This window comes from Psychrobacter sp. S1-30-MNA-CIBAN-0213, assembly GCF_040309845.1.
In the GTDB taxonomy this organism is placed as follows: Bacteria; Pseudomonadota; Gammaproteobacteria; order Pseudomonadales; family Moraxellaceae; genus Psychrobacter.
The window spans coordinates 1-56333 of record NZ_JBEOPE010000016.1 but is presented as its reverse complement, the minus strand read 5'-3'; the positions used below and the strand labels follow the sequence as shown (position 1 = coordinate 56333).

Here is a 56333-nt window from a genome sequence, read left to right as displayed (position 1 = left end):
TATATTAATAGCTTCGCTGAAAAATCGTCCAACTTGACGGCTATCGGGGCAATGATTTTATTTGTCACGACCATCGTAACCTTGACGACTATTGAACGTGCGTTTAATCAGATCTGGCGAGTGGAAGACCGTTCGGGCGGCATTAAGAGTATGCTGCGCTATTGGACTATCGTCACTTTGGGACCTTTAGTACTGGGTACTGCATTCATTGCCTCTAGTACAGTACAGAGCCTTAGCTTTTTGAATCAACAAATTGGCGGCTATGGTATTGACTGGTCATTTTGGGTACAAATGGTCTCTATCGGCGTCACGATTGCAGGATTTATTGGTATGTATTGGTTCATTCCTAAAGCACGCGTACCCGTAAAAAATGCGGCCATTGCTGGTATATTTGTTGCAGTAGTATTTGAGCTACTAAAGCATATCTTCGGCACAGTGATGAGCAACTTTACCAGCTATGAAGCTATATATGGTGCGTTTGCTGCTTTGCCAATTTTCTTGCTATGGATATATTTATCGTGGAATTTAATCCTATTAGGCGTTGAGATTAGCTATACCTTAACCATTTTTGAGACTGAGGAAGTTTATCCACGCCATCCACTATTAAGCTTGCTTGATATGCTGAATTTGGTGTACACCAGTCATCTAAAAGGCGATGCCGTTAGCGAGCAAGACCTACGTAACGTATTGGGTCGTAAAGAATTACCCAAATGGTATACCTATATCAATTACTTAAAGGACAGCAAACTCATTACGATGACTGAAGATGATGATTACGTACTTAAAAAAGACCTTAGCAGAATGACGCTATGGGACTTCTATCGTACCCTACCTTATCCATTACCAATCAAGGATGAGCTTGATGAGATGAAGAGTGAAAATCAACAACCATGGTTGAGCTTATTGGTACGTCGATTTGTGAATACCGAAGCCTGTGCTCAAGAACAACTTAACTTACCATTGTCCGCGATTTTCTCTCACAGTCAGCCACGCAAAAAAACACCAGTAGATTATAAAAAAGAATCATCTGAACAAACTTCCAATCATCATGTTGATGACAATAGAGATGCACTACGTTTTGAAGCAGCCGCTTATGATAAAGACAGTGATGTAATATGCGATAACAATAATAACGAGATTTTAATTCCGAATGACAGTATGGAAGACGATAAAGGTACAACTAATAATAGTGCCAACACTAGCGGCAATATCATTACTGAAGCGGATAATCCACAAGCAAATAGATAAGCGCTATAACCTTATTAGGTAACGCTGTTAAATAACTTTCATTAGAAAACATTAAAAAATCTATCACAAATCCTTTGGAGCCTATGGCAGTGACTGACGACACAAAAGATAATCTGCTCAAACGTGTACTAACGGCAAGTCTCTATTGGCTAAAGCAGTTTACGCAGTTATGGTCGCTACAGACACTAACGGACTTACCTGATCGCTTAAGAAATCTATGGCAGCAGCTGATTGGCTCTTATTGGTTCATTCCAACTGCTTGTGTGCTGACAGGATTACTGTTAGCACCTTTGTTCATCGCTATCGATCAACAATTTGATCGTGCAACCGTTAGGGATATTAGTTTTGCTTTTACAGGTGATGATTCCTCTGCAAGATCTATTATGACCACGATTGCAGGAGCGGTATTAGGCGTAGCTGGTACCACTTTTTCGATTACCATTGCCGTCCTTTCTATGGCCTCGTCACAGTTTGGGCCACGACTCTTACGTAACTTTCTGACTGATAAATCAAATCAGTTCGTGCTTGGTGCCTTCATCGGTACGTTTAGCTATAGCTTGTTGGTTTTAAAATCTATTCATAAGTATGATGTGGATTTTGGTGTGCCGCACCTATCAGTAACCTTTGCTATCTTTATGGCAATTGTTTGTGCATTGTTGTTGGTTTATTTTGTACAGCATATGGTGCATGCTATTCAAGCGTCACGTGTCATTCAAGGAGCCAGTAATGACACTATCAAAAACATTCATTACTGGTATAGCGATAACTGCGATATTCAGCATCAGCAAGATGTAGCGGATAGTGACATTGAACATTATCATTCTTGGCGCGCTACTCCTATCTATGCACCAAGCTCAGGCTATCTACAACAGATGTATTTTGAGTCACTCATTACCCTAGCAAAAGACTATGGCGGCGTGGTGCAATTACATACCAATCTCGGTGATTTTGTCACTGATAAAAACGTCATAGGGCATTTTTATCAGCGCCCAGCAGGTCATATAAGTAATCTAGAAAAGACTACAATCTCTCAGCTAGCAATCTCTCCACACACACCTGATGGAATATTTTGGCAACGCTTTGCTACTTGTCTTCACTTTGAACGCCAGTCGGCATACTCTAATGATATTGGCTCAAGCTTAGGACAGATAACTGAAATTGCTGTACGAGCCTTATCTCCTGGTATTAACGATCCTAAGACAGCGGTAAACTGTGTGCAATCCTTAACTATTTGCTTGAGCTTAATGATGCGTCGGCAGCCACCTAGCCCTTATCATTTTTATACGCCACCAAAAGACAAGGATGAATCTGATATTACGGTTAATCAGCCACGAATAGCAATACTGGCTCTCGTTACTCGAACGCCAAAAATATCTGATTTTATCGAAACCTCGCTGGGTGAAATACGTCGTTATGCTACTACTGATTTAATGGTGTTAAAGGCACTTTGTCAGGCAGTAACTGATCTAAATTATGCTCGAGTAAATAGCGCACAGCGGCAAACATTATTACGTGAGCTGACTTTGATTGAACACGCGGGTCAAGCCAACCTAAGTTATAGGGAGCTAGTAGAGGATTTGCTGGCTATGTGTCAACAAGCACGGCAGTTTATTCATAATGATAATGCTCAACATCAACATTTTGAATATATTAGCGAGTTCGATGCGCACATTTATAAAGCCTTACAGACACAATCAAGGTAGATAGTTATGGTGTAGTCGAATATATAAGCACAGGTTTAGTTATATATTAGTTACGAATATAAGTGAAGGTTAAAGCAACTAAACCAGCACGGTATCTGGGCTTAATAACCTTTAGCCTTACGACAATTTTTCATACTCACTTGAGACCTCTTTTATGGCATCTGCGACCAGCCTAACCATACTCGAAATCAGCGCCATCTTTTTATCGATTACCGCTTTATTGACCTATATCAATCACCGCTTTATTGGTTTACCAACCACTATTGGTGTGATGGTCATCTCTATCGTATTATCTATGGTAGCGATATTTTTAGGTTTTTTAGGCTTTGATCAGCTTATTGATTATGAGGTTAGTTTATTAGATCAGCTAGATTTCACTGAAGTATTGCTTGATGGCATGCTCTCCATGCTCTTATTTGCCGGTGCTCTACACGTAAATATTGGCGATTTGAAGCGTTATAGACTACCGATTGGCATCCTTGCCTGTATTGGTACCGTAGTGTCAGCAGTACTTATCGCCACTGCTCTTTACTTTATGCTGCCGTTACTTGGCTTCGGGCTACCTTTTATTTGGTGCTTATTGTTTGGCGCGTTGATATCGCCTACAGATCCTATTGCGGTTATGGGTATTTTAGCGTCTGCAGGTGCCCCAAAAAGCATTGAAACTGTCATCGCTGGCGAATCATTATTTAACGATGGCATTGGTGTCGTTATATTCGTCTTATTGCTCGGCATTTTATCCAGTGGTGATATTCCAACGGCTAATTATGTGGCACATACTCTAGCTGTTGAAGCGGGTGGCGGTATCATCTTTGGTTTGATACTCGGGGCCATTTTGTACTACATGATTAAAAGTATTGATAGCTATCAAGAAGAAGTGCTATTGACGCTTGCAGGCGTGATAGGTGGTTACGCGCTAGCCAGCCATTGGCATTTGTCAGGACCACTAGCGATGGTGATGATGGGCTTAATGGTCGGAAATCGTGGTCGTGAGCTGGCAATGAGCGACAAGACTCGCCATTATATTGATTTATTTTGGGAATTAATTGATGAGATTTTAAACGCGATTTTATTCGTCTTGATCGGTCTTGAGGTGGTCGTTATTGCCTACTCAGGTAATTTATTTATCGCTGGTGGCTTGACCATTATTATTGCCCTACTTGCTCGCCTTATTGTCGTAGGCATGACTACTAAAACCTTTAGCCGCCAATTGAAGCTACCAGAAGGTGCCTGGAAAGTATTGACATGGGGCGGGCTGCGTGGCGGTATTTCAGTTGCCTTAGTATTACAGTTACCATCAGGCACAGAGCGCGATATCTTGTTAGCGTTGACCTATGCTGTGGTAGTGTTCTCAATCTTAGTGCAAGGACTAAGCATCGGTAAAGTTGCCAAAATGATCCAGCCTGTGCAACAAAATCGATTATAAGCTTAATCAACTTATGGCTAAGCTATGTAAAAAAAGGGCCAGCACTAGATATTATCTTTAATGCTGGCTCTTTGGTTTTCACACTAGAATTTCTATGATAGCTATAATTTATGGTGATTACAAAAGGACGATTATAAAGTTCGTGTGTCATTTTATATCAACCCCTTTCGCTTCATATTGCGATAGACCACAACCACAATAATAATATTTAACACCAAAATACCCAATTTGAACCAATCAAACGGGCTAACGATCAAGTAGTACAACTCGATAGGGATAAATATTCCATAACCGATGACACTAAACCAATATGCCCAGGTCTTATCTTGCCATAATCCATAAGCTTCAATGAAACGCAGACTAACGTAAGCGAAAATCAATAGCATGAAAAGTGGCCAATTTTTGCTTGCTTGCTGAGCCAGTTGCACAACACTGTCAATCTGCGGGGTCAGCAGGTTTCCAAAATAATATTGCCATGAGTCCGTTGCCGTGGCTAACCAATGCTCTAGATCAGTATGCCAAAACCATAATGCAAAAGCACCTGACAGCGCACCAGTACCTTTGACAATCTCGTAGATTGCCACCGCCTTAATTGATTCACTAGACTCACTATCCATTTTACTCGGCAGATTGTCATCATCTCCTAGAGACTTATGGTTTTTGCTGGCTGAAGATGGTGGCAAGTTACCATTCTGCTGAGGCGAATTAGCCAAAGAAGGTCTCCACGACTCGACCTTGCAAGTACTGATTAAAGAATGGCGTATTTTTGCCATTCGATAACATAGTATCTGTCGTCACTTGCCATTCAAGGTTAGGGTCAACCAATATTGCACCGCCCATGCTTTCATATTTGTTACTTATACCAGCAATTTGTGCCGGGTTAATGCAAATCTTGTCTACCAGCTGCTCTAGCGTTAACACCTCATCTTTTACTAACTGACAGGCTAGCGCCATAAACGTATCAAAGTTTGAAATACCAGGCGTACTCTCAGCAAAGGGGGCTTTTTTTGCGGTAGAGTTTAAAGGCTCGTGATGACTACAAATTGCATCAATAGTCCCATCTTTAAGCCCGCGAAGCAGTGCTTGCTGATCCGTGTTACTACGCAACGGCGGTAGCACATAAGCTTGGGCGTTGAAGCCTTCTAGATTGTCATCCGTTAGATATAGCTGATGCATAGCCACATCACAAGTCACGGGCAGGCCTTTATCTTTCGCCCAGCGCATTAGCTCAACTGAAGACTTACATGATAATTGACTAAAATGCGCAGCAATGCCTGTCTCTTCTACCATCAGTAACTGGGTGGACAATGCTACCGTCTCAGCAATCCAAGGAATACCTTGTAGTCCGTGATAAGAGGCGATATAACCTTCATGCGCTACCCCATCACCAGACAGACTTGCCTCATCAGGATAGAAGAATACTTTCATGCCAAAGGTTGCTGCATACTCCAAGGTGCGTAGCAGTACCAAATCATTGCTAAAAGGCCTACGCGCGTTAGAGACTGCGATACAGCCACCTTTTTTTAGGCCTGCGATATTCGAGGGATTCTCTCCTCGCAAGCCTTCAGTCAAAGCGCCTAAAATATGTAAATGGATACCACCATCGAGCAATGCACGTTCGCGAAGACCTTTAAGTAGCGAGCCATTTTCTAGGATAGGACTTGTATCGGGTGGCGTAATAACATGCAAAAATCCATTAGCGCGGGCAGCACGGCCTTCTGAAATTAGGGTGCCATGCTGCTGCTGACCAGGCTCTCGCAGACGCGCACACAAATCCACCAGTGGTGGTAGCAGCCAAGTCTCTCGACCAGCCTCAAGATTTGCCAGTTTAGCAATCGCCTCACTCGGTAACGATTTTTTGAAAGCATTAGGAAGTAAATCTGTCATCTGCGCATCAGTAGTGATGGGGTTAGTCATGAGCTTTTTTTACCATATCAATAATAATTAAATGAATAAAATAGAAAGGCTTAACAGGCGAACGTAAACCATAAAGTGTTAATTTTACCTTTACTGATTATTCGTTTTTTTGTGAATTTCTGGCCGCTTGGTGGGCACGTTGGCCTTCCATGGCTAGTGAGAGCACCGCCATTCGAATCGCAACACCATTGCTTACTTGCTTTAAAATAACAGACTGCGCGCCATCGGCCACATTTGATGCAATCTCAATACCACGATTCATCGGTCCTGGATGCATAACTAGGGCGTCAGGCTTAGCCAATGCAACCCGTTCAGGTGTAATACCATAGTGTTTGTAATATTCACTTGATGATGCCAGTAGCGGTGAGCCAATACGTTCATTTTGAATTCTAAGTCCCATAATGACATCACAGTCAGTCACACAGCTATTCATATCTTCGTAGACTTGAACACCAAAACGCTCAATCCCTTTAGGCAATAAAGTACGTGGGGCAATCACACGAATATCTTTAACCCCAAGGGTTTTTAAGGCGCTAATATCTGAGCGCGCTACTCTAGAATGCTTAATATCACCGATAATAGCCACCGATAGCTCTTCAAATGGACGCGGCGCTTCACGATGGATAGTCAACATATCGAGCATACCTTGAGTCGGATGTGCGTGCCAGCCATCACCGCCATTAATAATAGCGATATCCGGTGTCACTTCAGTCGCCATAAAATGTGCAGCCCCTGATGCTGAATGACGTACAACAAAAATATCGGCTGTCATTGCCTCCAAATTCCATAGCGTATCGCGTAAACTCTCGCCTTTTTTTGTACTAGAGCGGGCAATATCGATGTTTAATACATTGGCCCCAAGACGCTTTTCTGCTACTTCAAAGGTAGTACGAGTACGAGTTGACGGCTCAAAGAACAGGTTCATTACTGTACAACCATCAAGCTCAGGCCGATTAACCAACAGACCATTTTCATCAAAAAAAGTCTCTGCTTTAGCAATAATTGCTTGTAGCTGTGCTTTATTTAATCCTTCAACCCCTAGGAAATGACGCAGACTACCGTCTTCATTTAGCTGTGGGCAGCTAAGCGAAGTGTTGAGTCTTTGGTGAATAGTATCGTGATCGAATTTGGCATATTTGGATGGTGATATAGTATTGATAGGCATATTTTTCTTGGAAGTTGGCATAATGGTAAGTCTTTATTATGGGTTTATATCGAGTCAATCATATCGGTTTATTCATTTATAATCATCACCATGTGTACAGACACAAGGACATATTGGCACTTATTTGCTACACTTTACCGCATTGGCATACATGGCCTTATTCGCTTTTATAAAAAGACTAATGTTTCTTATAATAAACGGCAAGTAGTAAGCGGCAAGTCTAACTAAATTATCAATAATAATAGATATAGTGTAGCTGATTTTGCAGTCAGGACAAAGATAACGTGTCTGCTATTTGCATATTTACTCATTTAAATGAATACTTAGCTTATTTAGAATGACCCAAGTGACAAGCTTAATCTACTGTATTTTAAAACTTATTATTTCTCTACCTTTTACCACTCATCTCATTTATTAGGAAGTATTATGACGACCTTAGCACATTATCTAAAAGAACGAAAAACCGACTCCGCTGTTGGCGATGTAATTACGACTATTACTGAAGTCGGCAAAACCATCTCACAGCTGCTCAGAAAAGGAGCACTGGCAGATATTTTAGGGGAAGCAGGTAATCAAAACGTCCAAGGTGAAGAACAAAAGAAGCTTGATGTATTGGCTAATGACTTACTTCTAGATGCTTTAGCACAAAACAAGCATTGTGCTGGTGTCGCCTCAGAAGAGCTAGATGATGCCACTCCTGCCAATGCCGATGGTAGCTTGCTCGTATTATTTGACCCCCTTGATGGCTCATCGAACATCGATATCAATATGGCAGTAGGGACGATTTTTTCTATTCTACCCTACCAGCGCCAAGGGCAAACTAGTGAGAACAGTGATTTCCTACAGGCTGGTAATGCACAGCTTTCAGCAGGTTATTTATTATATGGTACGTCTACCATGCTGGCATTGACGGTAGCTGATAACGTGGTTATGTTCAGCTTAGATCCAGATAGCGACGATTATGTGCTAGTAGAAGACAATGTACAAATCGATGCCGATACCAGCGAATATGCTATCAATAGCTCAAACTATCGTTATTGGCGTGCGCCTATGCAGCAGTACATTGACGAGCTAATCGCTGGCGATACCGGAGTACGTGGTCGTGATTTCAACATGCGCTGGGTGGCAGCCATGGTCGGTGATGTACACCGTATCTTATGCCGCGGTGGTCTGTTCACTTATCCTTTTGACACCAAATATGCACATAAAGCTGGCAAACTACGTTTAATGTACGAAGCCAATCCAATGAGCCTACTCATTGAACGTGCTGGCGGCAGTGCAACTGATGCGACCAATCGTATTTTAGACATTGCTCCAACTAATATTCACCAGCGTGTCCCTGTAGTACTTGGTAGTAAAAACGAAGTCGACTACATTAAAGACTTACATCTAAAGCATGGTGATAAATAAGTAATACTTTTTTATTACTTTTCATGACTTCGCCCTATACATCAAAAGTAGCCAGACCAATGTTAAAAAAACAACTTGGACTGGCTAACTTTTGATGTTGTTAATTTTACCTTTATTCTTAAGCAGTCAACTATGACATTAGAACCTACCGAGCTAATCACTTCAGACAAAAACACTTCCGTTAAGCTCGTAAAAGCACTTTTGTCTCAGGCACGTCAGCGTAAAAAACAAGGTCAGACGGTACTTGAAGGTGTGCATCTTATTGACGCGGCTCTACGTAGCGACTATCCGTTCGTCCAAATACTACTAGCCGAATCAGCGCACAAGCATCCTGAAGTTCAGCAAATTTTAACGCGTCTACCAACCTACACTAGTATCTTAACTTTGTCAGACGCGCTTTATGAGAGCATTCGAAGCCTAGGTACAGGTATTGATATCATGACGATTATCAATATACCAGCACCAAGCTTAACGATGATAGATTATGACTGCCTGATCCTGAACGATGTACAAGATAGTGGTAATGTTGGTACGCTATTACGCACTGCAGCGGCGGTTGGTATTGATACAGTGTTATGCACTAGCGCAACTGCACAAGCATGGTCACCCAAGACGCTACGAGCAGGAATGGGTGCGCAGTTTGCGCTAACTATTTATGAGGGTTTGAGTAGTCAAGATATTTTAGACTATGTGCAAACTCCATTGCTTGCGACCAGCTCACATACTGACACTTTGATTTATGAGCATGATCTGACAGCTCCTACTGCTTGGATTATGGGACATGAAGGTCAAGGCGTTTGCGAGGAGCTTATGCAATGTGCCACCCCTATTGCATTACCACAGCCCAATGGACAAGAAAGCCTCAATGTTGCGATTGCAGGGGCGCTATGTCTTTATGAGACGCTACGTCAGCGCCGTTACAACTAAGTTCACATATAGTTAAAGTGAAATAGCTATATTAGCTTAGCGTTTAAACATAAAAAATCCCGCTATCGATGATAGCGGGATTTTTTATAGATTATCTGTCTAACTTAGATTTTGCTAGTTAGCTCAGGTAATGCTTCAAATAAATCAGCTTCTAAGAAATAATCAGCAACACTGGCGATTGGAGATTCTGGGTCATTATTGATTGCAACAATAACCTTAGAGTCTTTCATACCTGCCAAATGCTGAATAGCACCAGAGATACCAGCAGCGATATATAGATCTGGTGCGACGATTTTACCCGTTTGACCGACCTGCATATCGTTAGGTACGTAGCCAGCATCAACAGCGGCTCGTGATGCACCAACAGCAGCGCCTAATTTATCTGCTAATGGCTCAATATACTTAGTGAAGTTTTCACCATTTGCTAAGGCGCGACCACCAGATACGACGATTGAAGCTGACGTCAATTCAGGACGGTCAGATTTAGCCATCTCTTCGTTGACGAAGCTTGATTTGCCAGATTCCTGTATATTGTCGATTGTCTCAACAGTTGCAGAACCGCCTTCAGCAGCGACTGGATCAAAAGCAGTTGTACGTACCGTCAATACCACTTTATCTTCTGTTGTCTTAACAGTAGCAGTCGCGTTGCCAGCATAAATAGGACGCTCAAAAGTTTGTGCATCTATGACAGCAGAGATTTCCGACAGCATGCTTACATCTAGTAAAGCCGCTGTACGTGGCATGAAGTTCTTGCCTGTTGTCGTAGCAGGAGCGATGATATGGCTGTAATCTCCAGCGATATCTGCAACCAATAGCGAGATGTTTTCTGCCATTTGATGCTCATAAGCTGCATTGTCTGCTAGTAGTACTTTGCTTACGCCTTCAACTTTTGCCGCTTCGTCAGCGACTGCTTGATTACCGCTACCAGCGACCAACACATGAATGTCGTCACCCATTTGCTTAGCAGCTGCAATTGTATTCAAAGTTGCCTTTTTTAGACTGGCATTGTCATGTTCTGCATATACCAAAATTGCCATTTTTTTGTCCTTTATTTATTGGTTCATGTCGTCAGATAGCTGTTTAAATACGGCGTTTAGGACATCGAAACCCTATAAACACCATCGCAAATATTAAATTACTTTTGCTTCATTTTTTAGCTTATCGACCAATTCATCAACTGAGGCCACTGTAATACCAGCTTTACGCTCAGCAGGTGGCATAACTTTAGTGATTTCTTGCTTAGAGGTCATGTCTACGCCAAAATCTGCTGGAGTTTTTTCATCAAGCGGCTTTTTCTTCGCTTTCATAATGTTAGGCAGTTTTGCATAGCGTGGTTCGTTCAGACGTAAGTCAGTAGTGATAACTGCAGGTAGTGAAAGCGCAACTGTTTGCAAGCCGCCATCGACTTCACGAGTAACGTTTACTTTGTCGCCTTCAACTTTCACTTCTGAAGCAAACGTACCTTGACCGATACCCATTAGTGCAGCAAGCATCTGACCTGTTTGGTTATTGTCGTCATCAATAGCCTGTTTACCCAACAAGATAATATCAGTACTCTCTTGCTCAGCAATACTCTTCAAAATCTTAGCGACTTGTAGTGGATATGGCTTGGCATCAGTTTGTACCAAAACACCACGGTCAGCACCCAATGCTAGAGCCGCACGAATCTGCTCTTGTGATTCTTTTGGACCAATTGAAGCTACAATAATCTCATCGATCACGCCAGCTTCTTTTAGACGAACTGCTTCTTCTACTGCAATCTCATCAAATGGGTTGATAGACATTTTGGTGTTCGATAGATCTACACCAGAGTTATCAGCTTTTACACGAACTTTTACGTTGTAATCAATGACACGCTTGACCGCGACTAATGCTTTCATACGTTCCTCGTTTATTAATGTTATGAATTAAAAAATATAAATCAACAACCATTGATTTATTTTGGTTCAAAATCTTACTTAAAAGTCATGACTGAGTTTGCTAGCCACTACTCATCAGGCTTAGATTATTAGACCTAACTATCTTGCGTGAGCATCTCGATAAGGTCAAGACAACGCCGTGAATAATGCGTCATAAATTTGTCACTATTCATTTAAAACATAGCGTTTTTAGTGAAATATCATGATTTTATTGTTCAAAATTCAATAGTTCTTACCTTTGTAGCATTCCTAGGCTTTTATTCTATTGAAATTTTATTATTACATAGTTTAGCTAAGCATTGTTCAAAGCATCTTTTATTGGTGCAGTTTTAGCAGGATTAATTAGCATCTCACTATCACGCACGTCGTCAAATAATGACCAATCAGGTCTTACATCATCGTTTTTAATCACGCTCATATCGCCAGTCGTTTCCATAATCACCACAAAGACCTGTGATTTTGACTTGATACTATTTTTGCGCAATACCTGTTGTACATCGCTAGTACTCAAATTGGCTTCTTTCAGATTATCCCAAAAGTACTCACCATGCGCCATTAGGATAATCGGTTGATTATCAATCAATGCTTTTAATGGTTTAATTTTGCGCCTTATAATTGAGACAAGCCCTTGAATGATAAACAGTACGCCAACTGCAAACAACCCTTGTAGTAATGATGGCGAATCAGACAATACTGTTGATGCCAAAATACTACCAATACCTACCGTCATTGCAAAGTCATGGCTTGATAACTTAGAGAAACTACGTAGTCCCATAAAGCGCGTAAATATCATTAGGCCAACATAAAAACCTATGGCAGATAAAGAGATGCCGAATACTTGTTGCCAATCAATTGAAAACCACGCTTCCCATTTCATAATATCACCTTATTGCACTATTTTACTGATAGTTAATGATTTAATATTTATTATTAAATAGATTATTAAGCACTTTAAACAAAGCTATGGACTCGTTTTTTTGACAAAAAAAAGCAACCTGATAAGAGGTTGCTTTTAATATACAGTCTAAACAATATGTTTGTTGTTATACAACAAATCAATCTTGGCTTATATAGAATCTTTTAGTATTAACAATGACTGATAAATCGGTCAAAATTAATAATAAGTAAGATTAGATAGCTTCGATTTGCTCAGCTTGTGGGCCTTTCTTGCCATCACCTAAGATGAAAGACACTTTTTGACCTTCGGCTAGAGTTTTAAAACCGTTACCTTGGATAGCGCTGTAGTGAGCGAATACGTCTTGTCCGCCATTGTCTTGAGCGATAAAACCAAAACCTTTAGCTTCATTAAACCACTTTACAGTGCCTTCAACTTTATCTGACATAAATTTTCCTAACTCTTTAACTGTTGGCGAGACTTGTGTCATCACCGATTAATTGACAAATACTCAGTCGAATCATGAGCTAAAGCTCAGACTAAATAGCATTATATCTTAATGATATTCAACTATTTCTGTCTAAAGTTCCCTGAGTACAGTTGTAGTATAGCAGTTTTTATTGTCAATGGTATGTTAAATTAGCAGGTTTTGTAAATGTAAAGTTGGTAATTTGATGAACTTATGTAATTAAACATGAAAACTATTCTTATTTAATTATTGATTTAAAACAGGTAACCAAGGAGAGGTCAATACTAACAAACACAATCCAAAGAATATCAACGAAAATGATTGACTGTAAGCAATATATTTAGAAGGTATCACTAAGTCTTCTGGAGAATCTGGAATACCACGAAGCTTAAGTAAACGTGTACCATAAATCCAACCAAATATTGTATAAAGTCCATAAGCTGCAGGCAACGTAGTTGCTAATGGTGTCAAATCAATGACATACATCATTACTACAGAGACAAAGAACCAAGATGTATCTAATAGTGAGCTAAATTGGAAAAATAGAGATTTGGGTAGTTTGCCATTGGTGCGCTTAAGCATTTCACCCTCTACCCAAATCAGAACGGCAACTACGGCACTGAAAAAGATATATGCGAATTGCGGTGTCAGCCAGTCTGGAAAAGATATTTGCACAGCACACAACCTATAATATAAATGAAAAGAAAAAAGATAACTTGGACGTCACTATGTTTAAGCTTGTTAAGCCACAGCAAACAATTTTTAGATAAATGGCCTGCCAGCTGTCTATATTGGGCAGCTATCGTAGATTTTCAAGCGGGATTTTTTGTTGCTTTCGAATGCATACGGTGAAGAGCACTACTGTTATTATCCAAGCTTGTTAAAAGCACGCATCTCAATTACTCATTATTAAAAAACCCATGCTATCTAGTGATAACATGGGTTTTGATTACTATCAGTATTAACCTCAGAATCTGGTTGTTTAATAACTGATCTAATAGTTAAAATATAGCTTTTTAGTTTTTGTCTTTATCAATGATTTTGTTACCACCGATCCAAGGCATCATGCCACGAAGTTTGGCACCAGTTTTCTCAATTTCATGCTCAGCGTTATTACGACGACGGGCAGTCATAGATGGATAGTTGGTTGCGCCTTCATTGATGAACATCTTCGCGTATTCACCAGATTGAATGCGTTTTAGGGCATTACGCATGGCTTCGCGTGATTGTTCATTAATCACTTCCGTACCAGTCACATACTCGCCATATTCAGCGTTATTACTGATTGAATAGTTCATATCAGCGATGCCGCCTTCGTACATTAAGTCGACGATAAGCTTGAGCTCATGTAAACATTCAAAGTAAGCCATTTCTGGTGCATAACCAGCTTCGGTTAGGGTCTCAAAGCCCATTTTAACTAGCTCAACAGCACCGCCACACAATACTGCTTGCTCACCAAATAAGTCAGTTTCAGTCTCATCTTTAAAAGTCGTTTCGATAATACCTGAACGACCACCACCAACACCAGCAGCATAAGATAGTGCTAACTGCTTGGCTTGACCTGAAGCATCTTGATAGATAGCGATAAGGTCAGGGATACCGCCGCCTTTCACAAACTCAGAGCGTACTGTATGACCTGGTGCTTTAGGTGCAACCATAATAACGTCAAGATCTTTACGTGGTACAACTTGGTTGTAATGAATAGCGAAACCATGAGCAAAAGCTAGCGTAGCGCCTTCTTTAATATTAGGCTCAATCACATCGCTATACAGTTGTCTTTGGAACTCATCAGGCGTCAGAATCATGACTACGTCAGCGGCTTTAACCGCATCTTCTACTTCAGAAACTTTTAAGCCAGCATTTTCAGCTTTTTTCCATGAACCAGAGTTGGCGCGTAGACCAACAGTCACATCCACACCAGATTCTTGCAAGTTCAATGCATGGGCGTGCCCTTGTGAACCATAACCAATAATGGCAACTTTTTTGCCTTGGATGATAGATAGATCACAATCTTTATCGTAAAAAACGTTCATAGGTAGAGTCCTTTTCCTCAATCATGGAAAGCCATGGGTAGTAGTTACTTATATCGCAGTTACCTTTCACAAATACTTTCTTGGAATAGTCAGCGATATAAGCTTAGTAGTAAGTGTTAATAGATTAATTTTAAACAAGGTAATATTATATGCTTAGTGTTTTTTCACCGCGAGCAATACCAATCACGCCTGAGCGTACTACTTCTAATACACGCTCACGACCGATAGTATCAATAAAACCATCCAGCTTAGCGGTATCACCAACGATTTGGATAGTATATAAGTTCGAATTCACATCAACAATCTGTGCACGGAAGATGTCAGCACTGCGTTTGATTTCTTCACGTATACTGCCAGTAGCACGAACTTTAATCAGCATCAGTTCACGTTCAACGTGCACATTATCAGATAAGTTCAATACTTTAATGACTTCAATCAGCTTATGCAACTGCTTGGTAATTTGTTCAATTTTTTCGGGTGACGTGATAGTTGTCAGCGTCAAGCGTGAGATAGAGGGGTCTTCTGTCGGTGCGACGTTTAGAGTCTCAATATTATAACCACGCTGGGAGAATAAGCCGACTAACCGCGACAACGACCCCGCTTCGTTTTCCATCAATACCGAAATCAGATGTTGTTGCATTAGGTACGCTCCCCTTTTGATAACCACATGTCGCGCATCGTCTGACCAGCGATTTGCATTGGATATACATGCTCATTACGATCAACGTAAACGTCAATAAATACTAGCTTATCTTTGATGGCCATCGCTTCAGCCAACTGCTCTTCCATTTTGTCAGGATCAGTGATTTTGATACCCACGTGACCATAGCTTTCGGCCAATTTTACAAAATCTGGTAGCGAGTTCATATAAGACTGCGCATGACGACCTTCATAAAGCATATCCTGCCACTGTTTAACCATACCCAACTGTGCATTATTCAAGTTCAGTATTTTTACTGGCAGATTATACTGTAAGCAAGTTGATAACTCTTGAATATTCATCTGAATAGAGCCTTCACCTGTGATGCAGACCACATCGCGCTCAGGCTTAACAAGCTTAGCTGCCATTGCATAAGGCAAGCCAACACCCATAGTACCAAGTCCACCTGAGTTAAGCCACTGACGAGGTTCTTTATAAGTATAGTAGAGTGCAGCAAACATTTGATGTTGCCCAACATCACTTGTAATGATCGCATTACTATCAGTGATTTTACACAAGGCCTGTACGACACTTTGTGGCTTGATGCCATGCTCTGTACTGGTGTCATAACGTAAACCATGACGCGTACGCCATTCATTAATTTGTGCCCACCAATCTAATAAAGCATGTTGATCCAGCTCTTTATCGTCGCCAACCATTGCTAACATTTCAGTAAGTACTGACTTGACGTCACCAACAATCGGAATATGCGCCATAATCGTTTTAGAGATTGACGTTGGATCAATATCAATATGAATAATAGTAGCGTTTGGACAGAATTTTTTAACGTTATTGGTCACACGGTCATCGAAACGTGCACCAACTGCCAAGATAACATCTGAATGATGCATAGTCATGTTTGCTTCGTACGTACCATGCATCCCTAACATGCCTAAAAATTGACGATCAGAGCCTGGAAAACCACCAAGACCCATAAGAGTATTAGTCACTGGCAAGTTTAGCTTATGAGCCAAGCTTGTTAGTTCTTTATGGGCGTCACCCAGAACCACACCACCACCCGAATATATGATTGGACGCTTAGCAGCTAATAGCGTTTCAATAGCTTTTTTGATCTGACCACTATGCCCTTTCACAGATGGCTGATAAGAACGCATGAATACTTCACTTGGATATTCATAGGCAAACTTTTCGTTAGGTGCAGTCATATCTTTAGGTACGTCAATGACGACAGGACCTGGACGACCTGACCTTGCGATATGGAATGCCTTTTTTACAATCGTTGGAATCTCACTGGCATGGCGTACTTGAAAGCTATGCTTAACGATAGGACGCGAAACACCAACCATATCCGTTTCTTGGAAGGCATCTTCACCGATCAAGCTACTCGGTACTTGCCCTGCAATAACAACCATCGGTATTGAGTCCATAAAAGCTGTAGCAATAGCAGTAACCGTATTGGTAGCACCAGGTCCTGATGTCGCTAGTACTACTCCAGTATTGCCAGTTACTCGCGAATAAGCATCCGCCATATGGCCTGCCGCTTGCTCATGGCGAACTAGAATATGTTCGATATTGTCTTGCTGGAACAGAGCATCATAAATGTGCAGAACAGCACCGCCTGGATAGCCAAAAATATATTCGACACCTTCGTCGGTTAGTGATTGCACCAGCATTTCAGCACCGGATAACATCACAGGCTGAGCGCTACCTTCAGCGATTAACTGTTGTTTTTCATCGAAATTCTTGGCAGCATTACCCGTTTGGGTATGTCCGGTCATGTTCGGACTTTGCGTAGTTTGCGTCACTGTCATCACCTTATCAATAATATGTGATCACCATGTCAGAGCACAGCTGTATTACAAGACAGCAGGTTACCCAAACATAGCAATTTATCTGGTCAGTTTTTGATAGGAGTTTACCGATATACAGTGACAAGATGCTGATTAAAGCATTTATAAAAGAAGCTTATTATTAGTAAAAAATGTAAAAACATTAAAGTAATTAGATATAGTCAGATAAATGCCAAACCTAGTGACAACACAAATTGCAAAAGTATGAGCAACATACCGATAGGACGGTCGCACTTTACCTTACATAATGCATTATTGAAGGTTGCAGATACTGTACTTAACTTTTAACATCTAAAAATAATAAGTTTATCTTAGTCATTGTAGACCGATGAGTCCGGAGACAGTAAGTTCAGCTTAGAATAAAGGTTTTGGCAACCATTACTCATATTACACTGCGTTACTGTCACAAAGAGAATAAATCTGCAAATGCTACTGATAAGCAGCAAGTAGTAATTATTCCCAAGTGCTACGGCAATATCATAAAAGCCGCTCACTGACCAATCAACTGCTATTATATTCGATGGTTTGACCGCTATTGTCAAGAAAAACTTGTGAAACCCAACCTTAACTATTAGTTATTAAATAATATACATTTACTATTATTTTTTGCTAGAATCAATCTCTATTGTATTGTCATTGTAATTTATACAACAGTGCCATCGCGCTCAAATATGAATACTTGTTTTTTATTTGTTAAAAGGATTGCTAGCATGGCATATTCACTCATGATCAACACTGCTAATAAACTGCTCATCGGGGTTGCCACCACTTGTGTGCTTGCTCTGTCAATGAACGCTAGTCACGCCATTCAAGTTTATAAGTCCATTGGTGCACATGGCGAAGTTAAATATAGTCAGCATGCTCCGCAAAATGCTCGGAATATTGAGGTGATTGAGTTCCGTAGTGACGGTAGACAAGCTAACGCAGGTCAGATGGCAGGCAAAATAGATGTTAATCAGAACAGTGGCGCTCAGAATGTAGAAGAGCAAAGAGTGGCGCAATTAGAGGCTCGTATCAAAGATCAAGAAGCTCAGGCAAACGCACAACGTTGTCAGTCATTACGTAATAATTTAACCAATTTGAATGTTGGCGGCCGTATTTATGAGATGGATGCAAATGGTAAACGCCAATATCTAGACGGCCGCGAAATTGAACTTAAGCGTGAGCGTGTACAGCAAGCGATTGGACAATATTGTAAAGGTACTGAAACTTAAAAACCTATTGCTTCCCAAACAAATACTAATATTTGAAGCACTTTTAACCATATCAATATTTATTTAGTCAGTTAGATTTTGCATAATATGACGAATGGCTGCAGGCATATCCTGTGCCTGCAAGCCGCGCTGTCCAATCAATAGCTGATTATTATTTGCATAATCACGTGTTCTAGAACTACCTAGCTGCTGATTAACTAAGACATCTCTTGTCAATATATCTCCTGCTGATGCATGAATAAGTACCGCCTGACGTAAGCTACTCTGCGTACTATCCAAATCTTGCTGAGCCAATAGTCCGGCAGTTACTCCAGATAATACATCTCCCATGCCAGCTGTCGCCATTCCAGCATTACCAGCATCGCAAACGTATATTTCCCCATGCTCCAACACCAGCGATCCTGCGCCTTTTAATACCCAATCACCGCCATAGATATCAGCGCATTGCCATATAGCTGATAACCGGTCAATTTCCACCTCGTTAATTTCTTTATTTAATAACTTTGCCGCCTCACCACTATGCGGGGTTAAGCAAACCTTATGCGTCTTACTATATTCTCGTAGCTGGGTAACGACTTCATGCTTATCAGCTTGCAGCGCTGCTAGATGGTATAGACCATCTGCATCAATGACCACAGAGATGCCTTTTGCCATTATCGCTTGAATATAACGAACAAATAAATTTTCTGCTTTCTTATCACGCCCCATTCCCATACCAATGGCAACTACACTTGCATCCCCAATTAGCTTTTCAACGCCATCTTGATGATGTAAATCAATCGTCATAGCATCAGGTAACGAGGTCAATAGCGCTCCATGAAAGGCTTGATGACAGGCAACCGTTATCTTGCCAGCTCCAGTTGCCATTGCACTAGCAGAGGTCAGTATTGCTGCGCCGCCCATACCTTGAGAACCATCAATACGATTGCCTCCAATGGCCAATACATGACCATAGCTGCCCTTGTAACTATTCTGTCGACGTTGGGCTAGACCTTGAGCGCCTGCAAGCAATGTAGCAACGGGCTCTACCGATGCATAAGGTATCAGCGGTATGTCAATGAGCTTTCCGCTATAATCTATCCCATCTTTGGTATGTAGTCCAAACTTGCGCGCAATCAAGCATAATGTGACATCTGCCTGTATCGCTAAATGCTCAAAAACCTGTCCTGTAGAGGCGACTAGACCACTTGGGATATCGACTGCAATTACCAAGGTATTATGCTGTTGAGCCAAACTATTAAAAGTGCTAATTACCTGCTTATAAAAGCCTTCAGGCGCGCGATCTAAACCAATACCGAATAGTGCATCAATGTAAACATCGGCCTGTAATGTCATGTCCAATTGAGTGTTTTCATTTTGATAATACTGACTGTCTTCAAAGCGCTGGTGACATACATCTACAGCCATATGCTGGGCTTTTATTGCATCAGACATCGATGTTTTATGATTTTCGGCCTTTTCATCGTCAAACTTTTCAAGCGCTTGTAGACCAACAGTCATTACTTGTACTTGCCAGCCCAATTGCTGTAGATAATGAGAAATTAACCAACCGTCGCCGCCATTATTACCCTGTCCTACCCAAACACAAACGCTGGGCTGACGACTTGTACGATTGAAATATTTAACATTGTTTTTCGCTTGCGCTTTAGCTCGTTCATTAAGCTGTATAATATGCTGCGTCATCTGCCAAGCGGCTTGTTGCATCAAACCAAAACTATCATATCCTTGTGCAAACCATGCTTGCTCCATAGCATAAACTTGCTCGCTACTATACAAAGCAATAGGCATTGACGATTGAGAACATTGCGCTGATATTTGCATTTGTAATCGCATAATTTCCCTTATTCTTATTTTATGAGCTTATAAACGGCTAGGATGTAAATATAACAAAAGCACATCTGGAATTATGTATTGATGCTAATAACCATATATTTTAGTTTTATAGTTGCATCGTTAATAATCTAGCCTATCATAGCCGCTATAACATCACTATTTATGTCTATCACCGTATAACTTAACAAATTAGCATCCTCTAATATGAATCAAAAATCACCGACCAAACAGCAATCAACACACTATTCTAGCATGCAAGCAAGAGAGAATATTTCTGTCGTCAATGCGTCGGTATTTGCTACCGCAGTAGATGTGAAGCATTGGATTAAAATCGAAGCCCAAGCTTTAGGATTCGCTGACTGTGGTTTTTTGTCTGTTCATCATCCTTTATTTGCTCAGCAGATTGAGCAGTTACAACTATGGTTAGACAAAGGCTATGAAGGCCAATTGCAGTTCATGCACAATAACCATGAACTACGTGCGAATCCTGATAAACTCGTTGCAGGTGCAAAAACCATCATTAGTGTACGCATGGATTATCTGACCCAAACGCCAACGCCACGCGCTGTTACCGATAATGATCAGCCAAACAATGGCATTATTGCTCGTTATGCGCGAGGCCGTGACTATCACAAGACCATGCGTAGCCGTTTGAAGCAATTGGCATTAAAGATTGAAACCATGCTTCCTGAATGGCAGCATTTGAATATTAGTGCTGAGACCGATTTTGTCTTTCGACCATTTAGTGACTCTGCCCCTATATTTGAGCGACCAATAGCTGATGCAGCGGGTCTTGGCTGGACTGGGAAACATACTTTGTTACTAAATAAACAAGCTGGCTCATTTTTTGTACTAGGTGAGTTATTTATCAGTCTTGAATTGCCCGATGATAAGCCTGTTACTGCACACTGTGGCAGTTGTAGCGCTTGTATAGACATCTGCCCTACAAAGGCAATTATCGCACCTCATGAGCTTAATGCAGCTGCTTGCATCTCTTATTTAACTATCGAGCATGACGGGCCGATAGATATCAAATATCGCCGTGCCATAGGCAATCGAGTCTTTGGCTGTGATGATTGTCAGCTTATATGCCCTTGGAACCGTTATGCCAATCTGACATCAGTAGATGACTTTGCTCCTAGACATGGGTTTGATGACATCAGTCTCCTCGAGATTTGGCAGTGGCAAGAGGCTGAGTTTTTACAATATACACAAGGTAGCCCCATTAGGCGCACAGGTTATATTAATTTTTTGCGCAATATTGCAATCGGATTAGGTAACGCTAACACTAGCTTAGTTATTATCGAACAACTCCAGTCTAAATTAGGCCAACATAACGACATGCTTGACGAACATATTAATTGGGCAATTAGAGAGCAGCGTGTAAAGCTAAATCCTAATGATAAATAAGATAATTACGTGTCAGTAGCAAATTAAAAAACATACCAAAAAGACAGACAATAAAAAACGCCTTTTAATGTAAAAGGCGTTTTATTTTAACTAGTAAAACCATTGTTAACTACTTTTAATTATGGCTTAGGTATGCGTAGTACTTGACCAGGATAAATCTTATCTGGATCAGATAGCATCGGCTTATTGGCTTCAAATATCTTCATATAATCACCAGTTGAACCATATACGTCTTTTGCAATCTTAGATAAGCTGTCACCAGACTTCACGGTGTACATAGTTGATTCAGGTGCATCTTCTTCGATATCAATATTATCAATTACTTTTGCAACGTTCTGTACGTTACCGATAGCGATAATAGCTTTCTCACGATCGGCTTGAGTTTTAGCATTACCGCTAATTTCAGCAGTATCTGTTGAACCGTTATACTTAACTTTCAAGTTATCGATGCTAAGGTTTTGCTGCTGAATACGGCGCAACAAGATATTAGCCACTGATTGAGCAGAAGGCTCAGTAGTTTTTACTGGTGTATTAGCATCTGCTTTAGTTTCTGATTTTGCATCATGTTTATCATCATCACGGTTAAAAATCTTATCACCAATATCTTTTGCAAAACTGAACATACCCATATAAACGCTCCTTAATGATTTATTATTAGTTACTTTTCATTTCTCTTTTAGTTTTTAGCTCTATGTATAATGACGGGGAAATTTGTCTTTGTCATTGCAACGAGTATAACAAAGTTATAGATCTAGAATAGCCATAGATAGTAAAAGTATGTTGGATAATGTTACTTCCACATAACTTGTGTTAACGATTTTTTCTATATGATTTAAGTGAAGTTCATTTGAATAATATGATATAACTCGCCAGTACTTTAGAAAGCCCAGTGACAAGAATCACTTTTTTAAGGCCTAAAAAAACCGCCTATCAGTAAAGATAGACGGCTTAAAAAAACTTGCTGTAGCTAACCCATAATTTAGCTAAACCAAAAGGTACATAGCCATATCATAAGAGAACTTTAGAGCAATAATGACTTATAGTTGAGCTTGGACGTAATCGATTGCTTTTTGTACTGTAGTCAACTCTGCTGAATCTTCATCAGGAATAGTAATGCCAAAGTCACTTTCAAATGACATAACAAGCTCAACTAAATCTAGTGAGTCTGCGCCTAAATCTTCCATGAAAGAAGCATCATTGTTGATGTCTTCGACGTTCATGCCCAACTGCTCTGCTACTGCAGATTTTACTCTTAACTCAGTATCATTACTCATATAAACTGCTCCTTTTTATATATCAATTTTTAAAAACTATCATCTAGCTTTTTTTAAGCTGATGATGTTATATCGAATACGGTAAATTATGTCAGTTATAAGACTCTAACACACTACTACCAATGTTTCGGTTTATTCAATGTCTTATGAGACCTCATTATAATACAGGTCTTAGACATAAAAGTATCCGTTATTATAACACCATTAATTACAGTTTACACTCGTTCACGCAGATTTTTATTATACGAGTGTAAACTATTTTTCTATCGTATACATGGTATTACATGTACATGCCGCCATTGACAGGTATAACTGCACCAGTAATATAGCTCGCTTCATCGCCAGCTAAAAACAATACTGCTGCTGCGATATCTTCTGGCTGTCCCAAACGTCCAATAGGTACAGCATCTAACATAGAGTTGAGTAAGCGCTCATCAAGCTCATCTGTCATATCTGTCTCAATAAGGCCAGGTGCCACACAGTTAATAGTTACTTGGCGTGAACCAATCTCACGTGCCAAAGTACGACTAAAGCCTTCCACGCCCGCTTTTGTAGCAGCATAATTGGACTGTCCCGCATTTCCCATTTTTGCAACTACTGAGCTAATGTTAATAATACGGCCTCGGCGTGCTTTCATCATTCCACGCACTGCCCGTTTACTCATTCGGTAAACAGATGTAAGGTTGGTATCAACCACACTATCCCAATCTTCATCTTTCATGCGCATCAGCAGACCATCTTGGGTAATACCTGCGTTATTTACCAATACTTGCACTGCGCCATATACACTTTCAATCTCTTCAAACAACTTATCAATTTGTGCACCATCACGGACATCTAAAACACGCCCGATACCACCAGAATCATGCAAATAATCATCTATAAGCGCAGCACCCTTTTCTGTAGTTGCTGTACCAATGACAAAATGTCCTTCTTTAGCAAAGCGCTTGGCAACTGCCTTACCGATACCGCGGCTTGCACCACTTACTAAAACAATCGTTCGGCTCATGATAACACCTCCATCAGTTTGTCCATTCGAGCAGGCTTATCTACTGGATAACTTGCAATAGGCTGTGCTTGGCGCTTAGCCAAGTTACTCAGTACATTACCACTGCCACACTCAATTAATATGTTAATTTGTTTGTCTGCTAACTCTTGCATAGTTTTTGACCACAATACAGGTTCGCTAAGCTGTTCTGTCAATGCTTGTTTAATACTTTGCACATTAGTCTCAATACGAGCATGACGGTTTTGAATGACGGGAATAGTGGCTTGGTCAAATTTGATAGTTGCTAACTCTTCAGCTAATGCCTGACTGGCCGGCTCCATTAATGCACAATGTGAAGGTACGCTAACTTTTAGAGGAATTGCTTTTTTACCTGTATTTTGTACTTTATCAATAACAGCGGTAACACCAGCAGCATTTCCAGATATGACGACTTGCCCTGGGCTGTTAAAATTAGCCGCTCCAACAATAGCATTATCAACATGTTCAGTCGCTTGCTCACATAAAGTCTCAACACGACTGTCTTCAAGTCCTAATACTGCAGCCATAGCAGTATCAATACCGACCACTGCCTCTTGCATCAATTGCCCACGCTTATGTACTAATTTCACTGCATCAGTCAATGATATAACACCAGCGGCACAAAGCGCACTGTATTCACCTAAAGAATGACCTGCTAGATAAAGAGGCTTTTTATCAAGTTTATCTTGGAGAATACGCCAAATTGCGATGCTAGCAGTCAATAACGCAGGCTGAGTGTATTGGGTCTGGTTCAGCTGTTCTTCGTTTTGGCAGATTGCCCACAGATCTTCACCTAAAGCTGTACTTGCCTCAGCAAAAGTATCATGTATTTGTGGGTATAATTCTGCAAGCTCGGAAGTCATTCCGACTGCCTGTGAGCCTTGTCCAGGAAAGATTACTGCAACACGAGGTGGCTGGGTTATTACTGTATCAGGTGCAGATGCCATAGCCAATATTCCTTAAGTGATTGGAGATGTCCCTAAAATAAATTGGGTATTGTCATAAAATATGACTTTAATTAATTTACTAATTATTCACAAACTATACACTGCTGCGTGCGATTATTACAGCCAGTAGTAAGCTGATAGTAATACAACGTATTTACCGAGTCATAGCAGATGCTATAAATAAAGCATTTTAGCTATTGAATCATACAGATAATGAGAGCCGTAAATAAAACATACTAGTAAATAATAAATAATAAAAAGCCAAGTTATCCAGCTACATAATATATGATAGCGAAATAACTTGGCTTTTATTGGCTCAATATATACTGTCTAAGAATAGTGGCAGGCGGCAATAGTAGATGAGTGAAAACATTACTATCGCCAGATGCAAACTATCAAATGAACAATAACTTAAGCTTCTTGACTAACTTTAAACAATTGACGACCACGATAAAAACCATCTTTAGTCATGTGATGACGACGATGTTTTTCACCAGTAGTAGCATCAACGCTTAGCTCAGCGATTTCCATACGATGGTGTGAACGGCGCATGTCACGACGAGAACGACTTTTACGACTTTTTTGAACGGCCATGATATAGCTCCTATACTTAAAAGGGGATAAGCTTGAAATTCAGCTTTAATCGACACTGACAGAGGCTATATAATCACAACAACCTAAGTCTTACGCATCATTAGTTAAATAGATTGCCACGTATTAAAGTGTTGATTACGTCTAAAATCTATAATTAGTTTGCAAGCTCAGCTTCTCTCTGCCAGTAGCAGATTGCTAGAATGCAATAAACGGGACATTATACGCATGTTTAACGGATTAATAAAGCCCTGCTTTTCACTCTTCTGCATAAAGCCGCCAAAAAGACAGTAGAATATCTGCCAAAATATCTTTTACAGATGCCGTTTATAGCATTATAAATTACCTTTCAAAGACGCCAAGGCAGCAAAAGGATTTTCAGTTTCTTCTTCTTCTGGTATCTCACCAAACTGCTCAACACTCATCTCGCAAGCATCATGCTTTGGAGCCATTGGCGTTTTCAGTAAAATCTCATCTTCGACCAATTTTTTAAGCGGTAATAAACGCTCTGGTGCAGGCTCAGTGATAATTTCATCAAGCAATAGATAGTCCTGTTCTTCACCGACCAAGCGCACTTGGCTTTCATTATCGAGTAGAGCGATATCATAATCATCGGTCAAATCGATAGCAATGGGTTGCAAACAACGCTGGCAGGTTAACCATACTTCACCAGTTAAGGTAAAAGATAGATGCAACACATTATTATGGCGATATAGATTGGCTTTCATCTGAAGATTTGACTGCAGATGCTCAGTCGTTAATAGGGGATTAAGACGCTCAAAAGAGCGTGGTGCTACTTGCCCTACCCACTCAAAACCACTGTCTTCCCATTTACTTAAGGAGATATGTTCTGGCAGGTTAGCTGACGTAGGAGCTGATGCTTTATCAGCTTGAAGCGCTGACGGCTTGTTTATTGGGGTGCTTGACATGCGCGGCCTCATTCATCAAAAACGGTGTATAATATTGCCTGCCATACTAACGGAAAGCCTGATATGACGCCAGCGCTAGTATGTTACGATTTTTGCTGCTTACTATCTATTAAAAACGCGTACGATAAAACTTGCTATAAAAATAGCCTCATAACTTTTTTATTATTTACCTATTTGACTTGTCTATTTATGAATTCTCAACCTGATCATCCTGATTTTTCTACAGTATTGACTACAACTAATGCTACCAATTTATTAAATCGACTAATAAAATTAGAAGATACTTCTAATGTTGGCTCGAGTTATACCAACTTAACCGTCGGTAATAAAAAATTAGACGCTGTAGCCAAAACTAAGCTCGACAGCTACTTAAGAATTTCACAACAGCAGTGGCAGTGGTTAAATGATGTTAATACAGATAACAAAATTAAAAATATACTTATCAATACCTTGAGCTTACAAAAAAACTCCGAATACGCTCTTACGGATTGGCTGATATCACTGTTCAATGTCCTATTTTTAGGACAACAAGTAGAATTGATACGCGGCGAGCAAGAACCAGAGTATTTCCCAGCACAAGGTGATAAACCTGCACGTATTGTATTCGCTCATGGTTTTTTTGCCAGCGCTCTGCACGAAATTAGCCATTGGTGCATCGCTGGTAGCGAACGTAGACTCTTAAACGACTTTGGATACTGGTATGCACCAGATGGACGAACAGCAGCGCAGCAGCAGGCTTTTGAAGGCGCAGAGGTTAAGCCACAGGCATTAGAGTGTTTATTCACACTTGCTTGCGGACGTCCGTTTCAAGTCTCGCAAGATAATTTATTCGCCAGCTTTGATACCAGCGCTAGTACATTCTCTCACGATGTTTATCAACAAGTCGTTCAGTATATTGCTGTACCACAAAGTCTACCGCGTGATGCTAAGACGTTATTGCGTACGTTATTAATAATCAATACCACTAAAATTATATAGCTACTTTGCATATCTGTATGATGTTTAATCAACTATGTTTAACGTTTTCCTACGATTATTAACGGCATCTCTCTATATCTCTCAACTTCTTTGCCGCTATACTGAATCTGTAGTGTGATACTTCAAATATTATAAAATCAGTAAAACTACCTATAACCATATAAACAAGGAAATTTTATGCAAACTTTTTACATTCATCCAGACAATCCACAACCTCGCCTTATAGAACAAGCTGCTGACTTGCTACGCGCTGATAAACTACTTATCTATCCTACTGATACCAGTTATGCTTTTGGTTGTCGTCTCGGTGCAAAAGATGCACTTGAAAAACTTAAGCAAATTCGTGAACTTGATGATAAGCATCAATTTACCCTGTTATGCCGTGATTTAAGTGAAATTGCTAATTATGCCACAGTAGACAATGTGCAGTTTAAACAGCTAAAAGCACATACCCCTGCACCTATCACTTTTATTTTAAATGCTACTAAAGATGTGCCTAAAAAACTGGCGCACGCTAAGAAAAAAACTATTGGTATTCGCGTGCCAAGCAATCCTATTGCTCAAGCACTTTTGGAAGCGATGGACGAGCCTATTCTGACTAGCTCGTTAATATTACCAAACCGAGATGACATATTAGATGATCCTTTTGAGATCGAAGACTTACTGGGCAATCAAATTGATGGCCTAATCAATGCCGGTATTAAAACCACCAAACTGACTACCATTGTAGATATGACTAGTGGTCAGCCTGAAATTATCAGACAAGGTGCTGCCGATGTCGATTCATTGTTGTCGTAATTAATTGAGAATTCGACACGCAAAAAAAGGCTCCAAGTGAATTGGAGCCTTTTTTTATGAATTATATCGTCACTATAAAATTAGTCACGATCAACTAGTTCTACATATGCCATTGGCGCATTATCACCGTCACGATGACCACATTTTACGATACGCAAATAACCACCTGGACGCGTTTGGTAACGAGGACCTAACGTGCCAAATAATTTGCCTACCATAGCTTTGCTACGCATACGGCTAAATGCTAAACGACGATTAGCAACGCTGTCTTCTTTAGCCATTGTAATCAACGGCTCGGCAACGCGACGTAGTTCTTTAGCTTTTGGTAATGTTGTTTTGATCAGTTCATGCTCAAATAATGAGTTAGTCATGTTCTGAAACATTGCCTTACGATGACTGCCGGTACGACCCAGCTTGACTCCACTCTTACGATGGCGCATAGTCAAATATCCTTAAAGTTTAACGGCTACGATAAGAAAAGCGATCATCAACACGTAAATCAGCTGGTGGCCAGTTATCTAAGCGCATACCAAGCTCTAAATCTTTAGACGCTAGTACGTCCTTGATTTCTGTTAATGATTTCTTACCAAGATTTGGGGTTTTTAATAGTTCAGTCTCTGAACGTTGTACCAAATCACCGATATAGTAAATGTTTTCAGCTTTCAAGCAGTTGGCTGAGCGAACCGTTAGTTCAAGATCATCCACAGGGCGTAAAAGCACCGGATCGACCTCTTCTTTTTCTTTCACAGGCTCAGGCGCTTCTTCAGCTTCTAGGTCAACAAAGATAGAAATCTGTTGTTGCAAAATAGTTGCTGCTTTACGAATTGCTTCTTCTGGATCTATAGTGCCATTAGTTTCAAGCTCAACGATAAGACGATCAAGATCAGTACGCTGTTCTACACGTGCGTTCTCAACTTGATAAGCAACACGAAGTACTGGGCTAAAACTTGCATCAAGCTTTAAGCGTCCAATTGCTTTCGTGTCACCATCTTCACGGCGCTGATTTGCTGGCTCATATCCACGACCCATTACTACACGCAAACGCATCTTAACATGACCACGCTCGCTTAATGTACCTAAAACCAACTCTGGATTGATAATGTCGACATTATGCGGTAGTGCGATGTCTGCAGCAGTAATAGTGCCTGGACCTTGTTTATCCAAGGTCAAAAATACTTCATTTTGGTCATGAAGTGTGATGGCCAAGCCTTTTAAGTTCAAAAGCAAGTCAAGCACATCTTCCTGTAGTCCTTCAAGCGTCGAGTATTCATGGTCAACACCATCAATCTCAGCTTCAATGACTGCAGCACCAGGTAACGAAGATAACAAGATACGACGTAAGGCATTCCCTAAGGTATGCCCAAAGCCGCGTTCTAACGGTTCGAGCGTGACTTTCGCAATCGTTTCGTTAACCGTATCCACATTAATGGCGTTCGGCGTTAGAAACTCAGTTGCATTTAGCATCATGATGTCACCTCGATTTATTTAACTGGTTTAATTAACGTTAATTGCTCAATGTTATTCTTATAACATTGAGCAGTACGTCAGTTATTTAGAGTATAGCTCAACGATCAAGCTTTCGTTGATTTCAGCAGGTAGATCAATACGATCAGGCGCTTGTTTAAACGTGCCTTGTAGTTTGCTGTGATCAACATCAAGCCATTCTGGAATACCACGTTGTGTTGCTAATTCGATAGCATTTTTAATACGTAGCTGTTCGCGAGACTTCTCTTGGATAGCGATGACATCACCATCTTGCAACTGGATTGAAGGAATGTTCACACGAACAAACTCATCACGGCCAGCTTTTTTTACCATAACAGTACGATGGCTAACTAGTTGACGTGCTTCAGCGCGAGTTGAGCCAAAGCCCATGCGATATACCACGTTGTCTAGACGGCTCTCTAGCATAGCTAACAAGTTCTCACCAGTAGCACCACGCTTGCGAGCAGCTTCTTTATAGTAATTAGCAAACTGACGCTCAAGAACACCATAAATACGCTTAACTTTCTGCTTTTCACGCAGCTGTAATGCATACTCTGAAGTCTTGTTACGGCTTACGCCATGTTGACCAGGCGGACGCCCAGCTTTTTTCGTTTTTACGTCATATGGTTTAACACCAGACTTAAGGCCTAAGTCTGTACCTTCACGACGTGATAATTTAAGTTTTGGTCCAATATAGCGGGCCATCTTTATGTCTCCTATAAGCTTTTGGGATAAAAAGCTTCGTCTTTAATATTAGACGCGGCGCTTTTTCGGCGCACGGCAACCATTGTGTGGGATTGGGGTTACATCAGAGATGCTGTTAACTTTATAACCCAATGCACCTAGTGCTCTTACCGCAGACTCACGACCCGGTCCTGGTCCTTTGACCAAAACATCGATATTCTTAACACCATATTCTTGGGCCGCTTTACCAGCGACTTCAGCTGCAACCTGAGCTGCAAATGGTGTAGATTTACGTGAACCACGGAAGCCTTGTCCACCTGAAGTGGCCCAAGCCAATGCATTACCTTGACGATCGGTAATCGTAACAATGGTGTTATTAAAAGACGCATGGATATGGGCTACGCCCTCCGATACTGAACGACGAGTCACCTTTTTGCGACTGCGAGTGTCTTTTGCCATCTTTTAGCTTCCTAAGTTAATTATCTTTTGAGAGGACGTGTCGGACCCTTACGAGTACGAGCGTTGTTCTTGGTGTTCTGACCTCTAACTGGTAGGTTACGACGATGGCGAATGCCACGGTAACAACCAAGATCAACTAAACGCTTAATATTCATTGAAACTTCACGACGAAGGTCACCTTCAGTCATGTAATTTGCAATTTGTGCACGGATAGCATCTAACTGTGTATCATCTAACTGACTGACTTTAGTAGTAGGGGCAATGCCAACTGCTTCTAAGATTTTCTGAGCAGTGGTACGACCTACACCAAAGATGTAAGTTAGTGAAATAACAGCATGCTTATTATCCGGAATGTTTACGCCGGCAATACGAGCCATTGATTTCTCTCCATTAAAGAAAAATAAGCGTTATTTATAAATAAGGCTTTATTTTTCAGATTTGTTGCTGTCAATACTAAAGCTTTTATAATTATTATCGCTGCTTTAACTTGGTTACAAGCCTATTCATTGACGGTATTATAAAAGTTTTTGCATAAACTACGGCAAGTGGCGGATGATATCGCATCCGCCGTTATTATTCAAGTATTATTTAAATATATAGATTTGGCTTAAGGCCAACTTCTATCTACCAATTAACCTTGACGTTGCTTGTGGCGTGGTTCTGCTGTGCAAATGATATGTACACGACCTTTACGGCGCACAACCTTACAGCTACCACAAATCTTCTTAACTGATGCTTGAACTTTCATAGCATGCTCCTTGAGATATCACACTACTCGTTAGGGTTGAGTAGGTGACTGAATTAACGTCTGATCATGGTATTGATGGGTCATCAAATGCGCCTGAATTTGCGATATGAAGTCCATTACCACAACCACCATAATCAGTAACGATGTACCACCAAGATTGAACGGCACACCAAATGATGACTGGATGACCATCGGCATTAAACAAATAACCGTCATGTATATCGCGCCAATAAAGGTTAATCGGTTTAATACATGATCGAGGTAACGCTGAGTTTGTTGTCCGGGGCGAATACCTGGAATATAAGCACCGCTACGTTTAAGGTTTTCGGCAACTTCACGTGGACTAAAAACCAATGCTGTATAGAAATAGCAAAAGAAGATAATCATCGCACCAAACAGGACTAAATATAATGGCTGTCCTGGAGACAACACTAATGCCATATTTTGTAATATTTTTTGGGTAAAAGTAGGATCAGTTGAATGACCAACCCACTGCCCTAAACTTGCTGGGAACAAAAGTAACGAGCTAGCAAAAATGGCAGGGATAACTCCTGCCATGTTTATTTTCAACGGCAAATGTGACTGCTGTTGAGCATAAATTTTGCGGCCTTGCTGTTGTTTCTGTGCATAGTTCACAGGAACACGGCGCTGGGCACGCTCAATATAAACGATACCAGCAGTAACCGCGACACCTAATAATACAAAAATAAATAGCACAATCAAGTTCATCTGACCTTGATTGACCTGTTCAATAGACTGCGAAATCATTCCAGGCGTACCAGCAACAATACTGGCAAAAATAAGCATTGAAATACCATTACCTACGCCACGCTCTGTAATCTGCTCACCGAGCCACATTAAGAACATAGCGCCTGCTACCAATGAAGTGACAGCAGGAATGTAAAAGGTAAGACCAGTAGACAATGTCAAGTTTTGACTGATTAAGCCAGCACACATTCCTAATGACTGTACTAGTGCTAAAGCAAGTGTTCCCTGACGGGTATACTTGTTTAGCTTACGTCGTCCCGCTTCACCCTCTTTTTTGAGAGCTTCAAGCGATGGTAATACTGCAGACATCATTTGTACAATAATAGATGCTGAAATATATGGCATAATACCAAGTGCCATAATGGACATACGTTCTAGTGCACCACCTGAGAACATGTTAAACATACTCAGAATGGTGTTTTCGTTGCGCGAAAACAGATCAGCCAAATTGACCGGGTTAATACCCGGAACTGGAATATGTGACCCTAAACGATAAACAATCAATGCGCCGATTAAGAATAATAAACGCGTCCATAGTTCATCATACTTACGTATGAATGCAAATGGATTTAGCGGTATACCAGCCGATGACATTGATTGCTTGGACACGTTACTACTCCTCGATGCTACCACCAGCAGCTTCGATTGCTTGCTTGGCACCTTTAGTCACTTTAATACCTTTAAAAGTATAAGCTTTGGTGACTTCGCCTGACAGCATAATACGGGCACGCTTCATGTCATGACGGATAAGGTTAGCAGCTTTAAGTGTTTCAATGCTAACCACATCGCCTTCAATTTTATTCAGTTCAGACAGACGAACTTCAGCAGTTGTCATTGCCATTTTACTGGTAAAACCAAATTTTGGTAGACGACGATATAAAGGCATTTGACCACCTTCAAATCCTGAGCGAATGCTAGAACCTGAACGAGATTTCTGACCTTTTACACCACGACCACCAGTCTTACCAAGACCTGAACCGATACCACGACCACGACGTTGGGCAGTTTTCTTTGCGCCAACACCTGGTGATAATTCATTTAATCTAAGACCCATTACGCTTCCTCCACTTTTACCATGTAGTTGACGCGATTAACCATACCACGTGTTGAAGGAGTATCTTCTACTTCAACAGTATGATTAATACGGCGTAAACCCAATCCTTTCAAGCTCGCTTTGTGGCTCTTTAGGCGATGGGCACCCGATTTAAATTGAGTGACTTTCATTTTTTTCATCGTAACTCACCTAGTCTAAGTTAACCCAAGATTTCGTCTACAGATTTACCACGTTTCGCTGCCATCTTCTCTGGAGTTGACATATCACGTAAACCGTTAAACGTTGCACGAACAACGTTAGCAGTATTGGTAGAACCATAACATTTAGTCAAAACATCTTTGACACCAGCAACTTCTAATACAGCACGCATTGCGCCACCAGCGATTACGCCAGTACCTTCAGATGCAGGTTGCATATAGACTTTACTAGCGCCATGACGTGCTTTGATCGGATGATACAAAGTTGCATCATTAAGCTCAACAGTAATCATATTACGTTTTGCAGCTTCTAGTGCTTTTTGAATAGCAGCTGGCACTTCACGTGCTTTACCACGACCAAAACCGACACGACCATTACCATCACCTACTACGGTTAACGCAGTAAAAGAGAAGATACGACCGCCCTTGACCACTTTTGCAACGCGATCAACGGTAACAAGGCGTTCTACTAGACCGTCTGTTTGTTCATTTTTATCATTTTTATCATTTCTAGCCATGATTAAAACTCCAATCCGTTTTCGCGAGCTGCTTCAGCTAAAGCTTTAACTCGACCATGATATTTAAAACCACTACGGTCAAAGGCAACTTTAGTAATGCCAGCTGCTTTTGCGCGTTCTGCGATCATTTGGCCTACAGACGTCGCTGCATCAGCGTTGCCAGTCGCGCCTGAGCGCAAGCTGCCGTCTAAGGTAGATGCCTGAGCAATCACTTCACCACCGTTCGGAGAGATAATCTGGGCATAAATGTGCTTCGGCGTGCGGTTAACCGTCAGACGATGAACGCCTAAAAAACGGATATGCGCGCGGGTTTTCTTAGCTCGACGCAGACGAGCTGCTTTTTTATCAAACATTTCAACTCACCTTATTTTTTCTTAGCTTCTTTGCGAACCACATGTTCGTCGCTATAACGAATACCTTTGCCTTTATAAGGCTCTGGTGGGCGGAAACCACGGATATTAGCCGCTGCTTGACCAAGCTGCTGTTTATTGTTTGATTTTAAAACAATTTCAGTTTGCGTTGGAGTTTCAGCTGACACACCTTCAGGTAGCGTATATTCTACTGGATGCGAGTAACCAACGTTAAGGATTACTTTATTGCCAGTAGCTTGCGCACGGTAACCAACACCAATTAGTTGAAGACGTTTTTCAAAGCCTTCATTGACGCCTGTAACATAATTGTTAAGCAGGGCGCGCATGGTGCCAGTATGCATCATAGCTTCTTTTGAATCGACTGTAGGTGAGAAAATGATTGCATCATCTTCCTGTTTCAGCTCGACCAATTCATGCAGGCGTAAAGACATATTGCCGTTCTTGCCTTTAACTTCGACCTGCCGATCGTTCAAAGTAACGCTCACGCCATTGGGTAGCGTCACTGGGGCTTTAGCCACACGAGACATAGGAATATTCCTTGAAAAATTAAAACTTATATTAGCGAAAAAACTAACAGGCTAAAAAGCCTGCTAGTTTATCATAATTGATCCTATTAAACACTAACGAATTTTTATGAAATCGCTAGACGTCTAATTTACTTTAAGTTTAGAGCAATCTTTATCAGATTGAAGCTAACTTAAAAGGATTCAAATAGACTTTATCGTTGTGCTGCCTTAAGCAACAAATGCAACGATTTCACCACCGATACCAGCAGCGCGAGCAGCACGATCACTCATAATGCCTTGGCTAGTTGATACGATAGCAACACCCATACCTTGCTTAACAGTAGGGATAGCGTCTTTACCGCGATGCTGGCGTAAACCAGGACGGCTAAAACGTTGGATAGTTTCGATGACAGCTTTGCCTTCGAAGTATTTTAGTTCAATAGTAAGTGTTGCTTTGTTGTTATCTTCTTCAGTAACAACAGCACTAGCTACATAGCCTTCACTAACTAATAAGTCAGCAATTGATTTACGTAGTTTTGAGCTTGGCATTGCTACCGATACTTTGTTAGCCATTTGTGCGTTACGAATACGGGTTAGCATATCCCCAACGGTATCTTGCATACTCATATAGTTACCCCTTACCAGCTTGCTTTACGAACACCAGGCACATCGCCTTGCATGACTCGCTCACGCAGCATATTGCGTGATAAGCCAAACTTACGGAAGTAGCCATGAGGACGACCGGTGATAGCACAACGATTGCGCAGACGTACTGGCGATGAATTACGTGGTAGAGCTTGTAGCTCTAACATCGCGTCCATACGCTCTTCGTCACTTGCAGTCATATCACTGATGGTTTCTTTTAGCTTAATACGCTTTTCAGCATATTTAGCAACCATTTTTTCGCGCTTTAATTCGCGGTTAATCATGCTCTTTTTTGCCATAACGTCTTTACCTTATTTAAATGGGAAGCCGAATGCTTTAAGTAACGCACGACCTTCTTCATCAGATTGAGCTGACGTGGTGATTGTCACATCCATACCACGGATACGATCAATCTTGTCAAAATCTACTTCTGGGAATACGATTTGTTCTTTGATACCCAGTGAATAGTTACCACGTCCGTCAAAGGCTTTAGGTGAAAAACCACGGAAATCGCGAATACGAGGAATTGCAATGGCAATCAGACGATCTAAAAATTCGTACATTTGCTCACCGCGTAGCGTTACTTTACAGCCAATTGGCCATTCTTCACGAATTTTAAAGCCAGCAACTGATTTACGCGCTTTGGTGACGACAGGCTTTTGACCAGCAATCGCTGTCATGTCAGCTACTGCACCTTCAAGCAACTTCTTGTCTTGAGACGCACCGCCTACACCCATATTAATTGTGACTTTAGTGATTTTAGGCACTTGCATCACATTGTCTAAACCAAGCTCTTCTTTGATTTGCTGCTTTAGTTTATCGTTATATAAAGATTTTAATCTTGCCATTACCATTACACCCTTAGTGTCTTACGCAGTCGCCACTACTTCACCGTTCGAACGATAGACGCGTTGTTTCTTGCCGTCTTCGCCGAATTGATAAGTAATACGGTCTGCTTTTTGGGTTTGCGCATTTAAGATTGCGACATTTGAGATATGCAGAAAAGCTTCTTGCTTAAGAATGCCACCTTCAACACCAGTTGCCTGATTTGGCTTCTGATGTTTAGTAACAATATTAATGCCTTCTACTTTAATACGATCATTTTTTACAGCTTGTACAGTACCTTGTTTGCCTTTATCTTTACCAGCAATCACGATAACTGTATCGCCTTTACGTAATTTTGACATGGATTACCTCACAATACTTCTGGTGCTAGTGATACAATTTTCATAAACTGATCACCACGTAGTTCACGAGTTACCGGTCCAAAAATACGAGTTGCAATCGGTGCTTTATTTTGGTTCAACAATACCGCAGCATTGTCGTCAAAACGCAGAACAGAACCATCAGGACGACGAACGCCTTTTTTGGTACGTACAACTACCGCATTCATCACATCGCCTTTTTTAACACGACCGCGAGGAATGGCTTCTTTAACCGTTACTTTAATAATGTCGCCAACTGATGCATAACGACGATGAGAACCACCCAGTACTTTAATGCACTGAACTCGCCTTGCACCGCTATTATCTGCAACTTCCAGCATTGACTCAACCTGAATCATAGCGTTACTCCACACGTATGAGCAAAAAAACCAGTTGCTGCCGCTAGCACAGTATGAGTAGACGGCATTTTAATGTAAATAACCGCACCTTACTCTTAATGTGAGTGATATACGCTCGGCGCAATCAGCATCCTTAAAAAGGCGGCTATTTTAACAGCTTCTGGCTTTTAATGCAATTTACTTAGATTTTTTCTACTTTTTCAACCACATCAACTAAAGTCCAAGACTTAGTTTTTGAGATTGGACGCGTTTCTTTGATGCGGACAAGGTCGCCTTGTTGGCAAACGTTATTCTCATCATGGGCCTTAATTTTTGTAGAACGACGAAGCTGTTTGCCATACAAAGGATGACGAACCAGACGCTCAATCAAAACCGTGATGGACTTGTCCATCTTGTCGCTGACAACTCGTCCTGTCAATACGCTAGCATTGGTAGCTGTTTGATTGTTATCGCTCATGAGTCGCCTCGTTGTTTCTCGTTAATCAAAGTCTGAATCTGAGCAATCGTGCGACGATTGCCTCTGACTTCATGGGTATTACCCAACTGACCAGTTGCTTTAGCCATACGAATACGGAAAGCATCAAGTTGCTTTTCATCAAGTAACTGAGTCAGTTCTTCTAATGATTTATCACGTAATTCACTGATCTTCATTACATTATCGTCCGCTTAACAATGGTAGTTTTAAAGGGCAGTTTTGCTGCAGCAAGCGTTAAAGCTTCGCGAGCAAGCTCTTCTGAAACCCCTTCGAGTTCATATAGCACCTTACCAGGTTTGATTTCGCATACCCAATATTCGACTGGACCTTTACCTTTACCCATACGTACTTCTAATGGCTTGTTGGTAATTGGCTTGTCTGGGAATACACGAATCCAAATCTTACCACCACGCTTAATTTTACGAGTAATGGTACGACGTGCCGCTTCAATTTGACGGGCTGTCATACGACCACGCGTCAAAGATTTTAGACCAATTTGTCCGAATGCAACGGTGCTTCCACGATGAGCTAGCCCAGTGTTACGACCTTTATGCATTTTACGAAACTTGGTACGTTTTGGCTGTAACATAGTTTAACCTCTGTCTGAGTTTCGACGGTTTCCACCACGACCACGGCGTTTTGGCGCACGAGTCTGCTCTTCTTTGACGGGATTGTATACACTATTCATGCCGTCAAGGATTTCGCCACGGAAAATCCAAACTTTTACACCAATAGTGCCGTAAGTTGTTTCCGCACGTACTGACGCATAGTCAATATCAGCGCGTAGTGTATGCAATGGCACACGACCTTCACGGTACCATTCAGAACGAGCAATCTCAGCACCGCCAAGACGGCCAGACAACTCAACTTTAATACCTTTAGCACCAGAACGCATACTGTTCTGTACAGCGCGTTTCATCGCGCGACGGAACATGACACGACGCTCAAGCTGACTAGCAATACCGTCTGCTACCAAACGAGCGTCAAGGTCAGGTGACGTGATTTCTTCAATGTTGACCTGAGCAGGTACGCCCATAATTTTGGTCAATTCTTTTTGAAGTCTTTCGATATCTTCGCCTTTTTTACCGATAACAATACCAGGACGCGCAGTGGCGATGGTAATCTTAGCAGCACCAGTAGGACGCTCGATCATGATGTTGCTGATCATAGCGTTATCTAGTTTTTTGCGTAAATATTCACGAACTTGAATATCGTTGATTAGGTATTCTGAGTATTGTTTAGGGTTAGCATACCAGTTTGCGTTATGCTTTTTTACAACACCAAGACGAATTCCGATTGGATGTACTTTTTGACCCATAACTTATTCTCCTACCTTTATAGTGATGTGACAGGTACGCTTGCTGATACGATCAGCACGACCCTTAGCACGTGGTAGGATACGCTTTAGCGTGATGCCTTCATCGACATAGATAGTAGCGACTTTTAGGTCGTCGATATCTAATCCATGATTATGTTCGGCATTGGCGATGGCTGAGTTAAGACATTTCTTAACAAATACAGCGCCTTTTTTATTGCTATACGTTAGGATATCCAAAGCACGTTCGATAGATTTGCCACGAACTTCATCAGCAACGAGTCTAACTTTTTGTGCCGAGATGGCGGCACCGCGTAATTTTGCAGTTACTTCCATGGTAAGCACCTTATTTCTTAGCTTTTCTGTCAATGCCATGACCACGATACGTACGAGTCGGGGCAAATTCACCTAGTTTATGACCAACCATCTGCTCGCTCACGATAACCGGTACATGAGTACGGCCGTTGTGAACAGATAAAGTTAGGCCAACCATTTGTGGCAAAATCATCGAGCGGCGCGACCAAGTTTTAATCGGTTTGCGTGAGTTGGTTTCTAATGCATTCTCAACTTTAGCAAACAAGTGCGCGTCTATGAATGGACCTTTTTTCAATGAACGAGGCATGAAATTCTTCCTTATTTCTTCTTCTTGGCGCGACGGATGATCATATTGTCAGTACGCTTATTATGACGCGTTTTAAGTCCTTTAGACTTCTGACCCCAAGGGCTAGTAGGATGGCGACCTTTATTACGACCTTCACCACCACCATGTGGGTGATCAACTGGGTTCATCGCTACACCGCGAACGGTAGGACGAATACCACGCCAACGTGAAGCACCGGCTTTACCAAGTGATTTCAAGTTGTTTTCAGTATTAGAAACTTCACCAATAACTGCACGGCAGTTGATATGTACACGGCGAGTTTCACCTGAACGCATACGAAGAATCGCATAAATTCCGTCACGACCTAATAACTGAACGCTTGCACCCGCTGCACGAGCCATCTGTGCGCCTTTACCGATTTTAAGTTCGATATTATGGATCACAGTACCCAATGGGATGTTTTTAAGCGGTAAACAGTTACCTGGACGAATTGGAGAATTTTCGCCTGACATTACTGTATCGCCAACTGCTTGTTTTTTAGCAGCAATGATATAGCGACGTTCGCCATCAGCATACTTAAGTAAAGCAATATGTGCAGTACGGTTAGGATCGTATTCAATACGCTCTACCGTTGCTGGAATATTGTCTTTGGTGCGTTTAAAATCAATAATACGGTAATGTTGCTTATGACCACCGCCAATATGACGAGTAGTTATACGGCCATTATTATTACGACCACCTGACTTACTTTTTGATTCGAGAAGCGCTGCATAAGGACGACCTTTGTAAAGGTGTGGATGCACCACTTTTTCAACAAAACGACGGCCTGGTGATGTTGGCTTTGCTTTTACGATAGGCATGAGTGTTATCCTTATTCGTTGTTCGCTGTTTCACTAGTAGAGGTAGTAGTATCAACTACGTCCTCACCAGCATCAGCCATTTGTACATCGTGACCAGCTTTTAGGGTAACATAGGCTTTTTTATAGTCATTACGACGGCCGATGCTCTTACCAAAACGCTTTGTCTTACCTTTAACATTCAAAGTGTTCACTTTAGTAACTTCAACACCTTCAAACATTAGCTCAACTGCTTTTTTGACTTCTAACTTAGTAGCGTTAGCATCAATTTTAAATACTTGCACGCCAAGTGAGTCACCAAGCATTTGAGATTTCTCTGAGAAGACAGGTCCTCTTAAGACCTGATAAAGTCTTGCGTTATTCATGCTAGTGCTTCCTCAAATTGTTTCGCAGCTTCAACTGACATGATCACTTTATCAAAGGCGATCAAGCTCACTGGATCCACTTCGTTTGTACCAAGTACATTGACGTGTGGAATATTGCGGGCGGCTAAGTATAAGTTTTCGTCAACATCTTTTGTGACGATAAGTGCACGAGGTGCATTTAATTCACTTAACTTTGCAATCAACTCTTTGGTCTTAGGTGCAGAGATTGTTAATTCTTCAACCAAGATTAGACGTTCTTGACGTATTAATTCGGCTAAGATGCACTGCATAGCGCCGCGATACATTTTGCGGTTAACTTTTTGTGACCAGTCTTGTGGTTTGGCCGCGAATGCACGTCCGCCCCCACGCCAGATTGGGCTACGAATAGAGCCTGCACGAGCGCGACCAGTACCTTTTTGGCGCCATGGCTTAATGCCACCGCCAGAAACTTCGGCACGGGTTTTTTGTGCACGTGTACCTTGACGAGCACCTGCAAGATATGCAGTGACGACTTGATGCACTAATGCTTCGTTGAATTCACGACCGAAAGCCGTATCAGAAAGCTCAACCGCCGCACCTGTAACTGTTTTTAAATCCACGTTAATCCCCTTGCTTAGGCTTTGATTGACGGACGTACGATAACGTCGCCACCGGTGGCACCTGGGATAGCACCCTTGATGACAAGTAACCCTTTTTCGGCATCAACCGAGACCACTTCTAGGCCTTGAACGGTAACACGTTTGTTACCCATTTGGCCCGCCATCTTTTTGCCTTTGAATACTTTACCTGGCGACTGGTTCTGACCAGTTGAACCATGTGCACGATGAGATACTGAGTTACCGTGCGTAGCATCTTGCATACTAAAGTTGTGACGTTTTACAGGACCTTGGAAACCTTTACCTTTACTATTTCCTGTAACATCAACCATCTGACCTTGTTCGAACAAGTCAGCTAGAATCTCACCACCAATCTCACGACCTTCAAGATCGCTTTCATTAGCACGAAATTCCCAAACACCACGACCAGCTTTAACGCCAGCTTTTGCGAAGTGACCTTTCTGTGCGGCTGTTACGCGGCTGTCACGACGAGTACCTGTGGTGATTTGAATGGCTTGATAGCCATCTACATCAGTATTTTTTACTTGAGTAATGCGGTTTGCATCGACCTCAATCACTGTTACAGGGATAGAGGCACCTGTCTCAGTGAAGACACGGGTCATGCCGCATTTTTTACCGACTAAACCGATCGCCATTTTAGACCTCTTTATATCTTATATTAATGGGTTGGGCATTTAATGTGCATTAACCCAAAGCAATTTGAACATCAACGCCCGCCGCTAAATCTAACTTCATTAACGCGTCCACAGTTTTGTCAGTAGGTTGAACGATATCAACCATACGCTTATGAGTACGGATTTCGTACTGATCACGAGCGTCTTTATTGACGTGTGGCGAGGTTAGAACGTTGAAGCGCTCAATGCGAGTCGGCAACGGTACAGGACCACAAACTTGCGCACCGGTGCGCTTTGCAGTATCAACAATCTCTTGTGCAGATTGATCAATCAGACGATGATCAAAAGACTTAAGACGGATACGGATTCTCTGGTTAGCCATGCCAGCAAGCTCCTAATATGTGCTTTTATCATTCTTGCTTTGCAAGTAAATGAGTAAAAGCCGTTTGGTTAAATATTCACTTAAAGCGGCCTTCTGTTCTTAACCAGAATGAGTTCGTTAACGGAACTTATAGCGTACTAAAAGCAAAATAGTTTAAAGCCCCGCCGACCCTTCCATTATAGGATGTCAGCAAAGGCATAATGAAATAGTGCTAGAAACGATGCTCTAGCTGTCATAGCGCCAGCTTTTTTATTGGCCGCGCATATATAATTCAGTGGTGTATATTATACATAGTATTTATCTGATTGCAAGACCAATATCTAGAACACTCAACAGCATTATTAAAATTAGTTCACTTCAAAGTTAATCACTATCTATTATTAGTTATATATATTTGACTAATTTCTAAAATGAACTATTACAACTCTATTGACTACTTAACGTTTTAATTGCTTCATTCAAAACGCTAATGTCGAAGACTAGTTACCGTCTAGTCTAATACAATATCATACTGCTCTTGGGTATATAGGTTTTCTACTTCAAAAGTAATAACTCGTCCTAATAAGTATTCAAGATCTGCAACTGTATCCGCTTCTGAGGTGAGTAATAAGTCAATAACGGCAGCATGAGCCACGACTGTAAACTTCTTTGGAGAGTTATAAGTACGAGCGCAGCGCATCATTTCACGAAATATCTCAAAGCAGACTGTTTCGGCTGTTTTGACAAAGCCGCGACCCTGGCATGTCGAGCAAGGCTCGCATAGTTGCTGCCCTAACGACTCACGTGTCCGTTTACGTGTCATCTCTACCAGACCAAGCTCACTGACTTGGGTGATATTAGTCTTGGCATAATCTTGAGTAAGCTGTTCTTGTAAGCTTGTCAGTACATCATCTTTATGTTCTTGCTCTAGCATATCGATGAAATCTAGAATAATAATGCCACCCAAATTACGCAGACGTATTTGACGGGCGATTGCATGTGTGGCTTCAAGATTGGTCTTATAGACAGTATCTTCTAATGAACGTCCACCGACAAATGAGCCCGTATTGACATCAATAGTCGTCATCGCTTCGGTTTGATCAATAATCAGATAACCACCAGATTTTAAATCAACACGACGTTTTAAGGCATCGCGTAAGTCTTCTTCAACTCGATGCACATCAAACAGTGATTGCTCAGCAGTGTAGTGAACAATGCGATCATAGACAAAGGGCACAAACTCTTTAGCAAAATGCCGTACTTGCTCGTAGATTTGCGTATTGTCAACGATGACTTTTTCGGTGTCTGCATGTACCAAGTCACGAATAGAGCGTAGCGGTAAAGACAGCTCTTGATAAATAAGCTCTGAGCTTTGATGGTGATTCATCTCTTGTCGACGCGCACAAATAGTTCGCCAGAGCTGCACAAGATAATAAATGTCTTCTTCAAGCTTATCGACAGGTACGCGCTCAGCCGCCGTACGCGCAATCAAACCACCTTTTAAATTGACTGTCTGCATCAGACTGGTCAGCTCAGTTTTGAGACGCGTGCGTTCATCATCACTATCAATACGCTGGGAGATACCAACATGATCGCTTGATGGCAAATATACTAGATAACGTGATGGTAATGAGACGTTGGTAGTCAGACGTGCGCCTTTACTACCTAATTGATCTTTAGTCACTTGTACTAAAATACGCTGACTTTCATGCAGGCGATGTTGGATAAGTGTCTTACTAGGTGCAGCTACGATCTCAGTGGTCTTTGCGCTGACAACAGGTGGTGTTATCTCCAGACTGTCGGCTAATGTTGCTCCAGTGTCCGTCGAATCCACGGCCTCTGGTATAGATTGGTTTTTATTCTTTGAAGTGGGTCGTGGTTCACGCTGCATATCATTGACATGTAAAAAAGCCGTACGTGACTGACCAATATCTACAAATGCAGCCTGCATTCCTGGTAATACACGTACCACCGTACCCAAATAAATATTGCCTACTAATCCTAATTTATGATGGCGCTCTATGTAAATCTCGCCGAGCACACCATTATCCAAGACAGCCACGCGGCATTCCATGGGACTGACATTAATCAGCAGCTCTTCAGACATATTGTTTTTCTCTTATTGCTTATAGTTCTTATAAATAGTTCTTATAAATAGTATAGTGATGAATAGCTCTTTAATAAAAATATAGCTTTCTGAACTTGTAGTGTAACAAACGTCTTAGGGTACTGCCCACCATCCTGCCGTGTCATTATGTGACTGATTACTTTTGCATGCGTCTCTTCAATGCCATTTACTCTTATAAACCGTAGATATTATGGCTTTTAGTTGCTTCATCAATTAATGCTAGCGTTTGTGCTAAGGGTAATCCTACGACGTTAGTGTAGCTACCATTAATACTCGTTACCCAAGCAGCGGCTAGACCCTGAATAGCGTAACCACCAGCTTTATCAGCAGGCTCATCGCTATCCCAGTAATCACTCATCATATCTTGCGTTAACGGGATAAAAGTGACCTCAGTAGACTCAATGATTTGCTTTTGCCATACCACTTTTAACGGCTCATTACTTAATTGTTTATCAGCATCTGTCGTTGGCTTAGCAGGAAGCAATGCTACTAAGGTCGCTTGTACAGCAGTCCATACTTGATGAGTATTATCAGACATCTGCTGCCACATACTATAGGCATGAGCGCGATCTGCTGGCTTGACCAGCACGGTCTTACCATCAGGCAGTACACCAATAGTGTCGGCTGTTAAAATTATAAATGGCGTAATTGTTTTAGATAGCTGAGAGCTATTACCTTGATAGTCTAGGTTTAACTGGGCAATAGCGGCATCGGCTTTAGCAGCAATCATCCGTAGAATATAGTCTTTTGGAGATTCGTTATCATATGGCGTCTCATCAATATCAACGCTCATAATAGTCAAATCAAGCTGGGCACTGGAAAGAAGCTCTTGACGACGCGGCGAACCAGAAGCCAATAGGATATCCATCACTACTCTCTTATTGTCATAATGTTTTATAATTTTAGAACTATCAGTGAGGCACTGAAACTCACTAAGCACTTATTGTATTCGACATAGGTAACGTGCAAATTTTAGCGAGTAAATCCACGTAATATTAATAGTATGATTGGCCAGCTTAAGATACTCATTAATAAAGATAACCCCGATTGTGCGACAAACAGGTTTTGAGTCATTAGCTGCAATACCCATAAGCTTAGTTGAAAAACGATTAACCCTACCGCTGCTAAAAACCAAGCACTAAGCGTATTTAATTGCTTTATCTGAATGCTACATACCCTAAGTGCTAATACCATCACTACCGCTGCGAATGCTTGTTGACCAAGGTGAGTATCCATTAATAAGTCAGCAGCAATACCAACAGTGAATGCTGTGAAAATACCAACGTAGCGTGGTTGAAATAATAACCAAAATATCAGCACCATAATCATGATCATGGGACGTAAGGTTGCTATGGTCGGGCTTAATGGATAGACATTAGGTGACGAAGCAACCACAAAGCTTAGTATGATTGCGAGCAGCATCTTACTAGGTGAATGCTCAGAGTTTGAAAGCGCCATGAGTGCTTGCCTTAACGTTTATTTAGCGACTGGCAGGTATTGATGACTGGGTGTCAACGTGCACTATTTTATCTTGCAGGATTAGTACATAAGCATTATCAACAAAATTGGCAGCAGGTGATACCTCGATGCTTCTAAAGTTATCAGCTTGCGTATCTTTAATACGAGCAATACGGCCTACTCGATAGCCTGCTGGAATACGTCCGCCAAGACCAGAAGACACTAACTCATCGCCAATACGTACGTCTGAGGTTTTGAATACGTAGTTAAGCCTTAGTGAGGTTGGGATACCCGCACCTGTGACGATTGCGCGTTGACCAGTACGCTTGATGGTTACTGCGACTGATTGCTGTTCATCAGTGATCAATAACAAGCGGCTGGTATTAGGATATACATTAATAATTTGTCCCAAAATACCGTTTTCATCAATAACTGTTTGCCCAACTTGGACACCATCTTGAGCGCCCTTATTAAGTACAACGATTTGCTTAAGCAAATTGGTATCTGTACCGATTACTTGTGCTAAATTCAGATCAAACAAGTCAGGCTTGGTAGTTGACAAAATGCCTTGCAAGCGTGCGTTTTGTGCCAAGACATAATCTTGCTGCTGGAGCTTTGCTTGTGCATGAATAAGTTGCGACTTTAGTTGTACGTTTTCGCGGCGCAACGCTTCTTTTGATTGCACGCTACCACGTACCCAATGCTCAGCATAGCTTGGCAATAAAGAAAACTCATAGATAGGCTGCATGGCTGCATGGCTGATACTGCGAACAGGCTTGAACCACTCTGGATTTTTGCTATCAAACCACATGACTATTAGCGCCACTATTAATACAATAACAGTCCTACGAAGTGCGAGTGGTTGACGGGCAAAAATACTTGGGATCATAGGGCATCTAATTTGATCGGTACCCAGCGCGGGGTATAAAGCCATCACACATAAGAGATGACGACATATGCTAGTTATTAATGTGACAAAGGCAGTCTCGTTGACCGCCTCTGTGCAGATATTTTCTTTGGCTTAGATTTATCACCTAAAATGTATCTAAAGGCGCTTTAATAATCAAAAACGCTTATACAAAAATCATATTCAAGCTTTTGTTATTAATGAAATCAAGCGCGATGCCACCGCCACGGCTAACACAGGTCAGTGGATCTTCTGCGACAGTAACTGGTAGACCAGTCTCTTTTGAGATGAGCTTGTCCAAATCACGTAGCAATGCGCCACCACCAGTCAAGACAATTCCACGTTCTGCAATATCCGATGATAACTCAGGCGGAGTCTGCTCAAGTGCTGCTTTTACTGCGCTCACGATACCACTTAATGGATCGCTTAGTGCTTTTTGAATCTCTTCTGAATTGATCGTAAACGTCTTAGGTACGCCTTCTGCCATACTACGACCACGAACCTCTACTTCTAAATTGCTATCTTCGTTAAGCGCTGAACCTACTTCTTGTTTAATACGCTCAGCTGTGGTTTCACCAATCACGCAACCATGTGTACGGCGTACGTGGGTAATGATGGCATCATCGAACATATCACCGCCAATCCGGATTGACTCTGCATACACACAACCAGATAGCGCAATAACAGCAATCTCAGTAGTACCGCCGCCGATGTCAACAACCATTGAGCCACTAGCTTCGTGTACCGGCATGCCCGCACCAATAGCCGCTGCCATCGGCTCTTCTAATAACAATACCTTGTTAGCGCCTGCTGATGATACCGCTTCACGAATAGCCTTGCGCTCAACCAAAGTAGATTTGCAAGGTACGCAAACTACTACATTGGGCTGTGCCATAAAACGCTTGGCTTTTACTTTGGCAATAAAATGCTTCAGCATCTTTTGCGTCACTTCAAAGTCAGCAATGACACCGTCTTTTAATGGACGAATAGCCGTAATATTGGCAGGTGTTCGCCCTAGCATTTGCTTGGCATCAAGACCGACAGCAGCGACGGTAGGGTTTTGGGTACGGTTGCTACGTAAAGCGACCACTGTAGGCTCGTCGAGCACCACACCTTTATTAGGAATAAAGATTAAGGTGTTCGCAGTACCAAGGTCGATAGCGATATTATTTGATAAAAATCCAAACGGGTTCATTAATATATCCAGCGGCTTACAAATGAGGCGAATGAGATGACTGAGGCGGTGCTCGTCGGTATTGAGTAGATTGTAGTCAGGTGCTCAGATTAGCAAAAGCGTATCTTTGCGACAAGTTGAATCCGAGCAATAATGACTAAAAGCCAAAAGTGAGCTAAATTATACCGATTTAGCTCAAAAAAAACACAGATATTTGCATCAGAAAGTCAGGATTTTAGTTTGAAACGCTAAAAGTTGTTACAAAGTTTGAAATAGTAGTAAATACTATTCAACTTAATGAAACATCATTTAATTCAATAACTAACAAGGCTCTATCAACAGTTGACAATTTTGCTCAATAGCAGGTGCATACTGTAACGTATTTCAGAACACAATGGGTGAGCAATTAGGAATGAAACATTAACTATACGGTCAGTTTTACAAACCATTCTATCTTGGTTGATATTATGCATCAATCAGGCGCCCTGCTCTGTAAACTTGGGTCAGATGCTTTATAATAAGCCAACTCTATATGAGATTCTTTAGCACTTATCTATTTTAGTTTTATTATTTACTTATATTAGGGCGTGTTCTTAATCTGAACAAGTGAACCTCTAATGGACTAATAGTCGCTTAATTGCTAATCGTTCAATTAATAAATACTTACTCTAACAAAAACTGTCCTTCACTGGAGAAATTATGTCACAGCAACCAGCAACGTCTGACAGCAACGTCAGCCGTGAAGAAATCTTAGAAGTTGCCAACCTTGCACGTTTAGGTGTTGATGAAAATACGGCGAGCAGCTATGCCGATGATATTAGTAAAGTATTAAAGCTGATGCATACTCTTAGCAACGTTGATACGACTGATATCAAACCATTATCGAATATCCATGAAGCTTGCCAAGAATTGCGTGCTGACGTTGCCAAACACGACATTAACCGCGAACGTAATCAATCGGTCGCGCCTGCTGTAGAAGATGGCCTGTATCTAGTGCCACAAGTTATTGAGTAATTTGTTCTACTTATTTTTGCGCTTATTTTATCCTATTTTACGCTATTAACATCTTGACGGACGACACCCTATGTCTGAACTTCATCTATTAAGTACCCAGCAACTCATTACGGGCTTGCAAGACAAACAATTCAGCAGCCTTGAGCTGACCGAACATTACATCAAGCGCATAGACGCGCTAGATAGCAAGATTAACAGCTTTATTACTCATACCTCGGAGACTGCCCGAGCGCAAGCGCAAGCAGCAGACGAGATGCGTGCACAAGGTGATAAAAGACGCTTATTGGGCGTGCCTATGGCGCATAAAGATATCTTTTGTACCCAAGGCGTATTAACGACTTGTGGCTCAAAAATGCTGCATAACTTCGTCTCACCTTATAACGCCACTATTGTCTCTAACATTGATAAAGCGGGCATGATTAGCCTTGGTAAGCTCAATATGGATGAGTTTGCGATGGGCTCAGACAACAGCAGCTCTTATTATGGTACCGTACAAAACCCTTGGGATCTAGAACGCGTTCCAGGTGGCTCTTCTGGTGGTAGTGCCGCCGCTGTTGCCGCAGGTTTTATCCCAGTCGCAACCGGTAGTGACACGGGCGGCTCTATTCGTCAGCCTGCCTCATTTTGCGGCTTAACAGGCATCAAACCGACTTACGGTCGCGTATCGCGTTTCGGTATGATTGCCTACGCTTCAAGTCTAGACCAAGCCGGCAGTATGGGTCGTAGCGCTAAAGATTGCGCCTATCTATTACAACCAATGATTGGTCACGATCCACGCGATGCAACCTCTATCAAACATGATATGCCGGACTACGTGCAAGACCTCAATGACGCAGAAGCTGCTGCTGGCGATAAGCCATTTGATGGTTTACGTATTGGTGTCGCTAAAGAATATTTTAGTAAAGGGCTTAATGCTGAAGTAGAACAATCGGTACGTGCTGCTCTGAAGAAGTATGAAGAACTAGGCGCGACAATCGTAGAAGTGAACATCACTGACCCTGATATCACGCTTGCGACTTACTATATGTTAGCGCCTGCAGAAGCGTCTTCGAACCTGTCGCGCTTCGATGGCGTGCGTTTTGGTTATCGCTGTGAAAACCCAACCGATCTCATCGATTTATACACGCGCTCACGCTCTGAAGGCTTTGGTCCTGAAGTACAGCGCCGTATCTTGACAGGTACGTATGCGCTGTCTGCTGGTTATTTTGACGCTTATTATACTAAAGCACAAAAAATACGCCGCTTAATCGTTAAAGACTTCGAAGACGCTTTTGCCAACTGTGATGTCATTGCCAGTCCAACTGCACCAACGGCTGCTTATAAGCTTGCTGAAGATCTTGACCCTGCAACCATGTATTTGGGCGATGTTTATACAATCGCGGTTAACTTAGCCGGTCTACCTGCGCTCAGCCAGCCAGTTGGTCTGACCTCAGAAGGCTTACCTGTTGGCTTGCAACTAATTGGTCAATATTGGCAAGAAAGCAAGCTGCTAGCTACCGCGCATCTATTCCAGCAGCATACAGATCACCATTTACAACACTCTACTATCGCGAAGGAGACGGTATAATGAACACAGCAACTACTACTGATAACAATGCCGTCCGCAAACACGCTGTTCGTAAAGAGCTATTCGTCGATGGTTATGAAGTAGTCATCGGTATCGAAATCCACTGCCAGCTGAATACAGAGAGTAAGATATTCTCCAGCGCACCGACTGACTTCGGTCATGAGCCAAACAGCCAAGCCAGTATCGTAGATTTAGGCTTGCCAGGTGTGTTGCCAGTTCTAAATGCTGGCGTGGTCGATCGTGCGCTAAAATTCGGGATTGGTGTCAATGCTGAACTGGGGCTATTTAATACCTTTGACCGCAAAAACTACTTCTACCCTGACTTGCCTAAAGGCTATCAAATTACCCAAATGGCCAACCCTATCGTTGGCGAAGGTTATATCGATGTCATAGTCAATGAAGGCGAGAAAAACGAATACCCTAAACGTATGGGCATCACCCGCGCGCATTTAGAAGAAGACGCTGGCAAGTCAGTTCATGATGCCGTCGATGGTATGACTGGTGTGGATCTGAACCGTGCTGGTACACCACTGATCGAAATCGTCTCTGAGCCTGATATGCGCTCAGCTCACGAAGCACTGGCCTATATCAAAGCCATTCATCAGCTGGTCACTTGGCTAGGTATCTCAGATGCGGTCATGGCAGAAGGGTCATTCCGCTGCGACTGTAACGTCTCTGTGCGTAAGCCTGGCGCAGAATTGGGTACGCGTACTGAACTCAAAAACCTAAACTCGTTCCGCTTTATCGAACGCGCCATCAATCGTGAAATCGAGCGTCAAATCGACATCATCGAAGACGGCGGTAAAGTTATCCAAGCAACGATGCTTTATGATCCAGAGCGCGACGAAACTCGCACCATGCGTACCAAAGAAGACGCCAACGACTATCGCTACTTCCCTGATCCTGACCTACTCCCTGTACGTATCGAGCAGCATACTGTTGATGCGATTAAAGCAGCCATGCCTGAGCTACCTGTTGCCCGTCGTGCACGTTTTGAAGAAGCGCTTGGTCTATCAGAATATGATGCTCGTATTTTAACCGGTAGTCGTCAGCTTGCTGATTACTTCGAAGATGTTGTTGCCGAAGTGGGACAGCAAGATGCGAAGATGGCAGCTAACTGGGTCATGGGCGATCTACTGGGTGCACTGAATAAAGATGATAAAGACATCATCGACTCCCCTATCAGCGCCAAGCAATTGGCTGGCATGCTAGCGCGTATCAAAGACGATACGCTATCTGGCAAATTGGCTAAGAAGGTCTTTAGCGCCCTGTATGAGCGCGAAGGCGGCAACGATGATGATGCAGCAGATAAAATCATCGAAGAGAAAGGTCTTAAGCAAGAAACGGATACGGGCGCTATCAAAGCTATCGTTGAAGAAGTCATCGCGAAAAACCAACCGATGGTGGAAGAGTATCGCGGCGGTAAAGAGAAAGCCTTTAACGGTCTGGTTGGTCAAGTGATGAAAGCCAGCCGCGGTAGTGCTAACCCGCAGCAAGTGAACCAAATCCTAAAAGAGCTATTGGGTTAAGGTAAATGGCGAAGTAGTTATGTTGACTATGATACGTAGAATCGTGTTGTAAAAATCGAGCAAAATAAATAGCTCTTGCAATACGTGCGATTTTGCGTAAAATAGTCAGTCATTCGGGGCGTAGCGCAGTCTGGTAGCGCACTACACTGGGGGTGTAGGGGTCGCAGGTTCAAATCCTGCCGTTCCGACCAAACATAGTAGTTAAAGAGAAAAGCCAATCATTGTTATCAATGGTTGGCTTTTTTTGTGTTAAATTTGGCTGATAATTGTGTGATGATTCATTAAGCAAATAATAACAAATATTTTGCAAGGCTAAGTCCAATCACCTAAAATCAGCCGATCACACACCTTTAAGATGACTTTTATTTATTTTTCTTTAAGTGTATAGAGGTGTGAAATATGAAAAGTCTTAGTGATTATTTAAATACTGAAGACACTGTTAAATTTATCAAAGAGGTGACGAAAGTATCTTTTTTTAATAAAGGTAACTTATTTGACCTTGTAGTAAAAAAAGAGCTACAGCCTATAATTTATTTTGATGGTTATGGCTCAACATGGAGAAACAAATTATATTCACCATACCCCGAAGATTTTGAAGATATGAACGAATGGTCAGAAGGTATAGAACACTTAGCACAATCAAATCATGTCAAAGGGTATTTTTATATCTTACATGGTGAAGCTATCATAAATTCTAAAATTCCAATAGCACACAGACGTTTCATTATCCAAAATCTAGTAGGTTATCAAATAATACTTGACTCCTCTTTACCAAATCGAGGATCAAACTCAAAAGGAGATATATTTAGGAGAACGCCCTTGTATGTGACTGACCTTATTGTATTGTCTAATGAAAATCCAAAAGATGAGATTATAGACCCGTATTTTAGTGAAAGCGATATTAAATTTTATGTTTTGGATCTAATAAACATGATTGAAAAAAATGGATATTATTCAGATGACGAGGCGATTAAGCCAAACCAACATGCCGATGATGAGCCAACACACCATAAAAGCGTAGGTTCTATGCAAGCTTTAGTGACTACGCTTATTAAAATGGCTGAATATGACAAAGCAGACCTAACCGATCCTTATGGAGAGCTTAATAAGCTTATTCAAGCCAAAGCTGAGACGTTAGGACTGTCTGTTAAAAAAGACTTTATTGCAAAATGGTTAAAGAAGGCCAATGAGGTTCTATAGAACTTTGCCATTTTCTATATAGAACTATCGAACAACTCTACCTCATAAAATAGCAACCATAAGCCGCATCAACCAAGTTACGGTAAATATGGAGCTATGCACATGACACACTTAGAAAAATCTAAAATCTCAACCAGCGCAAAATTATCAGTCCAAAAGCTATTCAACAAACCACCCAAATGGTCGTTTGCCATATTGAGATTTCTGATCATTATCCTAGTACCTTTATTATCAAATGCACCAGATATTTACCTTAACTTTTATACAGTTAATATCATACTTTAACTTTAGAAAATATGATGAAAAGCCAGCCATTGAATCCAATGACTGGCTTTTTTTATACTAACTACTATTAATTCAGTACTACACAGACGCTTTAGTAATCGCACTCAGCGCTTCGTTAATTTCAAAAGTTTTAGACTTAATATCTGTAAATCCAAAAGACTCTAAACGCTCGGTATGTTTGGCAAGGTATCTGTTGGCATCATCTAAGTTGTCAAACACATAAATACCGCCAGCTTCTTGCGTCTCTTTATTTTCTGTCCATAGCTTATAGACCAGACCATTTTCAGTGGCGATGTCTTCAGCGAGCTCTTTCATCGATTCAAAGAACTCATTGCCAAAAGGGCAAAATGACGCATATGCAAACTAAGCAGTTTCGCACGGTGTGGGTCGATACCGAAAACCATGGACAAGTAAAAATTGATAAGCGTTATGGCGTCATAAAAGGGCGATTCTTTTTGCCAATGAACATGGCTAATTTTAGCCACTCAGATATGCCTACTTGGCTAGCACCCAGCTTTCCGATGCATCAATGGTGCGATAAGAATGACAAAGCATGTCTCGCAACCATTAACATGGTGAAACTCAGACGCGCAAATTATATCGAATGGTTTACTAGGCGCGGATTTTATGACTTACGTCAATCGCGTCAATCACAAATATCTTGGCCAGACAATACTTTGCCTACGACAGGGCTATATTTTGAAGGCGATAGACCGATCGTTATTTATCCTGAGCAGCGCGACCAAAAAAATAATGAATCCTAAGTAGCTGCTATCAAACTAAAATGTTACTTTTCCTCTTCAACTGATAACTCAATCAAATTACCAAGAATAACGTCCGTATAAGCTAATCTCACTGCGCTGGGCTTTCTCTGAATCAAGACTATCAGTGAGCAGTTTAATACCGCCATATTGACTGTCTACGGCCAAACCCAATGCTTGCGTCTGCGGCTCTATCAAACCAGTAATAGTAACAGGATAAGTATCATTTCTGGTTTGATAGCCTGCTGATAGCTGATACAAGTCTTGGATATCATTGACTTGACCATGCATACCGAGCTGCCATTGGTTGTCTAGTTGATGCATAAGACTACCCTCAACTCGCCATGGCAATGTCTGCGTGACGTCATCAGTATCCAGCTGACCTCCGGTCATATCTATAGGTCGTCTATTTACATCGTAATCTAGTACATATTTAGTACTGGGCGTGTCTTTCCAGTGCATACGTCCAAGGAGATCGTAACCACGGATCGACAACTGAGTACTGTCCGATAACTTCCCTGTCAGATTTACATCTAACGAATAACCATAACCCGCTGGTTTTTCAGGATACCAATTTAGGTCTTCCTCCCCAAGCGCTGGCTCATCATAATAGTAATCTACATAAGTCTCCGTTTTATTTAAACGATCTATATTTCCAACTATCTCACCATCAGGAAACGCTTGTGACGTGACATTTCCCATAGCATTACCTTCAAGTACGTGTAGCCCTTTCCAAATATTGGCATAAGTTGTTAGCTGCCAATTAGCAGCTATCTGCTGGGTAAAACCCACATTCGCACCGATACGTTCATTATGCTGTGCTTCTAACTCTAACGCATAGGTTTGGTTCTGATTAGGTATTTGCTTGTTTTGATACTGCCAATACAAATCTGCGGTCTCTTGATTAAATGTCATCATATAATCATAACGCCACGCTAGACCATAGCTAATGGGACTATCAGCTTGGCGCACATTAATTGACGCGCGCCCCTGTGCGTAGGCGTGCTTGCCAGAATCTAAAGGCGCATCCCAATCCTTAATAAAAGCAGCAATTGGCTGCGCTGGACTATGAGCAGTTGCCATCATTGTCCAATCAATCTGTAGAGCTGGCTTTTTAGATGCAATAGATGGCGTGGATAATAAAGAAGTCGTCAAACTCCTCTCTGAAGTTAACGCATCATTAGTAACTTGATAAGTCATCGGTGACTCTTGCGCCATAGCAGAGATTGAAATACCTGTACTTATGATAACCAATATATTGCGTGTGATAGAGACCATTTGATAGCGTACCTGAGAAGACTCAATAGATTGAGGTGGGAGTAAAGTTTGTATAAATGGCATATGGGTGGATGAGCGCAAGGAGAGCATAAAATTATTCCATGAATTAAAAGGCATAAAAAAGAGACGAGCCTTTCCTAAAAAGTGTGTAACTGCTTATAATCCACTAACCGGAGACTAAGCAATGACTAACCAATCTGACAT

67 protein-coding genes and 1 tRNA gene (1 of these 68 running past the window's edge) are annotated in these 56333 nt (G+C 41.5%); 15 read left to right on the top strand and 53 right to left on the bottom strand.

Annotation, left to right across the window (positions count from 1 at the left end; all coding sequences use genetic code 11):
• The 3 genes from AAEY87_RS12845 to AAEY87_RS12835 all read left to right on the top strand — a co-directional run.
• A protein-coding gene (locus tag AAEY87_RS12845) for a YihY/virulence factor BrkB family protein (RefSeq protein ID WP_068034665.1) crosses the window boundary here: on the top strand, positions 1 to 1248 show its 3' portion. The gene continues 264 nt to the left of window position 1, outside the view; 1248 of the gene's 1512 nt are visible here — the last part of the coding sequence; its start codon lies off the left edge, out of view; its stop codon occupies positions 1246 to 1248.
• Between the two features lie 83 nt (positions 1249 to 1331).
• Entirely contained in the window at positions 1332 to 2951 is a 1620-nt protein-coding gene (locus AAEY87_RS12840; RefSeq protein WP_350657458.1) for a DUF2254 domain-containing protein, read from the top strand.
• Positions 2952 to 3105: 154 nt separating this feature from the next.
• Entirely contained in the window at positions 3106 to 4377 is a 1272-nt protein-coding gene (locus AAEY87_RS12835) for a cation:proton antiporter (RefSeq protein WP_068326109.1), read from the top strand.
• 152 nt (positions 4378 to 4529) lie between these two features.
• On the opposite strand, the gene AAEY87_RS12830 is transcribed toward AAEY87_RS12835, so the two are convergent.
• The 3 genes from AAEY87_RS12830 to AAEY87_RS12820 form a co-directional block, all read right to left on the bottom strand.
• The gene (locus AAEY87_RS12830; protein WP_350657457.1) at positions 4530 to 5090 is read right to left on the bottom strand and encodes a DUF2127 domain-containing protein; all 561 of its coding nucleotides are present in this window, start codon (positions 5088 to 5090) and stop codon (positions 4530 to 4532) included.
• The gene (locus AAEY87_RS12825) at positions 5083 to 6264 is read right to left on the bottom strand and encodes a dihydroorotase (protein WP_068038965.1); all 1182 of its coding nucleotides are present in this window, start codon (positions 6262 to 6264) and stop codon (positions 5083 to 5085) included. Before AAEY87_RS12825 ends, AAEY87_RS12830 begins: the two co-directional genes overlap by 8 nt.
• A gap of 127 nt (positions 6265 to 6391) precedes the next feature.
• On the bottom strand, positions 6392 to 7480 hold the full coding sequence (locus AAEY87_RS12820; RefSeq protein ID WP_350657456.1) for an aspartate carbamoyltransferase catalytic subunit: 1089 nt from the start codon (positions 7478 to 7480) through the stop codon (positions 6392 to 6394).
• A gap of 405 nt (positions 7481 to 7885) precedes the next feature.
• Here AAEY87_RS12820 and AAEY87_RS12815 point away from each other — a divergent pair, with 405 nt between their 5' ends.
• The gene (locus AAEY87_RS12815) at positions 7886 to 8869 is read left to right on the top strand and encodes a class 1 fructose-bisphosphatase (RefSeq protein WP_350657454.1); all 984 of its coding nucleotides are present in this window, start codon (positions 7886 to 7888) and stop codon (positions 8867 to 8869) included.
• 132 nt (positions 8870 to 9001) lie between these two features.
• Positions 9002 to 9796 carry a TrmH family RNA methyltransferase gene (locus AAEY87_RS12810; protein ID WP_350657453.1) on the top strand — a complete coding sequence of 265 codons (795 nt, stop codon included), beginning with the start codon at positions 9002 to 9004 and terminating at the stop codon, positions 9794 to 9796.
• A gap of 104 nt (positions 9797 to 9900) precedes the next feature.
• On the opposite strand, the gene AAEY87_RS12805 is transcribed toward AAEY87_RS12810, so the two are convergent.
• From AAEY87_RS12805 to AAEY87_RS12770, 8 genes are all read right to left on the bottom strand, one after another.
• Positions 9901 to 10833 carry an electron transfer flavoprotein subunit alpha/FixB family protein gene (locus AAEY87_RS12805; RefSeq protein ID WP_068326099.1) on the bottom strand — a complete coding sequence of 311 codons (933 nt, stop codon included), beginning with the start codon at positions 10831 to 10833 and terminating at the stop codon, positions 9901 to 9903.
• A gap of 93 nt (positions 10834 to 10926) precedes the next feature.
• Positions 10927 to 11676 carry an electron transfer flavoprotein subunit beta/FixA family protein gene (locus AAEY87_RS12800; RefSeq protein ID WP_068034649.1) on the bottom strand — a complete coding sequence of 250 codons (750 nt, stop codon included), beginning with the start codon at positions 11674 to 11676 and terminating at the stop codon, positions 10927 to 10929.
• 331 nt (positions 11677 to 12007) lie between these two features.
• Entirely contained in the window at positions 12008 to 12592 is a 585-nt protein-coding gene (locus tag AAEY87_RS12795) for a DUF421 domain-containing protein (protein WP_068326096.1), read from the bottom strand.
• Positions 12593 to 12845: 253 nt separating this feature from the next.
• Positions 12846 to 13058: a cold-shock protein gene (locus AAEY87_RS12790; RefSeq protein ID WP_057758834.1), complete on the bottom strand. Its 213-nt coding sequence runs from the start codon at positions 13056 to 13058 to the stop codon at positions 12846 to 12848.
• A gap of 267 nt (positions 13059 to 13325) precedes the next feature.
• A complete protein-coding gene (locus tag AAEY87_RS12785) occupies positions 13326 to 13754 on the bottom strand; it encodes a hypothetical protein (protein ID WP_350657452.1) in 429 nt (142 codons plus the stop codon).
• 341 nt (positions 13755 to 14095) lie between these two features.
• On the bottom strand, positions 14096 to 15112 hold the full coding sequence (ilvC, locus tag AAEY87_RS12780) for a ketol-acid reductoisomerase (RefSeq protein ID WP_068034643.1): 1017 nt from the start codon (positions 15110 to 15112) through the stop codon (positions 14096 to 14098).
• Between the two features lie 145 nt (positions 15113 to 15257).
• A complete protein-coding gene (ilvN, locus tag AAEY87_RS12775) occupies positions 15258 to 15752 on the bottom strand; it encodes an acetolactate synthase small subunit (protein ID WP_068034641.1) in 495 nt (164 codons plus the stop codon).
• Positions 15752 to 17464 (bottom strand): acetolactate synthase 3 large subunit, encoded by a 1713-nt coding sequence (locus tag AAEY87_RS12770; protein ID WP_350657470.1) that lies wholly within the window; start codon positions 17462 to 17464, stop codon positions 15752 to 15754. Before AAEY87_RS12770 ends, ilvN begins: the two co-directional genes overlap by 1 nt.
• An 869-nt stretch (positions 17465 to 18333) precedes the next feature.
• Between AAEY87_RS12770 and AAEY87_RS12765 the strand changes: the two genes are divergently transcribed.
• Complete coding sequence (locus tag AAEY87_RS12765; RefSeq protein WP_350657451.1) at positions 18334 to 18837, top strand: DUF4124 domain-containing protein; 504 nt, start codon at positions 18334 to 18336, stop codon at positions 18835 to 18837.
• 63 nt (positions 18838 to 18900) lie between these two features.
• Here AAEY87_RS12765 and AAEY87_RS12760 read toward each other — a convergent pair whose 3' ends face one another.
• Positions 18901 to 20670, bottom strand: a complete 1770-nt coding sequence (locus AAEY87_RS12760) for an NAD(P)H-hydrate dehydratase (RefSeq protein WP_350657450.1) — start codon at positions 20668 to 20670, stop codon at positions 18901 to 18903.
• Positions 20671 to 20922: 252 nt separating this feature from the next.
• Between AAEY87_RS12760 and queG the strand changes: the two genes are divergently transcribed.
• Positions 20923 to 22080 carry a tRNA epoxyqueuosine(34) reductase QueG gene (gene queG, locus AAEY87_RS12755; RefSeq protein WP_350657469.1) on the top strand — a complete coding sequence of 386 codons (1158 nt, stop codon included), beginning with the start codon at positions 20923 to 20925 and terminating at the stop codon, positions 22078 to 22080.
• Positions 22081 to 22199: 119 nt separating this feature from the next.
• Here the strand turns inward: queG and lysM are convergent, their stop codons facing one another.
• The 6 genes from lysM to AAEY87_RS12725 all read right to left on the bottom strand — a co-directional run bounded on the left by lysM (position 22200) and on the right by AAEY87_RS12725 (position 26848).
• Positions 22200 to 22709, bottom strand: coding sequence for a peptidoglycan-binding protein LysM (lysM, locus tag AAEY87_RS12750; protein WP_068034637.1), 510 nt, complete (start codon positions 22707 to 22709; stop codon positions 22200 to 22202).
• 408 nt (positions 22710 to 23117) lie between these two features.
• Positions 23118 to 23354, bottom strand: a complete 237-nt coding sequence (gene acpP / locus AAEY87_RS12745) for an acyl carrier protein (RefSeq protein WP_068034635.1) — start codon at positions 23352 to 23354, stop codon at positions 23118 to 23120.
• 280 nt (positions 23355 to 23634) lie between these two features.
• Entirely contained in the window at positions 23635 to 24363 is a 729-nt protein-coding gene (gene fabG, locus AAEY87_RS12740; RefSeq protein WP_068034633.1) for a 3-oxoacyl-ACP reductase FabG, read from the bottom strand.
• Complete coding sequence (gene fabD, locus AAEY87_RS12735) at positions 24360 to 25328, bottom strand: ACP S-malonyltransferase (RefSeq protein ID WP_068326092.1); 969 nt, start codon at positions 25326 to 25328, stop codon at positions 24360 to 24362. The genes fabG and fabD overlap by 4 nt, the downstream gene beginning before the upstream one ends.
• A 411-nt stretch (positions 25329 to 25739) precedes the next feature.
• Positions 25740 to 25922 carry a 50S ribosomal protein L32 gene (gene rpmF, locus AAEY87_RS12730; RefSeq protein WP_068034628.1) on the bottom strand — a complete coding sequence of 61 codons (183 nt, stop codon included), beginning with the start codon at positions 25920 to 25922 and terminating at the stop codon, positions 25740 to 25742.
• 332 nt (positions 25923 to 26254) lie between these two features.
• A complete protein-coding gene (locus AAEY87_RS12725; protein WP_350657449.1) occupies positions 26255 to 26848 on the bottom strand; it encodes a YceD family protein in 594 nt (197 codons plus the stop codon).
• 189 nt (positions 26849 to 27037) lie between these two features.
• Between AAEY87_RS12725 and AAEY87_RS12720 the strand changes: the two genes are divergently transcribed.
• Both AAEY87_RS12720 and AAEY87_RS12715 read left to right on the top strand, forming a co-directional pair.
• The gene (locus AAEY87_RS12720) at positions 27038 to 27826 is read left to right on the top strand and encodes an elongation factor P hydroxylase (RefSeq protein WP_350657447.1); all 789 of its coding nucleotides are present in this window, start codon (positions 27038 to 27040) and stop codon (positions 27824 to 27826) included.
• 177 nt (positions 27827 to 28003) lie between these two features.
• Positions 28004 to 28624, top strand: a complete 621-nt coding sequence (locus AAEY87_RS12715) for an L-threonylcarbamoyladenylate synthase (protein ID WP_350657446.1) — start codon at positions 28004 to 28006, stop codon at positions 28622 to 28624.
• 80 nt (positions 28625 to 28704) lie between these two features.
• Here the strand turns inward: AAEY87_RS12715 and rplQ are convergent, their stop codons facing one another.
• From rplQ to AAEY87_RS12550, 33 genes are all read right to left on the bottom strand, one after another.
• Entirely contained in the window at positions 28705 to 29064 is a 360-nt protein-coding gene (gene rplQ, locus AAEY87_RS12710) for a 50S ribosomal protein L17 (protein ID WP_010196736.1), read from the bottom strand.
• 19 nt (positions 29065 to 29083) lie between these two features.
• Positions 29084 to 30091: a DNA-directed RNA polymerase subunit alpha gene (locus tag AAEY87_RS12705; protein ID WP_350657445.1), complete on the bottom strand. Its 1008-nt coding sequence runs from the start codon at positions 30089 to 30091 to the stop codon at positions 29084 to 29086.
• A gap of 81 nt (positions 30092 to 30172) precedes the next feature.
• Complete coding sequence (gene rpsD, locus AAEY87_RS12700) at positions 30173 to 30814, bottom strand: 30S ribosomal protein S4 (RefSeq protein WP_010196731.1); 642 nt, start codon at positions 30812 to 30814, stop codon at positions 30173 to 30175.
• A 48-nt stretch (positions 30815 to 30862) separates the two neighbouring features.
• Entirely contained in the window at positions 30863 to 31252 is a 390-nt protein-coding gene (gene rpsK / locus AAEY87_RS12695; RefSeq protein ID WP_058368279.1) for a 30S ribosomal protein S11, read from the bottom strand.
• A 20-nt stretch (positions 31253 to 31272) separates the two neighbouring features.
• Positions 31273 to 31629, bottom strand: a complete 357-nt coding sequence (gene rpsM, locus AAEY87_RS12690; protein WP_010196723.1) for a 30S ribosomal protein S13 — start codon at positions 31627 to 31629, stop codon at positions 31273 to 31275.
• Between the two features lie 254 nt (positions 31630 to 31883).
• Positions 31884 to 32000 carry a 50S ribosomal protein L36 gene (rpmJ, locus tag AAEY87_RS12685; RefSeq protein ID WP_010196721.1) on the bottom strand — a complete coding sequence of 39 codons (117 nt, stop codon included), beginning with the start codon at positions 31998 to 32000 and terminating at the stop codon, positions 31884 to 31886.
• A gap of 30 nt (positions 32001 to 32030) precedes the next feature.
• Positions 32031 to 33362, bottom strand: coding sequence for a preprotein translocase subunit SecY (gene secY, locus AAEY87_RS12680; protein WP_203226507.1), 1332 nt, complete (start codon positions 33360 to 33362; stop codon positions 32031 to 32033).
• A 19-nt stretch (positions 33363 to 33381) separates the two neighbouring features.
• The gene (gene rplO, locus AAEY87_RS12675; RefSeq protein WP_068034621.1) at positions 33382 to 33822 is read right to left on the bottom strand and encodes a 50S ribosomal protein L15; all 441 of its coding nucleotides are present in this window, start codon (positions 33820 to 33822) and stop codon (positions 33382 to 33384) included.
• On the bottom strand, positions 33822 to 34001 hold the full coding sequence (gene rpmD / locus AAEY87_RS12670) for a 50S ribosomal protein L30 (protein ID WP_010196714.1): 180 nt from the start codon (positions 33999 to 34001) through the stop codon (positions 33822 to 33824). The genes rplO and rpmD overlap by 1 nt, the downstream gene beginning before the upstream one ends.
• 20 nt (positions 34002 to 34021) lie before the next feature.
• Positions 34022 to 34537: a 30S ribosomal protein S5 gene (gene rpsE, locus AAEY87_RS12665; RefSeq protein ID WP_010196711.1), complete on the bottom strand. Its 516-nt coding sequence runs from the start codon at positions 34535 to 34537 to the stop codon at positions 34022 to 34024.
• Positions 34538 to 34539: 2 nt separating this feature from the next.
• Positions 34540 to 34890: a 50S ribosomal protein L18 gene (gene rplR / locus AAEY87_RS12660; protein WP_068034619.1), complete on the bottom strand. Its 351-nt coding sequence runs from the start codon at positions 34888 to 34890 to the stop codon at positions 34540 to 34542.
• An 11-nt stretch (positions 34891 to 34901) separates the two neighbouring features.
• Complete coding sequence (rplF, locus tag AAEY87_RS12655; protein ID WP_068034617.1) at positions 34902 to 35435, bottom strand: 50S ribosomal protein L6; 534 nt, start codon at positions 35433 to 35435, stop codon at positions 34902 to 34904.
• Positions 35436 to 35642: 207 nt separating this feature from the next.
• On the bottom strand, positions 35643 to 36041 hold the full coding sequence (gene rpsH / locus AAEY87_RS12650) for a 30S ribosomal protein S8 (protein ID WP_350657444.1): 399 nt from the start codon (positions 36039 to 36041) through the stop codon (positions 35643 to 35645).
• An 11-nt stretch (positions 36042 to 36052) separates the two neighbouring features.
• Positions 36053 to 36358 carry a 30S ribosomal protein S14 gene (gene rpsN, locus AAEY87_RS12645; RefSeq protein WP_068034613.1) on the bottom strand — a complete coding sequence of 102 codons (306 nt, stop codon included), beginning with the start codon at positions 36356 to 36358 and terminating at the stop codon, positions 36053 to 36055.
• 12 nt (positions 36359 to 36370) lie between these two features.
• Positions 36371 to 36907 (bottom strand): 50S ribosomal protein L5, encoded by a 537-nt coding sequence (rplE, locus tag AAEY87_RS12640; RefSeq protein ID WP_068034610.1) that lies wholly within the window; start codon positions 36905 to 36907, stop codon positions 36371 to 36373.
• 21 nt (positions 36908 to 36928) lie between these two features.
• Positions 36929 to 37246 carry a 50S ribosomal protein L24 gene (gene rplX, locus AAEY87_RS12635; protein ID WP_011279796.1) on the bottom strand — a complete coding sequence of 106 codons (318 nt, stop codon included), beginning with the start codon at positions 37244 to 37246 and terminating at the stop codon, positions 36929 to 36931.
• A gap of 8 nt (positions 37247 to 37254) precedes the next feature.
• Positions 37255 to 37623 (bottom strand): 50S ribosomal protein L14, encoded by a 369-nt coding sequence (gene rplN / locus AAEY87_RS12630; protein WP_010196702.1) that lies wholly within the window; start codon positions 37621 to 37623, stop codon positions 37255 to 37257.
• Between the two features lie 181 nt (positions 37624 to 37804).
• Positions 37805 to 38080: a 30S ribosomal protein S17 gene (gene rpsQ / locus AAEY87_RS12625; protein WP_021813375.1), complete on the bottom strand. Its 276-nt coding sequence runs from the start codon at positions 38078 to 38080 to the stop codon at positions 37805 to 37807.
• Positions 38077 to 38274 carry a 50S ribosomal protein L29 gene (rpmC, locus tag AAEY87_RS12620; RefSeq protein ID WP_010196696.1) on the bottom strand — a complete coding sequence of 66 codons (198 nt, stop codon included), beginning with the start codon at positions 38272 to 38274 and terminating at the stop codon, positions 38077 to 38079. The genes rpsQ and rpmC overlap by 4 nt, the downstream gene beginning before the upstream one ends.
• Positions 38274 to 38687 carry a 50S ribosomal protein L16 gene (rplP, locus tag AAEY87_RS12615; RefSeq protein ID WP_068034608.1) on the bottom strand — a complete coding sequence of 138 codons (414 nt, stop codon included), beginning with the start codon at positions 38685 to 38687 and terminating at the stop codon, positions 38274 to 38276. The genes rpmC and rplP overlap by 1 nt, the downstream gene beginning before the upstream one ends.
• A gap of 3 nt (positions 38688 to 38690) precedes the next feature.
• Positions 38691 to 39416, bottom strand: a complete 726-nt coding sequence (rpsC, locus tag AAEY87_RS12610; protein WP_068034605.1) for a 30S ribosomal protein S3 — start codon at positions 39414 to 39416, stop codon at positions 38691 to 38693.
• A 3-nt stretch (positions 39417 to 39419) separates the two neighbouring features.
• On the bottom strand, positions 39420 to 39749 hold the full coding sequence (gene rplV, locus AAEY87_RS12605) for a 50S ribosomal protein L22 (RefSeq protein ID WP_021813373.1): 330 nt from the start codon (positions 39747 to 39749) through the stop codon (positions 39420 to 39422).
• Between the two features lie 10 nt (positions 39750 to 39759).
• A complete protein-coding gene (rpsS, locus tag AAEY87_RS12600; RefSeq protein WP_068034604.1) occupies positions 39760 to 40035 on the bottom strand; it encodes a 30S ribosomal protein S19 in 276 nt (91 codons plus the stop codon).
• Positions 40036 to 40046: 11 nt separating this feature from the next.
• The gene (gene rplB, locus AAEY87_RS12595) at positions 40047 to 40874 is read right to left on the bottom strand and encodes a 50S ribosomal protein L2 (RefSeq protein WP_350657443.1); all 828 of its coding nucleotides are present in this window, start codon (positions 40872 to 40874) and stop codon (positions 40047 to 40049) included.
• A gap of 11 nt (positions 40875 to 40885) precedes the next feature.
• Positions 40886 to 41236: a 50S ribosomal protein L23 gene (rplW, locus tag AAEY87_RS12590; protein WP_068034600.1), complete on the bottom strand. Its 351-nt coding sequence runs from the start codon at positions 41234 to 41236 to the stop codon at positions 40886 to 40888.
• Positions 41233 to 41835: a 50S ribosomal protein L4 gene (rplD, locus tag AAEY87_RS12585; protein ID WP_068034598.1), complete on the bottom strand. Its 603-nt coding sequence runs from the start codon at positions 41833 to 41835 to the stop codon at positions 41233 to 41235. Before rplD ends, rplW begins: the two co-directional genes overlap by 4 nt.
• Before the next feature lie 14 nt (positions 41836 to 41849).
• Positions 41850 to 42488, bottom strand: coding sequence for a 50S ribosomal protein L3 (gene rplC, locus AAEY87_RS12580; protein WP_068034596.1), 639 nt, complete (start codon positions 42486 to 42488; stop codon positions 41850 to 41852).
• A gap of 49 nt (positions 42489 to 42537) precedes the next feature.
• Positions 42538 to 42849 carry a 30S ribosomal protein S10 gene (rpsJ, locus tag AAEY87_RS12575; protein ID WP_010196670.1) on the bottom strand — a complete coding sequence of 104 codons (312 nt, stop codon included), beginning with the start codon at positions 42847 to 42849 and terminating at the stop codon, positions 42538 to 42540.
• Positions 42850 to 43339: 490 nt separating this feature from the next.
• A complete protein-coding gene (locus AAEY87_RS12570; RefSeq protein ID WP_350657442.1) occupies positions 43340 to 44935 on the bottom strand; it encodes an Rne/Rng family ribonuclease in 1596 nt (531 codons plus the stop codon).
• Between the two features lie 193 nt (positions 44936 to 45128).
• A complete protein-coding gene (locus AAEY87_RS12565; RefSeq protein ID WP_350657441.1) occupies positions 45129 to 45824 on the bottom strand; it encodes a Maf family protein in 696 nt (231 codons plus the stop codon).
• A 104-nt stretch (positions 45825 to 45928) separates the two neighbouring features.
• Positions 45929 to 46414 (bottom strand): rod shape-determining protein MreD, encoded by a 486-nt coding sequence (gene mreD, locus AAEY87_RS12560; RefSeq protein WP_068034589.1) that lies wholly within the window; start codon positions 46412 to 46414, stop codon positions 45929 to 45931.
• Between the two features lie 22 nt (positions 46415 to 46436).
• The gene (gene mreC, locus AAEY87_RS12555) at positions 46437 to 47303 is read right to left on the bottom strand and encodes a rod shape-determining protein MreC (RefSeq protein WP_068034586.1); all 867 of its coding nucleotides are present in this window, start codon (positions 47301 to 47303) and stop codon (positions 46437 to 46439) included.
• Positions 47304 to 47487: 184 nt separating this feature from the next.
• Positions 47488 to 48516, bottom strand: a complete 1029-nt coding sequence (locus AAEY87_RS12550; protein ID WP_068034585.1) for a rod shape-determining protein — start codon at positions 48514 to 48516, stop codon at positions 47488 to 47490.
• 678 nt (positions 48517 to 49194) lie between these two features.
• On the opposite strand from AAEY87_RS12550, the gene gatC reads away from it, so the two are divergent.
• The 5 genes from gatC to AAEY87_RS12525 all read left to right on the top strand — a co-directional run bounded on the left by gatC (position 49195) and on the right by AAEY87_RS12525 (position 53805).
• Positions 49195 to 49509 (top strand): Asp-tRNA(Asn)/Glu-tRNA(Gln) amidotransferase subunit GatC, encoded by a 315-nt coding sequence (gatC, locus tag AAEY87_RS12545; protein ID WP_068034583.1) that lies wholly within the window; start codon positions 49195 to 49197, stop codon positions 49507 to 49509.
• Between the two features lie 70 nt (positions 49510 to 49579).
• Positions 49580 to 51076 carry an Asp-tRNA(Asn)/Glu-tRNA(Gln) amidotransferase subunit GatA gene (gatA, locus tag AAEY87_RS12540; RefSeq protein ID WP_350657440.1) on the top strand — a complete coding sequence of 499 codons (1497 nt, stop codon included), beginning with the start codon at positions 49580 to 49582 and terminating at the stop codon, positions 51074 to 51076.
• Positions 51076 to 52605: an Asp-tRNA(Asn)/Glu-tRNA(Gln) amidotransferase subunit GatB gene (gene gatB, locus AAEY87_RS12535; protein WP_350657439.1), complete on the top strand. Its 1530-nt coding sequence runs from the start codon at positions 51076 to 51078 to the stop codon at positions 52603 to 52605. The genes gatA and gatB overlap by 1 nt, the downstream gene beginning before the upstream one ends.
• A 114-nt stretch (positions 52606 to 52719) precedes the next feature.
• Positions 52720 to 52796 (top strand) — tRNA-Pro (locus tag AAEY87_RS12530).
• A gap of 208 nt (positions 52797 to 53004) precedes the next feature.
• Entirely contained in the window at positions 53005 to 53805 is an 801-nt protein-coding gene (locus AAEY87_RS12525; RefSeq protein WP_350657438.1) for a hypothetical protein, read from the top strand.
• A gap of 363 nt (positions 53806 to 54168) precedes the next feature.
• On the opposite strand, the gene AAEY87_RS12520 is transcribed toward AAEY87_RS12525, so the two are convergent.
• Positions 54169 to 54405, bottom strand: coding sequence for a monooxygenase (locus AAEY87_RS12520; RefSeq protein WP_350657437.1), 237 nt, complete (start codon positions 54403 to 54405; stop codon positions 54169 to 54171).
• 32 nt (positions 54406 to 54437) lie between these two features.
• Between AAEY87_RS12520 and AAEY87_RS12515 the strand changes: the two genes are divergently transcribed.
• Positions 54438 to 54854, top strand: coding sequence for a hypothetical protein (locus tag AAEY87_RS12515; protein WP_350657436.1), 417 nt, complete (start codon positions 54438 to 54440; stop codon positions 54852 to 54854).
• A 57-nt stretch (positions 54855 to 54911) separates the two neighbouring features.
• On the opposite strand, the gene AAEY87_RS12510 is transcribed toward AAEY87_RS12515, so the two are convergent.
• Positions 54912 to 56246, bottom strand: coding sequence for a hypothetical protein (locus AAEY87_RS12510; RefSeq protein ID WP_350657435.1), 1335 nt, complete (start codon positions 56244 to 56246; stop codon positions 54912 to 54914).
• Positions 56247 to 56333: the final 87 nt, after the last annotated feature.

Bases quoted from the DNA above. Each gene is read 5' to 3' on its own strand.
- AAEY87_RS12800 (WP_068034649.1), bottom strand. From the start codon at position 11,676: ATGAAAGCATTAGTCGCGGTCAAGCGTGTCATTGATTACAACGTAAAA.
- acpP (WP_068034635.1), bottom strand. From the start codon at position 23,354: ATGAGTAATGATACTGAGTTAAGAGTAAAATCTGCAGTAGCAGAGCAG.
- AAEY87_RS12525 (WP_350657438.1), top strand. From the start codon at position 53,005: ATGAAAAGTCTTAGTGATTATTTAAATACTGAAGACACTGTTAAATTT.
- rpsE (WP_010196711.1), bottom strand. From the start codon at position 34,537: ATGGCTAGAAATGATAAAAATGATAAAAATGAACAAACAGACGGTCTA.
- gatC (WP_068034583.1), top strand. From the start codon at position 49,195: ATGTCACAGCAACCAGCAACGTCTGACAGCAACGTCAGCCGTGAAGAA.
- gatA (WP_350657440.1), top strand. From the start codon at position 49,580: ATGTCTGAACTTCATCTATTAAGTACCCAGCAACTCATTACGGGCTTG.
- rpmD (WP_010196714.1), bottom strand. From the start codon at position 34,001: ATGAAAAAAATGAAAGTCACTCAATTTAAATCGGGTGCCCATCGCCTA.
- rplR (WP_068034619.1), bottom strand. From the start codon at position 34,890: ATGTTTGATAAAAAAGCAGCTCGTCTGCGTCGAGCTAAGAAAACCCGC.
- AAEY87_RS12760 (WP_350657450.1), bottom strand. From the start codon at position 20,670: ATGCGATTACAAATGCAAATATCAGCGCAATGTTCTCAATCGTCAATG.
- rpmJ (WP_010196721.1), bottom strand. From the start codon at position 32,000: ATGAAAGTTCAAGCATCAGTTAAGAAGATTTGTGGTAGCTGTAAGGTT.
- AAEY87_RS12840 (WP_350657458.1), top strand. From the start codon at position 1,332: ATGGCAGTGACTGACGACACAAAAGATAATCTGCTCAAACGTGTACTA.
- AAEY87_RS12805 (WP_068326099.1), bottom strand. From the start codon at position 10,833: ATGGCAATTTTGGTATATGCAGAACATGACAATGCCAGTCTAAAAAAG.
- fabD (WP_068326092.1), bottom strand. From the start codon at position 25,328: ATGGCATCTGCACCTGATACAGTAATAACCCAGCCACCTCGTGTTGCA.
- AAEY87_RS12510 (WP_350657435.1), bottom strand. From the start codon at position 56,246: ATGCCTTTTAATTCATGGAATAATTTTATGCTCTCCTTGCGCTCATCC.
- lysM (WP_068034637.1), bottom strand. From the start codon at position 22,709: ATGGGTATGTTCAGTTTTGCAAAAGATATTGGTGATAAGATTTTTAAC.
- rpsK (WP_058368279.1), bottom strand. From the start codon at position 31,252: ATGGCAAAAGACACTCGCAGTCGCAAAAAGGTGACTCGTCGTTCAGTA.
- rplW (WP_068034600.1), bottom strand. From the start codon at position 41,236: ATGAATAACGCAAGACTTTATCAGGTCTTAAGAGGACCTGTCTTCTCA.
- fabG (WP_068034633.1), bottom strand. From the start codon at position 24,363: ATGAGCCGAACGATTGTTTTAGTAAGTGGTGCAAGCCGCGGTATCGGT.
- ilvC (WP_068034643.1), bottom strand. From the start codon at position 15,112: ATGAACGTTTTTTACGATAAAGATTGTGATCTATCTATCATCCAAGGC.
- AAEY87_RS12520 (WP_350657437.1), bottom strand. From the start codon at position 54,405: ATGAAAGAGCTCGCTGAAGACATCGCCACTGAAAATGGTCTGGTCTAT.
- rpsD (WP_010196731.1), bottom strand. From the start codon at position 30,814: ATGGCCCGCTATATTGGACCAAAACTTAAATTATCACGTCGTGAAGGT.
- rplV (WP_021813373.1), bottom strand. From the start codon at position 39,749: ATGGAAGTAACTGCAAAATTACGCGGTGCCGCCATCTCGGCACAAAAA.
- AAEY87_RS12765 (WP_350657451.1), top strand. From the start codon at position 18,334: ATGGCATATTCACTCATGATCAACACTGCTAATAAACTGCTCATCGGG.
- rplC (WP_068034596.1), bottom strand. From the start codon at position 42,488: ATGGCGATCGGTTTAGTCGGTAAAAAATGCGGCATGACCCGTGTCTTC.
- AAEY87_RS12820 (WP_350657456.1), bottom strand. From the start codon at position 7,480: ATGCCAACTTCCAAGAAAAATATGCCTATCAATACTATATCACCATCC.
- AAEY87_RS12810 (WP_350657453.1), top strand. From the start codon at position 9,002: ATGACATTAGAACCTACCGAGCTAATCACTTCAGACAAAAACACTTCC.
- rplB (WP_350657443.1), bottom strand. From the start codon at position 40,874: ATGCCTATCGTAAAAGCAAAGCCAACATCACCAGGCCGTCGTTTTGTT.
- rplF (WP_068034617.1), bottom strand. From the start codon at position 35,435: ATGTCTCGTGTGGCTAAAGCCCCAGTGACGCTACCCAATGGCGTGAGC.
- AAEY87_RS12715 (WP_350657446.1), top strand. From the start codon at position 28,004: ATGCAAACTTTTTACATTCATCCAGACAATCCACAACCTCGCCTTATA.
- rplP (WP_068034608.1), bottom strand. From the start codon at position 38,687: ATGTTACAGCCAAAACGTACCAAGTTTCGTAAAATGCATAAAGGTCGT.
- AAEY87_RS12815 (WP_350657454.1), top strand. From the start codon at position 7,886: ATGACGACCTTAGCACATTATCTAAAAGAACGAAAAACCGACTCCGCT.
- AAEY87_RS12790 (WP_057758834.1), bottom strand. From the start codon at position 13,058: ATGTCAGATAAAGTTGAAGGCACTGTAAAGTGGTTTAATGAAGCTAAA.
- rplQ (WP_010196736.1), bottom strand. From the start codon at position 29,064: ATGCGCCATCGTAAGAGTGGAGTCAAGCTGGGTCGTACCGGCAGTCAT.
- rpsM (WP_010196723.1), bottom strand. From the start codon at position 31,629: ATGGCTCGTATTGCCGGCGTAAACATTCCGGATAATAAGCATGCTGTT.
- AAEY87_RS12550 (WP_068034585.1), bottom strand. From the start codon at position 48,516: ATGAACCCGTTTGGATTTTTATCAAATAATATCGCTATCGACCTTGGT.
- rplX (WP_011279796.1), bottom strand. From the start codon at position 37,246: ATGTCAAAATTACGTAAAGGCGATACAGTTATCGTGATTGCTGGTAAA.
- rpsC (WP_068034605.1), bottom strand. From the start codon at position 39,416: ATGGGTCAAAAAGTACATCCAATCGGAATTCGTCTTGGTGTTGTAAAA.
- rpmC (WP_010196696.1), bottom strand. From the start codon at position 38,274: ATGAAGATCAGTGAATTACGTGATAAATCATTAGAAGAACTGACTCAG.
- rpsQ (WP_021813375.1), bottom strand. From the start codon at position 38,080: ATGAGCGATAACAATCAAACAGCTACCAATGCTAGCGTATTGACAGGA.
- rpmF (WP_068034628.1), bottom strand. From the start codon at position 25,922: ATGGCCGTTCAAAAAAGTCGTAAAAGTCGTTCTCGTCGTGACATGCGC.
- rpsH (WP_350657444.1), bottom strand. From the start codon at position 36,041: ATGAGTATGCAAGATACCGTTGGGGATATGCTAACCCGTATTCGTAAC.
- mreC (WP_068034586.1), bottom strand. From the start codon at position 47,303: ATGATCCCAAGTATTTTTGCCCGTCAACCACTCGCACTTCGTAGGACT.
- AAEY87_RS12725 (WP_350657449.1), bottom strand. From the start codon at position 26,848: ATGTCAAGCACCCCAATAAACAAGCCGTCAGCGCTTCAAGCTGATAAA.
- AAEY87_RS12705 (WP_350657445.1), bottom strand. From the start codon at position 30,091: ATGATGCTAAATGCAACTGAGTTTCTAACGCCGAACGCCATTAATGTG.
- AAEY87_RS12570 (WP_350657442.1), bottom strand. From the start codon at position 44,935: ATGTCTGAAGAGCTGCTGATTAATGTCAGTCCCATGGAATGCCGCGTG.
- AAEY87_RS12835 (WP_068326109.1), top strand. From the start codon at position 3,106: ATGGCATCTGCGACCAGCCTAACCATACTCGAAATCAGCGCCATCTTT.
- ilvN (WP_068034641.1), bottom strand. From the start codon at position 15,752: ATGCAACAACATCTGATTTCGGTATTGATGGAAAACGAAGCGGGGTCG.
- AAEY87_RS12565 (WP_350657441.1), bottom strand. From the start codon at position 45,824: ATGGATATCCTATTGGCTTCTGGTTCGCCGCGTCGTCAAGAGCTTCTT.
- rpsJ (WP_010196670.1), bottom strand. From the start codon at position 42,849: ATGGCTAACCAGAGAATCCGTATCCGTCTTAAGTCTTTTGATCATCGT.
- mreD (WP_068034589.1), bottom strand. From the start codon at position 46,414: ATGGCGCTTTCAAACTCTGAGCATTCACCTAGTAAGATGCTGCTCGCA.
- rpsN (WP_068034613.1), bottom strand. From the start codon at position 36,358: ATGGCAAAAAAGAGCATGATTAACCGCGAATTAAAGCGCGAAAAAATG.
- rplO (WP_068034621.1), bottom strand. From the start codon at position 33,822: ATGGGTCTTAGATTAAATGAATTATCACCAGGTGTTGGCGCAAAGAAA.
- AAEY87_RS12770 (WP_350657470.1), bottom strand. From the start codon at position 17,464: ATGTTATCCGGTGCTGAAATGCTGGTGCAATCACTAACCGACGAAGGT.
- AAEY87_RS12515 (WP_350657436.1), top strand. From the start codon at position 54,438: ATGACGCATATGCAAACTAAGCAGTTTCGCACGGTGTGGGTCGATACC.
- AAEY87_RS12795 (WP_068326096.1), bottom strand. From the start codon at position 12,592: ATGAAATGGGAAGCGTGGTTTTCAATTGATTGGCAACAAGTATTCGGC.
- rplN (WP_010196702.1), bottom strand. From the start codon at position 37,623: ATGATTCAGGTTGAGTCAATGCTGGAAGTTGCAGATAATAGCGGTGCA.
- rpsS (WP_068034604.1), bottom strand. From the start codon at position 40,035: ATGCCTCGTTCATTGAAAAAAGGTCCATTCATAGACGCGCACTTGTTT.
- secY (WP_203226507.1), bottom strand. From the start codon at position 33,362: ATGTCATCGGCTGGTATACCGCTAAATCCATTTGCATTCATACGTAAG.
- rplE (WP_068034610.1), bottom strand. From the start codon at position 36,907: ATGGCAAGATTAAAATCTTTATATAACGATAAACTAAAGCAGCAAATC.
- gatB (WP_350657439.1), top strand. From the start codon at position 51,076: ATGAACACAGCAACTACTACTGATAACAATGCCGTCCGCAAACACGCT.
- queG (WP_350657469.1), top strand. From the start codon at position 20,923: ATGCAAGCAAGAGAGAATATTTCTGTCGTCAATGCGTCGGTATTTGCT.
- AAEY87_RS12825 (WP_068038965.1), bottom strand. From the start codon at position 6,264: ATGACAGATTTACTTCCTAATGCTTTCAAAAAATCGTTACCGAGTGAG.
- AAEY87_RS12720 (WP_350657447.1), top strand. From the start codon at position 27,038: ATGAATTCTCAACCTGATCATCCTGATTTTTCTACAGTATTGACTACA.